Below are 56,501 nucleotides of genomic sequence, written 5' to 3' on the forward strand. Positions count from 1 at the left end.
TGCCGGTGGCGGCATTGTCTTCGACGGTGGTCAGGTCCAGCGGCTTGGAAGTCGGGATGTCGTTCACCGGGTTGACGGTGATCCGCACCACGGCGTCGACCACGCCGCCCTTGCCATCGTTGACGGTGACGGTGAAGGAGTCCGGGCCGTTGTAGTTGGCGTTGGGCTTGTAGGTGTACTGACCGGTGGCGGTGTCGAACACCAGGGTGCCGTTGTTGGTCCCGGTCTTCAGGGTGTAGGTCAGGCTGTCGCCATCGGCATCGGTGGCGTTCAGCTGGCTGGTGAGGGTGCTGTCCTCGTCCACGCTGACGTTGGCGTTGTTGACCACCGGCAGGTCGTTGATCGGGTTGACCGCCAGGTTGATGGTGCCGTTCACGGTGGCTGTGCCGTCGTTGACGCTGTAGGTGAAGCTGCCCACGGCATCGCCGGCCTTGTAGTCGGCGGGGGCGTTGTACTTCAGGCCCTGGAGCTGGGCGCTGGTGAGGGTCTGGCCATTGCTGACCAGGGTGCCGTCGGCGAGGGTGACCTGGCCGACCACCGGCAGGCCGGTGACCTTGATGGTGAGCACGTCGCCGTCCACGTCGGTGGGCGCCTTGATGCCCAGCGGGGTGCCGACGCTTTCCTCGTTGACGGTGAGGCCGTGGCTGTCCACCACCGGCAGGTCGTTGACTGCGGTGACGCCCACCTTGACGGTGGCGGTGTCGGTGCCGCCCTTGCCGTCGCTGACGGTGTAGGTGAAGGAGCCGGTGCCGTTGAAGTTGGCCGCCGGGGTGAACACCACCTTGCCGTTGACCAGGGCCACGGTGCCGTTGACCGCGTTCTGCACGCTGATGATGGTCAGGCTGTCGCCGTCCACGTCGGTGTCGTTGCCCAGCAGGGTGGCGGGCTCGATGGTCAGCGGGGTGTCTTCAGCGGTCACCAGGCCGTCGAGGCCATGGCTCAGGCTGTTGCCGCCAAGCACGGTGTAGCTGCCGCCTTCGGGGCGCATCTCCACCTTGAGCTGGGCCTGGCCGCCCTGGTCCCAGTAGATGATCTGGATCTGGTGGGCGCCGCCGGCAGGTACGTTGAAGGTGGCGAACTCGCGGGCGGTCGGGCCCTGGTTGGCGTTGTACTCGGCCACCACCTTGCCGTCGATGACGATGCTGAAACCGTCGTCGGCGGTGACGCGCAGCTGGTAGTTGCCGGCGGCCAGGTTGACCGAGCCGCTCAGCTCGACGATGGCGTCGGAGGTGTTGGCCGGGTCGGTGTTCAGGGTCGCGGCGTCGCTGCCGAGGAACTTCTGCAGGTTGCCGTTGCCGCCCAGGTCGCTGCTCACGCCGTTGCCATAGTTCAGCGAGGTGGCAGTGAAGGTGGCGTCGGCGGCGTGCTTGGCGATGAAGTCCTTGACCATCGCCAGGTTGCTCAGGTTCGGGCCGTCGGCGCCTTCGCGGTAGGCGTAGTAGCTGCCCTTCAGGCCGCTGAGGGTCGGGGCGTCGTCACGGGCGTCGGGCGCATCGTTCACCGGGGTGACGCTGATGGTCACGCTGCCGTTCACGGTGGCGGTGCCGTCATTGACGCTGTAGGTGAAGTTGCCCACCGGGTCGCCGGCCTTGTAGTCGGCAGGGGCGTTGTACTTCAGGCCCTGCAGCTGGGCGCTGGTGAGGGTCTGGCCGTTGCTGACCAGGGAACCGTCGGCCAGGGTGATCTGGCCGACCACCGGCAGGCCGGTGACCTTGATGGTGAGCACGTCGCCATCGGCATCGGTGGGCGCCTTGAGGCCCAGCGGGGTGCCGACGCTTTCCTCGGCCACGGTGAGGGGCTTGCTGTCCACCACCGGCAGGTCGTTCACCGGGGTGACGCTGATGGCGACGCTGCCGTTCACGGTGGCGGTGCCGTCATTGACGCTGTAGGTGAAGCTGCCCACCGGGTCGCCGGCCTTGTAGTCGGCGGGGGCGTTGTACTTCAGGCCTTGCAGCTGGGCGCTGGTGAGGGTCTGGCCGTTGCTGACCAGGGAGCCGTCGGCGAGGGTGACCTGGCCGACCACCGGCAGGCCGGTGACCTTGATGGTGAGCACGTCGCCGTCGGCATCGGTGGGCGCCTTGAGGCCCAGCGGGGTGCCGACGCTTTCCTCGGCCACGGTGAGGGGTTTGCTGTCCACCACCGGCAGGTCGTTCACCGGGGTGACGCTGACCGCCACGCTGCCGACCACGGTGGTGGTGCCGTCGTTGACGCTGTAGGTGAAGTTGCCCACCGGGTCGCCGGCCTTGTAGTCGGCGGGGGCGTTGTACTTCAGACCCTGCAGCTGGGCGCTGGTGAGGGTCTGGCCATTGCTGACGGTGGTGCCGTCGGCCAGGGTCACGCGGCCGACCACGGGCAGGCCGGTGACGGTGATGGTGAGCGCATCGCCGTCCACATCGGTGGGCGCCTTGAGGCCCAGCGGGGTGCCGACGCTTTCCTCGGCCACGGTGATGGCGTTGCTGTCCACCACGGGGGCGTCGTTGCGGCCTTCGATGGTGACGCTGGCGCTGGTCTTGACCAGGCCGCCGTGGCCGTCGCTGACCTCGTATTCGTAGTTCAGGACCAGGTTCTGGCCCTTGGCCAGGTAGTTGTAGGCGGACGGGTCCACCTTGAGGCTGTTGCTGGCGGCGTCGAAGGTCACGCCGGCGGCGTTGCCGGTGCCGATCTGCTTCAGGTTGATGACGCTGAGCACGTCCTTGGCGTCGACGTCGCTGGCGTTCTGCAGCAGGTTGATGCTGTAGGGCTGGGCATCTTCGTTGGTCACCGAGGTGATGGCGCCGCTGACCACCGGGGCGTCGTTGCTGCCGGTGACGGTGATGGTGACGTCGCGGCTGGCGCTGGCGTTGCTTCCGTCGGTGACGGTCACGCGGTAGACCAGGGTCAGGGTCTCGCCGGCGGCCAGGTAGTCCAGGGAGCCGGCCGGCACGCTATAGGTCCAGTGCACGGAGCCCTGGCCGTCGCCGGTGGCGGAATCGCTGAGGGTGGCGGCGAGGCTGCCCAGGGCGGCCACGGCCTGGCCATTGCCGTCGGTGGCGCTGACCAGCTGGGTGCTGACGCTGTGGCTGTCGTTGAGGTCGGCGTCTTCGAAGCCGATGTCGCCGGTGGCGCTGAGGTTGCCGGCGTTCTCGCCGGGCACGCCGTCGGCGCGTTCGGTGACGCTGCCGGTCTGCACGGTGGTTTCCAGCACCGGCGCGTCGTTGCGGCCTTCGATGGTCAGGGTGGCGGTGGTGGGGGTGACGCCGCCGTTGCCGTCGACCACGTCGTAGCTGTAGGTGAGCACCAGCTTCTCGCCGGCGGCCAGGTAGTTGTAGGCGTTGGGGTTGACCTGCAGGGTGTTGCCCGAGACGGTCACGCCGGCAGTGTCGCCGCTGCCGACCAGCTTGACGTTGGCCACCGAGAGCACGTCGCTGCGGTCCACATCGCTGGCGTTCTGCAGCAGGTCGACCTGCTGGGCGCCGGCGTCTTCGTTCGTGGTGGTGGCGATGGCCGCGCTGACCACGGGGGCATCGTTGACGCCGTCGATCACCACGGTGGCCTGGGTGGTGACCAGGCCGCCATGGCCGTCGCTGACCTCGTATTCGTAGGTGAGGGTGACCTTCTCGCCCTTGGCCAGGTAGTTGTAGGCGCTGGGGTCGAGCACCAGGGTGTTGCCGCTGACGGTCACGCCGGAGGCATCGTTGCCGCTGGTTTCGCGCAGGTTGACGACGTTGAGCACGTCGTTGGCATCGGTGTCGCTGGCCTTGGCCAGCAGGTCGATGACCTGGCCGGCGGCGTCTTCGTCGGTGCCGACGCTGATGGCACCGGTGACCACCGGGACATCGTTGACGCCGGTGATGGTCAGGGTCAGCACGCTGTCGCTGCTGAGCTGGCCGTCGGTGGCGGTGAACGGGACCTGGATGACCAGCTTCTCGCCAGTGGCCAGGGACTGGTAGGCCGCGTTGCTCGGGTCCAGGGTCCAGGTGCCGTCGGGGTTGAGGCTGAAGCCGGCCGGGGCGTTGCCCTTGAGGCTGAAGGTCAGTTTGTCGCCGTCGACGTCGGTGGCGGCGAGCTGGCCGCCCACGGTGGGGCCGTCCTCGGTGGCGCTGGCGCTGGTGGGGCTGGCCACGGGCGCATCGTTCACCGGGGAGACGTTGATGGTGGCGGTGGCGTTGGTGGAGGTGGCGCCGTTGTTGTCCACGGCCTGGTACTGGAAGGTGGTGGTGCCGTTCCAGTCGCTGTCCGGGACGAAATAGACCGGGCCGGTGACGCTGTCGCCGGCTTTCAGCGGGGTGCCGCCGTTGGCCGAGGCGTAGAGCTGGCCGTGCTGGGGCAGGCTGGTGATGACGAAGCCGGTGACGGTGCCATCGACGTCGCTGCCGGCCAGGTCGACCTGGATGCGTGCGGGCTGGTCTTCGCTGCCGCTGGCGGACACGGCGCTGGCCACCGGGGCGTCGTTGGTACCGGTGACGGTGATTTCCAGGTTGGCGGTGTTGCTGGCACCGAATTCGTCGGTGACGGTGACCGGCACCTTGATCACCAGCTGCTCGCCGGCCTTGAGGCTGTCGTAGGCGCTGTGGCTGCTGTCGAAGCTCCAGCTGCCGTTGCTGTTGAGGGTCAGGCCGTCGACGGTGGCGGGGGTGGTGAAGGTCAGTTGGGCACCGTTGTCGACGTCGGTGGCGACCATCTGGCCGGTGATGACGCCATCGCCTTCATTGGCTGCGGCGGTGGCGGCATCGATCTTCGGCGCATCGTTGGTGCCGGTGACGGTGATGGTCAGGGTGCTCTTCGCACTCAGGCTGCCGTCGCTGACGCTGTAGGGAATGGTCAGGGTCAGGACCTGGCCCTTGGCCAGGCTCTGGTAGCCGGCGGCGCTGGGGTCGAGGGTCCAGGTGCCGTTGGCGTTGAGCTGGAAGCCGTCCGGGGCGGGGCCACTGAGGGTGTAGGTCAGTGTGTCGCCGTCGACGTCGCTGCCAGCCAGCTGGCCGCTGATGGGGGCGGCGTCTTCTTCGGTGGCGGCGTCGGTGGCGCCGGCCACGGGGGCATCGTTCACCGGGTTGATGGTCAGGCCGATGCTGTCATTGTCGGTGAGCTGGCCATCGCTGGTGCGGACGTTGAGGGTGTCCTGGCCGTTGTAGTCGGCGGACGGAACGTACTTCAGGCCCTGCAGGGCGGCGTTGATGGCCTGGGCGCTGCCGGAGAGCACCAGGGTGCCGGTGCCGTTGCCGCTGAAGGTCACGCCGTTGCCGAGGTTGCCCAGGGTCAGGGTGCCGTGGCCGACGCTGAGGGTGGTGGTGAGGGTGTCGCCGTCCACGTCGGTGACGCTGATGGCGTTGCCGTTGGCGGTGCTGAAGGTCTGGCTGCCGTCTTCGTCGAGGGTCTGGGCGCCGGGGACGCTGTTGACCGGGGCGTCGTTGATCGGGTTGATCACCAGTTGCAGCGTGCCGGTGGTGCTCAGGGAGCCGTCGCTGAGGGTGTAGGTGACGGCCGGTACCACGCCGCTGTAGTCGGCGTTGGGGGTGAAGGAGAACTCGCCGTTGGCCAGCAGGGTCAGTTTGCCCACCGACAGGTAGGCGGTGTCGCCGGCCTGGTAGTTCTGCCCGGCGATGCTGAAGCCGGTGACGCTCAGGCTGGTGCTGTCGACGTCGCTGTCGTTGGTCAGCACGTTGCCGGTGGCGACGCTGTCCTCGTCCAGGGTGACGGTGTCGTCCACGGCCACCGGGGCATCGTTGGTGCCGTTGATGGTGACGGTGACGCTGGTCTTGGTGCCGTCGGCGCTGGTGACCTGGAAGGTGTCCACCAGTTTCTGGCCGACGTTCAGCTCGTTGTAGGCGGAGTTGGCGACGTAGCTCCAGTTGCCGGCGGCGTCGATGCTGAAGGTGCCGTAGGTACCGGCGGTGCCGGTCTGGGCAACGAAGGTGGCCGGGCTGTCGACATCGGTGATGGTCAGGGTGCCGCCTGCGGTGAGGGCGCTGTCGGTTTCGTCCAGCTGCACGTCGGCGCTGCTCAGCACGGCGGCGTCGTTGGTGCCGTTGATGGTGACGGTGACGCTGGTCTTGGTGCCGTCGGCGCTGGTGACCTGGAAGGTGTCCACCAGCTTCTGGCCGACGTTCAGCTCGTTGTAGGCGGCATTGGCGACGTAGGTCCAGTTGCCGGCGGCATCGATGCTGAAGGTGCCGTAGTTGCCGGCGGTGCCGGTCTGGGCGACGAAGGTGGCCGGGCTGTCGATGTCGGTGATGCTGAGGGTGCCGCCGGTGGTGAGGGCGCTGTCGGTCTCGTCCAGCTGCACGTCGGCGCTGCCGAGCACGGCGGCGTCGTTCACGCCGGTGACGGTGATGGTCAGGGTGCTGGTGCTCTTGGCGCCGAACTGGTCGGTCACTTCATAGGGCACGGTGAGGGTCAGCTTCTGGCCTTCGGCGAGGGACTGGTAGGCGGCGTTGCCGGCGTCCAGGGTCCAGGCGCCGGTCTGCGGGTTGAGGCTGAAGCCGGCGGGGGCCTTGTCGGTGAGGCTGTAGCTGAGCACCGCGCCCTTGTCGGCGTCGCTGGCCTGCAGGGTGCCGCTGACGGTCTGGTCTTCGGTGACGTCGGCGCTGCTGGCGGTGGCGATCGGCGCGTCGTTGGCGCCATTGAAATTGATGGTGATGACGCGGGTGTCGCTGGCACCGGACGGGTCGCGCACGGTGACGACGAAGCTGTCGCTGGCTTTCTCGCCGTCCTGCAGGCCGTTCACGGCCTTGGCGTCCACGACGTAGGTGTAGGTGCCGTCGGCATTGACGGTCAGTTCGCCGTAGGCGCCCTTGCCGCTGCCGCTCCAGGTCAGCTGGGTGTCGTCCACGTCGGTGGCGGTCAGCTGGCCCTTGATGTCGGCGAAGGTGTCGAGGCCGGCGGTGTCGTTGACGTCGGCGGTGTAGGTGCCGCTGGCCACCGGTGCGTCGTTGACCGGGGTGATGCCCAGGTTGACGGTCAGCGGGGTGGAGGCGCCGCGGCCGTCGGTGGCGGTCACGACGAAGCTGTCGGCGCCGTTGTAGTCCTGGGCCGGGGTGTAGGTCCAGGTGCCGTTGGGGTTGAACACCAGGGTGCCGTTGGCCGGGCCCTGGGTGACGCTGAAGGTGATCAGGTCGCCGTTGGCATCGCGGGCGGTGAAGGTGCCGCTGATCGGGGTGTCTTCCGGCGTGCTCAGGCTGAAGGTGGTGATGGGGCCGCCATCGGCGCCGGTGAACTGCGGGGCGATGTTGGGCAGGGCGCCCTGGGTCTCGGTGGTGCCGGAGGCGCCGTTGGCCAGGCCCTGGGTGGCGAAACCGATCTGTGCTTCAACGACTCCGCCGGTAGGGTCCAACAGGACGAAGCTGCGGCCACCGCCGGCTTCACCGCCGCTGGTGGAGCCGCCGGCGCTGGTGGCGCCGGCAGCGGTGGCTTCGAAGGCCTGGGTCGGGTCGACACCGGCGGCGATGGCCTGTTGCAGCTCTTCGGCGCTGGGTGCGGTCTGGGCGGCGCCGTCATCGGCGGCCTGGGGGGCGAATTCATTGCTGGCCCAGCGGGTGTCGCGGCCCAGGTCGATCAGGCGGCCATCGGGCAGTTCGATGGTGACCATGCTGGCCGCGCCGGTGACGATCTCGTCACCCTGGAAGATCCGATCCCCCTCGAAGAGCTGACGCTGCACACCCTCGGCGGAGAGTGCAACGACCTGGCCGATGACGCTTTTCACTACGGCTACGACAGTGCTCATGGGGGTGAATCTCCTGGTTTGGCTTCAGCTTGCGGCGCCGAGTCGTTCCAGAGGTGGATCGGCGCTGCATTCCTTCATTGATTCGGTGGTGTTGAAAAGCTGGCGTCAGTAATTTGGCTTATTCAGATTCGCTATTGGGTATATGCCAAAGTATTGACCAATTGTCTGCCATCCTAAACAATTGCCTACGTAATGTCACTTTGATATTCGCAGCTATTTAAGATAGTTCTGACAGAAGGATCAGGACTGACTTGGGTCACGGATTTCTGCTCGCTGTTTGAGCAAGGTTGACGCCAATTCCCTGACGGAATCTTGCCCGGACAGAAACCCACCGAATTTCCATGAAAGGATGCCTTTCCATGCGTCTGCGCTTTGTTACCGCCTTGCCCTTTGCCCTTGTCGCCAGCTTTCCCCTGCACGCGCAGACTCTGCAGGAGGCCATGCAGCGTGCGATCGAGTACCACCCGGAGGTCCAGGCCGGGGTGAATGCCCGTCTGTCGGCTGACTATCAGTTGAAGGCTGCGAAGGGCGGCTACCTGCCGCGTGTGGACGTGGTGGCCGGCTATGGCCGCGAAGGCAGCGACAACACCACCACCCGTGGCCAGGGTGACCACTGGCGGACCATGACCCGTGGCGAGTCGGCCCTGACCCTGCAGCAGATGGTGTTCGACGGCTTCGCCACCTCCAGCGAAGTGGCGCGCCAGCAGGCCACCGTGAATTCCCGTGCCTACTCGCTGCTGGGCACCTCCGAGCGCACCGCGCTGGACGTGGCGCAGGTGTACATCGAGGTGATCAAGCGCCAGGAGATGGTCCGCCTGGCCGAGGAGAACCTGAAGAGCCACCAGCGCATCTATGACCAGATCACCCTGCGCAGCACCCGTGGGGTAGGGCGCCTGGCCGACCAGGACCAGGCCGAGGCGCGCCTGGCCCAGGCCCGCAACAACCTGATCACCGAGCAGACCAACCTGGCCGATGCCCGCACCAACTACTTCAGCGTGGTGGGCACCGACCCGCTCGAACTGACCGAGCCGTCCGGCCTGCCGGGCCAACTGCCCGCCGACCTGGCCGAGGCCCGTCGCGCCCTGCTGGAAAACAGCCCGATCCTGCGTTCGGCCGAGTCCGACGTGGCCGCTGCGGAGAAGCAGTACGACGCCGCCAAGTCCACCTTCTACCCGCGCTTCGATGCCGAGCTGCGCCGTGGCGCCGACAACGACCTGGACGGCCAGAACGGTCACGTCAACGAATGGCAGGCCATGCTGCGCATGCGCTACAACCTGTTCGCCGGCGGCAGCAACAAGGCCGACCTGGAGTCCAAGTCCTACCAGGTGAACCAGGCCCTGGACATCCGCAACAACGCCCTGCGCGTGCTCAACGAAGACCTGGGCCTGTCCTGGAACGCCCTGGCCAACGCCCGCGAGCAGTTGCCCATCGCCCAGCAGTACGTGGACTACAGCAGCCGCGTGCGCGAGTCCTACCAGAAGCAGTTCAGCATCGGCGAACGCACCCTGCTGGACCTGCTGGACAGCGAGAACGAGCTGTTCACCGCCTCGCGCCGCCTGGCTGAAATTCGCTACCTGGAGCTGTTTACTCAGTACCGGATCAAAGCCACCATGGGCGAGCTGCTCAAGAGCCAGGGTGTCGTCGCGCCCATGGCGAGCGTCGTTCAGAGTGAGCTGAAGCCCGAAGTGAACCTGCCGGGCCTCAACTGAGCAGCGCCCAACCCCCGTACCGTTGAAAAGAGTGTTCCAGCGTGGATCAAGAAGCCAGTCGATTACCCTTCACCAACGATCCACGCGGACAGCTCGATGACCCCCTGCTCGACAGCCTCCTCAGCCTCTGCCTGCAGCACCAGCGCCCGGCCAGCCGGGCCATGCTCACGGCGGGGCTGCCGCTGCCCGGCCAGCGCCTGACCCCCGAGCTGCTGCCCCGTGCGGCCGCCCGGGCCGGCCTGCAGGGGCGCCTGCTGCAGCGCAAGCTGGAGCAGATTCCGGCCATCGCACTGCCGGCCATGCTGATCCTCAAGGAGGGTCGCTGCGCCGTGCTGCTGGGCTGGGAAGCCAATGGCGATGCACGCCTGCTGCTGAGCGAGAGCGACGGCGGCGAGGTGCGCGCCCCCCGCGAGACCCTGGCCGAGGACTACGCCGGCCAGGCCTTCTTCGCCCAGCCGCGGCACAAGTTCGACCTCAACCACGGCACGCTGATTCCCCGGGTCAAGCACTGGTTCCGCGACACCCTCAAGCGTTCCCGCTGGCTCTACGTCGACGCGGTGGCGGCCAGCCTGCTGATCAACCTGATCGGCCTCGGCGCGCCGCTGTTCGTCATGAACGTGTACGACCGCGTGGTGCCCAACCAGGCCGCCGCCACCCTGTGGGTGCTGGCCGTGGGCATTTCCGGCGCCTATGTCTTCGACCTGCTGCTCAAGACCATGCGCGGCCTGTGCCTGGACCTGGCGGGCAAGAAGACCGACATGATCATTTCCGCCACGCTGTTCGAGCGCATCGTCGGCATGGCCATGAAGCACCGGCCCGCGCGGGTCGGCAGCTTTGCCCAGAACATCCACGAGTTCCAGACGCTGCGGGACTTCCTCGCCTCGCTGACCATGACCAGCGTCATCGACCTGCCGTTCACGCTGCTGATCCTGCTGGTGATCGGCATCCTCGGCGGGCACCTGGTGTGGGTGCCACTGGTGGCCTTCGTGCTCGCCGGCACCCTCGGCTGGCTGCTGCAGAAGCCGCTGGTGGAGACCATGGACCGCACCATGGCGCTGTCCGCCGAGCGCCAGTCGAGCCTGATCGAGACCCTGGCCGGCCTCGACGCGGTGAAGGTGAACAACGCCGAGAGCGAGCGCCAGTACCTCTGGGAGCAGACCATCGGCACCCTGGGCCGCCTCGAACTGCGGGTGAAGATGCTCTCCAGTCTCTCGCTCAACCTGACCCTGCTGATCCAGCAGCTGGCCGGCGTGGTGATGATCGTCGCCGGGGTCTACATGATCATCGCCGGCGACCTCAGCATGGGTGGGCTGATCGCCTGCTACATGCTCAACGGCCGTGCCCTGGGCCCGATGACCCAGCTCTCGGGCCTGATCACCCGCTACCAGCAGGCGCGGCTGACCATGTTCTCGGTCAACCAGATGATGGCGCTGCCCCAGGAACGCCACGAAGACGAGCGGCCGCTGACCCGCCAGGGCCTGCAGGGCGCCATCGAGTTCCGCCAGGTGTCCTTCACCTACCCGAACCAGCAGAACCCGGCGCTGAACACCATCAACCTGATCATCCGCCCTGGCGAGAAGGTCGGCATCGTCGGCCGCAGCGGCTCGGGCAAGAGTTCCCTGGCCAAGCTGATCGTCGGGCTCTACCAGGCCGATTCCGGCAGCCTGCTGGTGGACGGCGTGGACGTGCGCCAGCTGGACGTCAGCGACCTGCGCCACAACATCGGCTACGTGCCCCAGGACATCCAGCTGCTGGCCGGCACCCTGCGTGACAACCTGGTGTCCGGCGCCCGCTACGTCGAGGACGAGCTGGTGCTGCAGGCCGCGGAGCTGTCCGGCGTGCACGAATTCGCCCGGCTGCACCCCCAGGGCTACGAACTGCAGGTGGGCGAGCGTGGCCAGAACCTCTCCGGCGGCCAGCGGCAGAACGTCGCCCTGGCCCGCGCGCTGCTGCTGGATCCACCGATCCTGCTGCTCGACGAGCCCACCAGTTCCATGGACAACACCGGCGAAGAACGCCTGAAACAGCGCCTGGCGGCCGTGGTCGCCAACAAGACCGTGCTGCTGGTCACCCACCGCGCCTCCATGCTGTCCCTGGTGGACCGCCTGGTGATCGTGGACAAGGGTCAGATCATCGCCGACGGTCCGAAGGAAGCCGTGATGGAAGCGCTGAAGAAGGGGCAGATCAGTGTCGCGTAAGTCGATGGGCGAAGGCCTGATGAGCTACTTCAAGGGCCAGGAGAGCCTGGCCGACCAACCCTTGCCGGAAGTCAGCAAGGCCCTGGTGGAGGACGCGCCCCGGGTGGTGCGCCTGACCATCTGGACGCTGATCGGCTTCACCCTGTTCCTCGGGCTCTGGGCGCATTTCGCCGAGATCGACGAGGTGACCCGGGGCGAGGGCAAGGCGATTCCGTCGTCCAAGCTGCAGAAGATCTCCAACCTCGAGGGCGGCATCATCTCCGAGCTGTTCGTCCACGAAGGCCAGGTGGTGGAGCCGGGCGACCCGCTGCTGCGCCTGGATGCCACGCGCTTCCAGTCCAACGTCGGCGAGACCGAGGCCGACCGCGTGGCCATGGCCCTGCGCGTCGAGCGCCTGAGCGCCGAGGTGGACGGCCGCGAGCTGGCCATTCCCGATGCGCTGCGGCAGAAGGCCCCCGGCCAGGCCGAGAGCGAAGAGGCGCTGTTCCGCAGCCGCCAGCAGCAGCTCAGGGACGAAGTGGCCGGGCTGGAGCAGCAGCTGGTGCAGAAGCAGCAGGAGCAGCGCGAATTCGTCTCCAAGCAGGGCCAGTACCGCAACAGCCTGGAGCTGCTGCGCCAGGAGATCGCCATCTCCGAGCCGCTGGTGGCGGAAGGGGCCATCTCCAAGGTGGAGGTCCTGCGCCTGAAGCGTTCCGAAGTGGAGGTGCGTGGCCAGCTGGAGGCCACCAACCTGGCCATTCCCCGGGCCGAATCGGCCATCAAGGAAGTGGAGCAGAAGGTCGCCGAGACCCGCTCGCGCTTCCGCAGCGAGGCGCTCACCCAGCTCAACGAGGCGCGCACCGACCTGAACAAGGCCGAGGCCACCGGCAAGGCGCTGGAGGACCGGGTCAACCGCACCCTGGTCACCTCGCCGGTTCGCGGCATCGTCAAGCAGTTGCTGGTGAACACCATCGGCGGGGTGATCCAGCCGGGCAGCGACCTGGTGGAGATCGTCCCGCTGGACGACACCCTGCTGGTGGAGGCGCGCATCCGACCCCAGGACATTGCCTTCCTCCACCCCGGACAGAAGGCCATGGTGAAGTTCACCGCCTACGACTACACCATCTACGGCGGGCTGCAGGCCGACCTGGAGCAGATCGGCGCGGACACCATCACCGACGAGGACGGCAACAGCTTCTACCTGATCAAGCTGCGCACCCGTAAGAGCCACCTGGGCAGCGACGAGAAGCCGTTGCTGATCATCCCCGGCATGGTGGCTTCGGTGGACATCATGACCGGCAAGAAGAGCATCCTCAGCTACCTGCTCAAGCCGATCATCCGTGCCCGCGCCGAGGCCTTGCGCGAGCGCTGATTCACAGCTCGGGCAGGCGAGGGTGGACAGCCTGCCGTTCGTCACCTAGGGTCTGCGCGGCTTGCGGCTGCGCAGGCCGAGAAACCCAGGTTCCACCGCGTACGCAGGAGCGCCCATGGACGAATTCATGCAGGCCGCCATCGACGAAGCCCGCCAGGGGCTCGCCGAAGGGGGCATCCCGATCGGTTCGGTGATCGTGCACCGGGGCCGCATCATCGGCCGTGGCCACAACCGTCGCGTGCAAGAGGGCAGCGCCATCCGCCACGGCGAGATGGACGCCTTCGAGAACGCCGGCCGGCAGAGCGCCAGCGTCTACCGCGAGTGCGTGCTGTACACCACGCTGTCACCCTGTTCCATGTGCAGCGGCGCCATCCTGCTCTACGGCATTCCCAAGGTGATCATCGGCGAAAACCACACCTTCCTCGGCGAAGAGGCGCTGCTGCGCTCGCGCGGGGTCGAGGTCGAGGTGCTGCAGGACGCCACCTGCATCCGGTTGATGGAAGACTTCATCGCCGCCCGCCCCGAACTCTGGAACGAGGACATCGGCGAATAGGCGAGCGGATCGCCTGCACGCGCGTTCACGGACGACACCATGCACAACCCACCACCCGCCTTCGGGGCGGCTGCCCCTGAGCCCTTCCTGCGCCGCAACTGGCCGGCGTTGCGCCGTGCCTGCTATGTCTTCGGGGTGCTGGCGGCCCTGCCGTTCGCCCTGCTGTGCCTGCTGATACCGGGCGGGTCGGGCTTCGGGCTGCTGCTGACCACCGGCGCCTGGCTGGGCATGGCCGGCCTGGTGTGGACGCTGTTCATCGAGCCCGAGGAGGCGGGCGGGCTGGCCAACCTCTTCGCCTTCTGTCTGCTGCTGGCCGGTGAGCTGGCCTTCCTGCCGCTCTCCATGGGCCTCCTTCTCGGTGCCATGCCGGCCGGGCTGTCGGCCTTGCTCGTCTGGCCGCCCCTGGTGGGGCTGCACTACATGGTGCGCATCCTGCTGGCCATGCGCGAGAGCGGTGACGTGTTCGCCCTGCGCCTGTTGGCGGGCCTGGGTGTGGTCATCGCCGTCGGTGGGCCGTTGTACTGGGTGACCCGCGACCAGCCGGCTGCCCAGGTCATTTCCGCCACCCGCCCGGCGGCGGAGATCACCGTGCTGCGGGAGGGCCCGGCTCGCTTCGCCGAGGTCACGGTTGCCCCGTTGCTGGCCGCCGGGTATCGCAGCGTGCACGCGGACGGCCGCACCTACCAGGCCCTGCCACGGGGCGCGCGGCGCTCCGTGCCCTGGGCCGGCGAGCCCTCGCGCTATGTGGTCATCGAGCGCATCACCCTCATTCCGGATTCCGAGCCTGCCGCCTGGCGCAGCGATGTGGAGGTGCTCGATCAGGCCGAGGACCTGCGCCTGGGCAATCGCCAGGCCTGGGTGGGCGACGGCCGGCCGGTGATCGGCCAGGCGCCCGACGGGTACCCCGAGTTGCGGGATGCGCCTGCCGCCAGCTTCCTGCAGAAGGTGCTGGTCCCGCCGCCGCGCATCAATCTCCCCTGGGGCTACCCGGAGACGCCGTTGAACCTGCATGAACTGCAGCCCGCCACCCCGGTGGACCCGGCCCTGTTCGCCGGGCGCCCGGCCGGCTGTGGTGCCGTCAGCGTTCGCCCCAGCCCGGCCGGCTACAACAACGAGCTGGCGGGCCAGGGTTGGTGGTACCAGCCCGACGCCGCCATACGCCAGGTGGCCTGCCTCGGTGACAGTTACCTGCTGCTCAGCGACTGGCACCTGGGCGGTATCTCCCTCGATCACGTCGACCGTTACGGCCAACTGCTGGGCCAGTACCGCCTGGACCTGAAGGCCACCGACGGCAGCCGCGAGGCCGGCCAGGTGGCGCTGCTCTCGGCGGACAGCCGAGGCGGGCGGCTCTACCTGCGCTTCGGCGCGCTGAGCTGGGAGCACCTGAACGCGCGGGCTACCCGCTACGACCGTGAACTGGCCGTGGACTTCACCCTCGGCAGCCGGCCTCTCTATTAGCCATGGACAGCCTCCTGGGCGCGGTCGGCCGCTTGCTGGGCGAACTGTTGGTGGAGGTGCTGCTACGCTGGGTGCTGTTCGGCGTCGGCCGCGTCGTCCTGCGCCTGGGCACCCTGGGGCGCTATCCCAGGGGCCACTGGCTGGACGATGGCTGGGAGAGCGCCATCACCTGCACGGTGGGGTTGTTCGTGCTGCTGGGCACCGTGGTGACCCTCGGCACGCTCATGCAGTGACCGCTTCCGGCTCCACCTGCGACAGCGGTTTCGCCACGCTCTCCAGCGGCTGCCGCTCGGCCGCCACGCCCCACAGCGCCTGGATCACCCCGGCCGCCACCATCAGCCCGGCGCCGATCAGGTAGCCGATGAGCACCTGGCTGCGCTCGGCGCTCTCGATCAACTGGCCGAACAGCAGCGGTCCGACGATGCCGCCCAGGCCGGTGCCGAAGGCATAGAACACGGCGATGGCCAGGGCGCGAACCTCCAGCGGGAAGGTCTCGGCCACCGTCAGGTAGGCCGAGCTGGCCGCCGCCGAGGCGAAGAAGAAGATCACCATCCAGGCAATGGTCTGCTGGGTGGCGTCGAGCATCTGCTGCTGGAACAGGTAGCCGCTCAGGGTCAGCAACACGCCGGAGAGGATGTAGGTGCTGCTGATCATCACCCGTCGCCCCACGTGGTCGAACAGCCGGCCCAGCAGCAGCGGGCCGCAGAAGTTGCCGAGGGCGAAGGGCAGGATGTACCAGCCCACCTGGTCCCCCGGGACGTCGTAGAAGTCCGTCAGCACCAGGGCGTAGGTGAAGAAGATGGCGTTGTAGAAGAACGCCTGGCTGGTGAGCAGGCTGAGGCCCACCAGGGCGCGGCGGCGGTGGCGCACGAACAGGGTGTGCAGCACCTCCGCCAGGGGCGTGTGGTCCCGCCCGCGCAGGCGCATGCGCGGCAGATGGTCGACGGAGGCGAGTGTGTGCCCCTCGCGGCGGAAGCGCGCCTCGATGGCGTCGATGATGGCCTTTGCTTCGTCCGGGCGGTTATGGATCATCAGCCAGCGCGGGCTTTCCGGCAGCCACAGGCGCATCAGCAGGATCACCAGCCCCAGCGCCGCGCCGATGCCGAAGCACAGGCGCCAGCCCATGTCGCCACCCACCACGTCCGGGTCCAGCAGCACCACCGAACCCACCGCGCCGAGGGCGGCGCCGATCCAGAAGGTGCCGTTGATGCCCAGGTCCACCCAGCCACGGAAGCGGGCCGGGGTGAACTCCTGGATGGTGGAGTTGATCGCCGAGTACTCGCCGCCGATGCCGGCTCCGGTGAGGAAGCGGAACAGCAGGAAGCTCCATAGGTTCCAGGCGAAGGCGGTGGCGGCCGTGGCAGCGATGTACACCGCAAGGGTGATGAAGAACATCCGCCGGCGACCGATGCGGTCGGTCAGCCAGCCGAAGAACAGCGCTCCCAGCACCGCCCCGGCGATGTACATGCCGCCGGCCAGGCCCACGTCGGTGTTGCTCATGTGCAGGGCCGGACTGTGCTTGAGAGCGGCGGCCACCGAGCCGGCGAGGGTGACCTCCAGGCCGTCCAGCAGCCAGGTGATGCCCAGCGCCATCACCAGCAGGGTATGGAAGCGCCCCCAGGGCAGGCGGTCGAGCCGCGCCGGCAGGTCGGTGTCGTAGTGGCGGGTTTCGTCGCCGGTGGCGTCCTGGCCTGGACGGGCGTGTGCGGTCAGCGAGGGGCTGTTCATCACGGGCTCCTTGATCCATGGGGGCCGGCGCCGGGGCTGGCCATGATCTGGAGAGCGCGCGAGGGGGAGGGGAGTTCAGGTTGTCTGCCGGCCGGCACGGGGCCGACCGGTAAGCGGGGCTGGCGGGTGGTGGTTCAGAGGTCGCTGAGGATCTTCATCTTCAGGCTCTGGTACTCGGCCTTCGAGAGCTTGCCCGACTCGAACTGCTGCTTGGCATCGGCCATGGCCTTGGCCAGCTTGTCGGCGCTGGCGAAGGCGGTTTGCGGGTTGACCAGCTTGGACAACCCCTGGAGGGCGCCGATGTCGCCCGTCACTTCGGCGTTGAAGATCGGGGTCGTGGTGCTGTCGCTGTCGCCGCTGTAGGACACGCTGGAACTCGACTGCGTGGTGCGCTTGCTGGCGCCCGGGGTGCCGTGTCGAAGCGGGTGAAGCCGAGCCCGCGCTCTTCCATGCCGCGGATGCGGTTTCTCTCGCGCCACTCCTGTTCCTGCTGCTGGCAGTACACGTACAGGGCCCGCGCGCTGACCACTTCCAGGCCGTTGAGGCGGATCAGCAGGCCGTTGTAGAGGCGCAACCGCAGTTCGGCGCCGAACAGGTCCTGCAGCAGGTTCTCGTCGATGGCGGCGTCCTGCAGGTCCTGCCAGCGGATGTCGTGCATGCGGTAACCGCCGATCAGGCGGCGGCGGAAGATGATCAGCCGCATGTTGGTGGCGACCACCACCTCGCGGCGGTGCTTCAGTGCGTGAAGGCGCAGCTGGTGCGAACTCTGGAGGATGGTCTCGTCCCCCAGCAGCAGGGACTTGATGGTGGTGAGCGCCGCTTCGATCCGATCCATGGAGGCTTTCCGGAGTGTGAAAAAGGGCCGCAGAGTGCCATCGGGCTCGGCTCCGGGCAACCCGGTGTGCAGTGCATCACGCTCACGGCCTTGACAGGCCGGGTGGCGTGGCGGTCCAATGCGCGCCTTTCCGATCCACCCCCTTCCCTCAAGTGGTGAAGCCAATGCCCCGCGCCAGCCAACTCGCCTGACACCGACGACGGTTCGACAAGCTCTGTTGCTGGCCGTGCATTCGCACGCTCACTGATCCCGCTGCATCACGTCGTCGGTTTTCCCTGTTTCAAGAAGGAGAAGACCATGACGGACCACGTCCGCGTTTCGACGCTCAACCTCGACTTGTTCAAGTACCCGCGCACGCCTCACCTGGAGTCGTCGCGGCTGCAGCTCGGCGACAGCGATGCCGACCAGCTCGCCTACCGTGACCTGGCCGGCTGCCACCTTGTGGTGGAGGAAAAACTCGACGGCGCCAACGCCGCCATCAGCTTCTCGCCCGGCGGCGAGCTGTTGCTGCAATCCCGAGGGCATTACCTGATCGGCGGCAGCCGCGAGCGCCAGTTCGGCCAGTTCAAGCAATGGGCCTGTGCCCACGAAGCCTGGCTGCTGGAGCGCCTGGAAGACCGCTACGTGATGTTCGGCGAGGTGTGCAGCAAGCTGCATTCTGTGTTCTACGACCGGCTGCCGCACCTGTTCCTCGAGTTCGACATCTGGGACCGCACCGAGCAGGCCTTCCTGTCCACCCGTGCGCGGCATGCGCTGCTGGCGGGTGGCCCGGTGCTGTCGGTGCCGGTGCTCCACGAGGGCCCGCCGCCGCCCCGGCTGGCCGACCTGCTGCGGCTGGTCGGCCCCTCCCTGGCGCGTTCGCCCGACTGGCGCGCCAGCTTCGAGCGCACCGTACGGCGCGAAGGGCTGGACCTGGCCCGGGCGCTGGCCAACGGCGACCACTCCGAGCACATGGAGGGGCTGTACCTGAAGATCGAGGACGCCCGGCACACCCTGGGCCGCGCCAAGTGGGTCCGCCCGGATTTCGTCCAGGCGATCCTCGACAGCGGCCTGCACCATTCACGGCAGCCGTACATTCCCAACCTGCTGGCGCCGGGCGTTGACCTCTACGCCCCGCAGCCGGTGGTGACCTGGGCCAGCCTGGCTGCCCAAGGAGACTGAAGACCATGGACATGGCAACCCTCAGGGCCCTGGTGCCCAACCCCGGCCAGGCGGCGGACTTCGCCGCCTGCCTGGCGGCCATCCCGTCCCTCGGGCGGCTGGCCGATACCCCGCAGGACCCGCTCTACCACGCCGAGGGCGACGTCTGGATCCACACCCGGATGGTGGTGGACGCGCTGCTGGCCCAGCCGGCCTATGCCGCTGCCGATGCGGACGCGCGCTTCGTGCTGTTCTTCGCCGCGCTGCTGCACGACATCTCCAAGCCCGATACCACGGTGATCGACGAAAGTACCGGCCGCATCGGCCAGCCGGGCCATTCGCGGCGCGGCGCCATCGATGCGCGCATCCTGCTGTGGCGCGCCAGCGTGCCGTTCGAGCTGCGCGAGCGCATCTGCCGGATCATCGCCGTGCACCAGCTGCCGTTCTTCGCCCTCAGCAGCGACCGCAGCGGGCGCCCGGTGGAGTTCACCCTGCACCGGCTGTCCTGGGAGCTGCCGCTGTGGATGCTCTGCGCGGTGGCGCGGGCGGACATGCTGGGGCGTGGGTTCGACGGCAAGCAGGCGGTGCTGGACGAGATCGACCTGTTCGAGCAACTGGCGGAGGAGGAGGGCTGCCTGCACGCGCCCAAGGCCTTCGTCGACGAGCACACCCGGGTGCAGTACTTCCGCGGCGCGCGGGTGCTGCCGGACTACCCGCTGCACCGGGCCGTGGAGGGCTCCGAGGTGGTGGTGCTGGCCGGCTTGCCGGCCAGTGGCAAGAACACCTGGCAGGCACGCCACCGCCCCGACCTGCCGGTGGTGTCCTTCGACGACGCCCGCGAGGCGCTGGGCCTGCGCCACGGCCAGAACGAAGGGGCCGCTGCGCACTACGCCATCGACCAGGCCCGGGGACTGCTGCGGGCGCGGCGGCCCTTCGTGTGGAATGCCACGCACCTGTCGGCACAGATGCGCAAGAAGACCCTGGACCTGCTCTACGCCTATGACGCGCGGGTGGAGCTGGTCTACCTGGAGCAGCCGGAGGCGGAGATCCTCCGGCGCAATCGCCAGCGCGACAGCAGCCTGCGCAACCAGGACATCGCGCGGATGCTGTTCAAGTGGGAGGTGCCGGTGCCCAGCGAGGCGAACCGGGTGGTCTATCAGGTGGTGTGAGGCTTCACCGATTCCAGCGCCGCCGCCAGGTGCGCCAGCATGGCCTCCCAGCCGGCGCGGGCGTTGTCGGCCTGTTCGCTCCAGCGGGCGTCCAGGTGATGGGTCAACTGCAGCTCGCAGCCTTCGTCCAGGGCGCTGATGTCCACGTCGACGCGGTCGCGCTCGGCGCTGTCCCGGCCGATGCCGAAGGTGAAGGACAGCCGCTGGGGGCGGACCAGTTCGAGGTATTCGCCGACGTGCTCGACCTTCTCGCCGTTACGCAGTTCCACCATCAGCAGGTGGCCACCGGGGCGGGGATCGAGGTCGACGACGCGCATCTCGCCACCGGGCGTGGCGAACAGGAAGCGGCAGGCCAGCGCCGGGTTGAGCCAGGCGCTGTAGACCGCGTCGGCCGATTGCGCAAAGCGTCGGTGGGTGTGGAGGGCGAGGGTCTGGGTGTCCTGCATGGCGGTCTCCTTGCGGTACGCGCGGTTCAGGTCAGGCTGTCGGGGTCGCCGCAGTACATCTGGATGCGCGAGCGCAGCCAGCGTTCCGCCGGGTCGTTGTCCTGGGCGCCGCGCCAGGCCATGGACAGCTCGAAGGTGCGGTTGCCGTAGGGCGGGTCCTCCACCCGCAGGCCGCCGGCGGCGGTGAGCACGGCTGCGGTGTAGTCCGGCACCACGGCGACCATGTCGGTGCCGGCCAGCAGGGCGCCCAGGCCGTTGAACTGCGGCACCGCCAGCACCACCCGGCGGCTGCGGCCGAGCTTGGCCAGCTCCTCGTCGACGAAGCCGCTGAGGTCGCCAGCGTAGGACACCAGGGCGTGGGGGCGCGAGCAGTAGTCCTCCAGGCTCAGGGGGCCAGGGACCGAGTCGGCCCGCAGCAGCTTGGAGCGGGCGCGGCGGATGGTCTTGCGCTTGGCGTTGGCCGGTAGCTCGTCGGTGTAGCTGACGCCCACGGAGATTTCCCCCGAGGCCAGCAGGTTGGGCATCAGCAGGTAGTTGGTGCGGCGCACCACCAGCACCACGCCCGGGGCCTCGGCACGCAGGCGGCGGAGCAGGGCTGGGAGCAGGCCGAACTCCACGTCGTCCGACAGGCCGATGCGGAACACCGCGTTGCTGGTGGCCGGGTCGAAGTCTGCGGCGCGGCTGATGGCGGTGGAGATGGAGTCCAGCGCCGGGGTCAGCAGGGAGAAGATCTCCACCGCCCGCGCCGAGGGCTCCATGCTGCGCCCGGTGCGCACGAACAGCGGGTCGTCGAACAGTGACCGCAGGCGGGCCAGGGCCGCGCTGATGGCGGGCTGGCCGAGGAACAGCTTTTCCGCCGCGCGGGTCACGCTGCGCTCGTGCATGAGCGTCTCGAAGACGATCAGCAGGTTGAGGTCGACTTTGCGCAGGTCGTTCCTGTTCATGCGTGGGCTTCCGGAAAAAGTGGGTGAAAAATGAGGCTCCGCGCAGGCGCCGTCAAGCGCCCGCATCATCACCGTTTATGACGACTATTGATCGCTACGGGTGGTTTTGTGGACAAAGCCCGGATAGAGTCCGTGGCCATGTAAAGAGTCACAGGCGAGGTGCGTGATGTCCCGCATGATCCGTTTCCATCAGTTCGGCGAGGCCGACGTGCTCAAGCTGGAAGAGCTCCCCACCCCGGTGCCCGGGCACGGCGAGGTTCTGGTGCGCACCCGTGCCATCGGCGTCAGCTGGAAAGACGTGCTCTGGCGTCAGAACCTGGCCTCCGAGTCGGCACGCCTGCCGTCGGGTGTCGGGTTCGAGATGGCCGGCGTGGTCGAGGCCGTGGGCGAGGGGGTCGATGACCTCGAGCCCGGTGTGGCCGTGGCCAGCTTTCCCGCCAGCACCCCCAACCGCTACCCCACTTGGGGCGACCAGGTGCTGCTGCCGCGCAGCGCCCTGACGCGCTACCCGGACGAGGTGCTCACTCCGGTCGAGGCAGCGGTGCACTACACCCCCTTGCTGATGGGCTACTTCGCCCTGATGGACCTGGCCCGGCTCAAACCCGGCCAGCGTGTGCTGGTCACCGAGGCCGGCCATTGCCTGGCGCCGCAGACCGTGCAGTTGGCCAAGGCGCTGGGCGCGGTGGTCATCGCCTCCACCAGCTACCCCGAGAGCCGCCCGTTCCTCAAGGAACTGGGGGCCGACAAGATCATCGTCACCGAAGAGCAGGACCTGGTGCTGGAGGTCGAGCGCTTCACCGACGGCCAGGGCGTCGAGGTCATCCTCGACCAGTGCGCCGGCCCGCAGATGAAGCTGCTGGGGGATGTCGCCGCCCAGCGCGGCAAGCTGATCCTCTACGGCCTGAACGGTGGCAACGATGCGGCCTTCCCGGCCTGCGCGGCGTTCAAGAAGCACCTGCAGTTCTTCCGTCATTGCGTCATGGATTTCACCGGTGGCGATCCGGAGTCGGGCCTGGAGCGTGATGAGGCGGCCGTTCGCCGCGCTCTGGAGCACATCAACCAGCTCACCCGCGACCACCTGCTCAAGCCGAGCATCGACCGGGTCTTCGAATTCGAGGACTTCATCGAGGCCAGCCGCTACATGGAAACCTGCCCGCCCGGCGGACGGGTGGTGATGCGCGTCGCCGACTGACCTGTTCCCGACCCCTTCGATCCGGCGCCCTGTGCGCCGGATTGCGTTGTGGATGGTGGTGGTTTCAGCCAGGACTGCAGTCTGCCGTCCCACCTCCTTGCCCGGGTAGTCGATTCCTGCCGGATTCTTGCACGATCCTGCCTGTTTCTACTCGCGTGCGAGACGCCGGTTTTCCCCGCGGTTAGAGTCGGAAGCCTTGCCGGGAGAAGCCCTAACCATGAACTCATCCGTCTCCAACGCCGACCCTGTTTTCACCGCCCCCCTCGGAGCCCAGGATCGGTTCGCCAGGCTGATTGAACGATTCGCCAGGGAGGAGTGCGGCAGCGCCACCGCCATCCCCGGCCTCTGGCTGTTCCGCGCCAGCACGCCCAGCGAACCGCTGCATTGCCTCTACGAGCCCGCCCTGGGCGTGGTGGTCCAGGGCAGCAAGCAAGCCCAGCTCAACGGTGAGTGCTACCGCTACGGCCCGTCCCAGTACCTGATCGTCTCCCTCGACCTGCCGGTGATCGGCCAGGTGCTCGAAGCCACGCCCGAGGTGCCCTACCTCAGCATGCGCCTGGACCTGGAGCCCGCCGCCATCAGCGAGATGCTGCTGCAGATCGCCGAGCCGCCGCCGCTGTCGGCGTCCGCCCGGGGCATCTCGGTGTGCAGCCTGGACGGCGGCCTGCAGGACGCGCTGATCCGCCTGGTGGGTCTGCTGGACACCCCGGCCGACATCCCCGTGCTGGCGCCGCTGATCAAGCGCGAGATCCTCTACCGCCTGCTGATGGGCGAGCGCAGCGCGCAGTTGCGGCAGATCGCCTGCGCCGGCAGCCAGGCCCAGCGCATCGCCCGCGCGGTGGCGTGGTTGAAGACCCACTACCACCGGCCGCTGTCCATCGAAGCCCTGGCCAGCGAAGTGAACATGAGCAGCTCGGCGCTGCACCACCATTTCAAAGCGGTCACCGCCCTCAGCCCGCTGCAGTTCCAGAAGCAGCTGCGCCTGCAGGAGGCGCGGCGGCTGATGCTCAGCGAAGCCCTGGACGCCGCCACCGCCGGTGGCCGCGTCGGCTACGAGAGCCCCTCGCAGTTCAGCCGCGAATACAGCCGGCTGTTCGGCGCGCCGCCCCAGCGCGACATCGCCCGCCTGCGGCAGAGTGCCTGAACCGGCCGCCGCTTCGTCGCCCCGGCACCGGGGTCGGCGGCGGCCTTCTAGTCTGAAGAAAACCAGCCAGGCCGCGTGCGGCCGATGACGACCAACCCGATCCCGAAGAGGTGGGCCAACCGATGATTACCCTCAACCTGAATGGCCAGGACACCGCGCTCGACGTGGCGCCCGACATGCCCCTGCTGTGGGCCCTGCGAGACGTGGCTGGCATGACCGGCACTAAGTACGGCTGCGGCATGTCGCTGTGCGGCGCCTGCACCGTGCACGTCGACGGCCAGCCCACGCGCGCCTGCGTCACCCCCGTTTCCAGCGTGGTGGGGCGCAAGGTCACCACCATCGAAGCGGTGGCCGAGAACGATGTCGGCCGCGCCGTCCAGGCCGCCTGGCGCAAGCTCGACGTGGTGCAGTGCGGCTACTGCCAGTCCGGGCAGATCATGGCGGCCACCGCCCTGCTCAGTGGCAACCGCACGCCCACCGATGCCGACATCGACGCCGCCATGAGCGGCAACATCTGCCGCTGCGCCACCTACGTGCGCATCCGCGCGGCCATCCACGAAGCCGCCGGGCAGCTGGCATGAGGAGCGACGTCATGAGCACCTTCGAGCAGGACGCAGCGCCGGAGACCGGCATCTTCAACGTCAGCCGCCGCACCTTCCTGCGCGGCAGTGGCGGGCTGGCCCTGGGGGTGCTGTTCTCGCCCCTGCTGGACGCCGCCGAACTGCTGGCCGGCAACGGCAGCTTCGAGCCCAATGCCTTCGTGCGCATCGACCGCAGCGGCCAGGTGACGGTGATCGCCAAGCACGTGGAGATGGGGCAGGGCGCCTACACCGGCCTCGCCACCCTGGTGGCCGAAGAGCTGGACGCGGACTGGAGCCGGGTCGTGGTGGAGGGCGCGCCTGCCGACGCCAAGCGCTACAACAACCTGGCCTTCGGGCCGTTCCAGGGCACCGGCGGCAGCAGCTCCATCGCCAATGCCTACGAGCAGATGCGCAAGGCCGGTGCCACCGCCCGCGCCATGCTGGTGGCCGCCGCCGCGCGGCAATGGCAGGTACCGGCTGATTCCCTGCGCGTCGAGCAGGGCGTCATCAGCCATGCCGCCAGCGGTCGCAAGGCCGGCTTCGGCGAACTGGCCGAGGCCGCCGCCCGTGAAAGCGTACCGGCCAGCGTCCCCCTCAAGGAGCCGAAGGACTTCCGCCTCATCGGCCAGGCCGTACCGCGCAAGGACAGCCCCGACAAGACCGACGGCCGCGCCGTGTTCACCCAGGACTTCAAGCTGCCCGGCATGCTGGTGGCCGTGGTGGCCTACCCGCCGCGCTTCGGTGCCGTGCCGGCCAAGGTCGACGCCACCCGCGCCAAGGCTGTGCCGGGCGTGGTGGAGGTGGTGGAGTTCCGCGACCTGCCCCACGGCCGTGCCGGCGTCGCCGTGCTGGCGCACAACACCTGGGCTGCCCGCAGCGGCCGGGATGCCCTGGCGGTGGAGTGGGACGAACAGCGTGCCTTCACCCTCGGCAGCGAGGAGATCTTCGCCCGCTACCGTGACGCCGCTGCCCAACCGGGCACCGTCGCCACCCGCCAGGGGGAGGTGGAGCCGGTCCTCGCCAAAGCCCACCAGCGCATCGAGGCAGAGTTCGAATTCCCCTACCTGGCCCACTCGGCCATGGAACCGATGAACTGCCTGGTGCGCCTTTCCGAAGGCGCCTGCGAGCTGTGGAACGGCGAGCAGTGGCAGACCGGTGACCAGGCCTCGGTGGCGCGCTTGCTCGGCATCGCCCCGGAGAAGGTCACCATCACCCAGCTCTACGCCGGCGGCAGCTTCGGTCGCCGCGCCAACCCGGTGTCGGACTACCCGCTGGAAGCCGTGGCCATCGCCAAGGCCGCCTGGGACAAGGGCGTGAAGGCGCCAGTCAAGCTGGTCTGGACCCGTGAGGACGACACTCGTGGCGGCTACTACCGCCCGGCCTATCTGCACCGCGCACGCCTTGCGCTGGATGCCGAAGGCCGGCTGACCGCCTGGCACCACCGCATCGTCGGGCAATCCATCATCAAGGGCACCGGCTTCGAAGCGGTGATGATCAAGGACGGCGTCGACCAGACCTCGGTGGAGGGTCTCTCCAACCTGTCCTACGCCGTCCCCAACCTGCAGGTGGAGCTGAGCACCCCCAGCGACATCGGCGTCCCCGTGCAGTGGTGGCGCTCGGTGGGCCACACCCACACCGGCTTTGCCGCCGAAGTGCTGGTGGACGAAGCCGCCACCATCGCCGGCAAGGACCCGTATGCCTTCCGCCACGGGCTGCTGGAGAAGCACCCGCGTCACCGAGGCGTGCTGGAGCTGGTCGCCGACAAGGCCGGCTGGTCCCAGCCGCTCAAGCCGGGCGCAGAGGGCGAGAAGCGTGGCCGTGGCATTGCCGTGCACGAATCCTTCGGCAGCTACGTGGCCCAGGTGGCAGAGGTGACGGTCAAGGCTGATGGCAGCTTCCGGGTGGATCGGGTGGTCTGCGCGGTGGATTGCGGCCTGGCCATCAACCCGGACGTGATCAAGGCGCAGATGGAGGGTGGCATCGGCTTCGGCCTGGCGGCCGCCCTGCACGGCGCCATCACCCTGCGGGAAGGGCGCGTGGAGCAATCCAACTTCCACGACTACCAGGTGCTGCGGATGAACGAGATGCCGGTGGTGGAGGTGCACATCCTGCCCTCCGCCGAGAAGCCCACCGGCGTCGGCGAACCGGGCGTACCACCCCTGGCACCGGCAGTGGCCAATGCGCTTTACGCCGCCACCGGCGTGCGCCTGCGCAAGCTGCCGTTCCCCACCCAGGTCAAGGCCTGACCGGCCGGCGAGGTGGCCCTATCAGGCCGCCTCGCCGCGAATCAGCTGGCGCAATGCGCGACGCTCCGCGATGGGCGTGCTCACCTGGAGCATCTCGAAGGTGCCGTCCTCACGGCACAGCGCCACCTCGGTCTCGAAGTGCAGGCGGAACTCGTCCTGGGTCACATGGGTGACCAGGTAGCTGTTGTCGTCGCAGGCGTGGGGGAAGGACATGGCTCGATCCTCGTTTCAGCGGGGCAGGTGCCCGACCCGAGGCATGATGCCGCTGCGCTCCCGGGCGCAGAACTGAAAGGGGCTGATGGTTGCCATCAGCCCCATCGATGGACCCGGCGCTAGGCGCTCAGGCGCACGGCCAGCTCGTCCACCTTCACCGCCCAGTCCGCATCCTGGCCGAGGGCGCTGCGCAGGAAATCCCGCTGGGCCTCGTTCCAGAACGGCGCTTCATGGATCTTCCGACCCTCCTCCAGGCGATGGCCCGCGATGAAGGCCTCGATGGCCGGCCGGCTGGCGTCCAGCCCGAGCTGTTCGAACAGGGTGGCAAGGGTATGGGGCGTGGTGTCCATGGTGGTCTCCTGTTGGGTCTGCGGGGTTGGACTCACGATCCAGCGCAACGGTTCATCGGGTGAGATAGCGACGCTGCAGCGGCAGATTGCTTCTGTGCGCTCTTGGGGAGCAGAGCGCGTGTCTGAAAACCCCAAGAAATCCCGCGACCCGGTGCAGCTTTGGCTGTGTCTCGGATTCGGTGAGCGATTTTTCTCGGGTGGCTGTGTGAAATCTCCTGCGCCGGTTCTATAGTGCGCGCCCGAGGAGACACCACCATGAACACCCTGTTACTGCACTGCCGGCCCGGCTTCGAGGGCGAGGTCTGCGCCGAGATCACCGACCTGGCTGCGCGCCTGGAGGTGCCCGGCTATGCCAAGGGCAAGGCCGGCAGCGCCCATGCCGAATTCATCTGCCAGGAGCCCGGCGGTGCCGAGCGCCTGATGCTGGGGCAGCGTTTCGCCCGGTTGATCTTCCCGCGCCAGTGGGCCCGGGGTGAGTTCCTCGCGCTGCCGGAGACCGATCGCATCAGCGTGCTGCTGGAGCACCTGGGCGCGTACCCGGTGTGCGGCAGCCTCTGGCTGGAGGTGCTGGACACCAATGAAGGCAAGGAGCTGTCGAATTTCTGCAAGAAGTTCGAGGGCCCGCTGCGCAAGGCCCTGGAGAAGGCCGGGCGCCTGCGGGGCGACCCGCGCCTGCCGCGCTTGTTGCTGACGTTCCGCAGTGGCCGCGAGGTCTTCGTCGGGCTGGCCGAGCCGGACAACTCGGCCCTCTGGCCCATGGGCATCCCGCGCCTGAAGTTCCCCCGCGAGGCGCCCAGCCGCTCGACCCTGAAGCTGGAAGAGGCCTGGCACACCTTCATCCCCCGCGAGCAGTGGGAGACGCGCCTGTCCGGCGACATGACCGGGGTCGACCTGGGGGCTTCGCCCGGCGGCTGGACCTACCAGCTGGTGCGGCGCGGCATGCTGGTCACCGCCATCGACAACGGCCCGATGGCCCAGAGCCTGATGGACACCGGCCTGGTGCAGCACCTGCGGGCCGATGGCTTCACCTACAAGCCGAAGCAGCCGGTGGACTGGATGGTCTGCGACATCGTCGAGAAGCCGGCGCGCAACGCGGCGCTGCTGGAGACCTGGATCGGCGAGGGCCTGTGCCGCGAGGCGGTGGTCAACCTCAAGCTGCCGATGAAGCAGCGCTATGCGGAAGTGCAGCGCCTGCTGCAACGCCTGGAAGAGAGCTTCAAGGCGCGCCGCATCAAGGTGGCGATGGCCTGCAAGCAGCTCTACCACGACCGCGAGGAAGTCACCTGCCACCTGCGGCGCCTCGGCTGAGGCTGCCGCTCAGTGGGGCAGGGGCTGCAGCTCCGGCAGCTCCACTTCACCAGCCAGGCTCACCTGGCCCGGCCACCAGGACCCGTTGAACAGGTATTGCCCGCTGAAGCCGCTGAAGCGCAGGCCGAGGCGGTCACCCGGTTGCAGACGGGTGCTCACCGAAGGCAGGCGCACGTCGGCCCGTGCGGCCAGCGGGGTGACCTGCTCGCTCAGCACCTCCACATCCCCGTTGGCCCGGTGCACGGCGAGGGCGGCGAAGACTTCGTGATCGTCCTCCCGGGGGCGCAGGTGCAGCAGGGTCGGCCCCACGAGGGCAGCCGGCTGTTCGATCCGCTTGAGTTCGACGAAGGCCGCCGGCTGCAGCCAGCCGCTGGTGGCGGGGCGCAGGCGGGTTTCCGGCAGGGGCAGCGGGCTGTCCTGGCGGGGTGCTTCGTGCAGGGCCAGGCCCTGGTCGGTGGACAGGCTCAGGCACAGGCGCGGGATGCTGTCCGCCGCGCCGTGACGGCCGCGCAGGCGGTCTTCGTACCAGTTCACCACGGCGGTTTCGAGGTTGAGGGCCTGGCCGTCGCAGTGCAGCACCGGTTCGTTGTTGAAGGGCGGCAGGCCGCTCCACTGCTGCAGCGGTGGCGGCAGGATGTGCCCGCCCTGGATGCCCAGCAGGCGCACGTCGGCGCTGCCCTGGCGCAGGCAGTCGCGGATCGCCAGGCCCTGGTCGAGGGGGAAGAGGGTGTCGCGCAGGCCCTGGATCAGCAGGGCGTCGGCTCGCGGGCGGCGGCCTTGTTCGCAGTAGGCCGCCAGGCTGTGGGCGTGGAGTTCGTCGCGTACCGGCTCGGTCAGTTCGCCGCCGGCACTGCGCAGGTAGGGCGCCTGGATGAATTTGCCGAGGTCGTAGCCGGTGGCCAGGCCGAGACTGACCAGTACGCCGGTCCAGCCCACCTTTAGGCGGCCGCCGGGGGCGAGGGCGTCGGCCAGGTCGTACCAGGTGGCAATGGGCACCAGCACGTCGATGCGCGGGTCTTCGCTGGCGGCCAGCAGTTGCACGGCGCCGCCGTAGCTTTCACCAAGCATGCCCACGCGCGGGTCCCCGGGGCCGTCCTCGGTCAGGCGCGGTAGGTGGGCGCTGGCCCAGTCCACCACGGCGAGGGCGTCCTGCACTTCATAACGTGGGTCCATCATCTCGATGTCGCCTTCGCTGCCGCCCCAGCCGCGCTGGTCGTAGCTGACCACCCAGTAGCCGGCGCGCCAGGCCCGCAGGGCGGTGCGCCCGGAGATCATGCGCTGGCCGTAGAAACCGTCCGGCCCGGTGACCCGCCAGCCTCCCCAGCCGTGGGTGTGCACCACCAGCGGGGCGGTTTCCCCGGTGGCGAGGGCGGGCTGGAACACGGTGGCGGAGAGCCGTGTGCCGTCACGGGCGATGATCACCGCGTCGTACCAGGTGGCGGGCAGGGCCTTGTCGGTCTGGGCGCTGTAGTCGGGCAGGTGGTTACGGGCGGCGCAGCCGCCGAGCAGGAGGAGGGCAAGCAGCAGGCAGGTCAGGCGCATTGTGGTTGGGCATGTGGTGGGCGTGGCGCGGCAGGCTACCACCGTTGCGTTCCGTCCGGCGGCCCATCCAAGGTCGGGCTCTGGGAGTGGGCGGACGCGGCGCTTTGCGCGACAATAGCGCCCCTTCGACGGAGTGCCCCATGACCGATCAGCCCGATGCCATTCTCGACGCCACCGGCCTCAACTGCCCCGAGCCGGTGATGATGCTGCACAACAAGGTGCGCGACCTGCAGGCCGGCGGCCTGCTCAAGGTGATCGCCACCGATCCCTCGACCCGCCGCGACATTCCGAAGTTCTGCATGTTCCTCGGCCACGAGCTGGTGGACCAGGCGGAAGAGGCAGGCACTTATCTGTACTGGATTCGCAAGAAAGCCGATTAACAAACAGGGCCCGAAAGGGCCCTGTTGCGTTGTGGCGACGCTATCGCCGGATCAGGCCACAGCGGTCGGCCGCTGGCTCAGGTGGCGGATGTGCGCCCGGGCGCTGCCGGTGATGCGGTAGCTGAGCATCACCGCCGCCACCGTCAGGCCGACGATCAGCCCCTGCCACAGCCCGCGCGGGCCGCTGGCTTCGCCCAGCCAGTCGGTCAGCCCCAGCAGCCAGCCTACCGGCAGGCCGATGCCCCAGTAGGAGAACAGGGTGATGACCATGGTGGCGCGGGTGTCCTGGTAGCCCCGCAGCGCACCGGCGGCGGTCACCTGGATGGCGTCGGAGAACTGGAACAGCGCGGCGAACACCAGCAGCGAGGCGGCCATGGCGATCACCTCCGGGTCCGGCGTGTAGATGCCGGCGATGCCTTGGCGCAGCAGCATCATCAGGCTCGCCGAGAGGCAGGCGTAGGCCAGCGCGGTGGCCATCCCCACGCCGGCGGCGAAGCGCGCCTCGCGGGGCTCGCCACGGCCCAGGGCCTGGCCGACGCGCACGGTGACGGCCATTGCCAGGGAGTAGGGGATCATGAACACCAGGGAGCTGAAGTTCAGGGCGATCTGGTGGCCGGCCACCACGTTGGCGCCGAGGCCGCCGATCAGCAGGGCGATCACCGCGAAGATGCTCGACTCGGCGAACACCGCGATGCCGATGGGTAGGCCCACCGACAGCAGGCGGCGGATCACCGACCAGTCGGGCCGCTCGAAGCGGGCGAATAGGGCGCTGCCCTGGTAGACGCGGGCGAAGCGCACCCAACCGAGCATGCCCAGGAACATCATCCACATCACCGTGCCGCTGGCCCAGCCGCAGCCCACGCCGCCCATGGCCGGGAAGCCCAGGTGGCCGTAGATCAGCACGTAGTTCAGCGGGATGTTCAGCAGCAGCCCGCAGATGCCCAGCACCATGCTCGGGCGGGTCCTGCCCAGGCCGTCGCTGAAGCAGCGCAGCACCTGGTACAGCGCCACCGCCGGCAGCCCGTAGGCGATGCCGTGCAGGTAGCCCATGCTCGGGGCGATCAGGTCTTCCTCCACGCCCATCAGGTGCAGCACCGGCTCGGCGCACATCAGCAGGCCGGCGCCGCCCAGGCCCACGGCCACGGCCAGCCACAGGGCCTGGCGCACCAGCGGGCCGATCTCGCCCTGCTGGCCGGCGCCGAAGCGCTGCGCCACCTTGGCGGTGGTGGCCAGGAGGATGCCGGTCATCAGCAGGAACACGGGTATCCAGATGGAGTTGCCCAGGGCCACGGCGGCCAGGTCGCGGGGGCTCACGCGGCCGGCCATCACGGCGTCGACGAAGCCCATGGCCGAGTGGGAGAGCTGGGCGATCATGATCGGCAGGGCGAGGGTGAATAGGGCTCGGAGTTCGCGACGGGTACGGTCGAGGCGAGTTCGAATGGTCACGGGAGGTCTTTCCATGGCTGTGTAGCGTTCACCGGTACGGCGGTGGCGTCCGTCTTGCGTATGCCCAGGGCGGGCCGCCTGGCTGCGATGGGCTCGCAGCGGGCGCTGAAGCGGCCGTGGCAGGGGGACTGCCGGCGATGGGGAATCAGCGGAGGCGAAAGACCGCGTAGTCTACGCGTTGACGCATGGGTCAGGAAAGGGCTGTAGGACCTTGCGCGACGGATTCCGTAGAATGCCCACCCCGCCCATGGAGTGCCCCCATGCAGATCCTCGCTGACGAGAACATTCCCCTGGTCGATGCCTTCTTCGGAGGCTTCGGCACCATCCGCCGCCTGCCCGGCCGGGCCATCGACCGCGCCGCCCTGGGCGATGCCGAGGTGCTGCTGGTGCGCTCGGTGACCCATGTGGACCGCGCCCTGCTGGAAGGCAGCGCGCTGCGCTTTGTCGGCACCTGCACCATCGGCACCGATCATCTGGACACCCAGGCCCTCGACGCGGGCGGCATCGCCTGGTCCAGTGCGCCGGGCTGCAACGCCCGGGGCGTGGTGGACTACGTACTGGGCAGCCTGCTGACCCTGGCCGAGGACGCCGGCGTCGACCCGGCCAGTCGCACCTATGGCGTCGTTGGCGCCGGCCAGGTGGGCGGGCGTCTGGTGCAGGTGCTGCGCGAGCTGGGCTGGACCGTGCTGGTCTGTGACCCACCGCGCCAGGCTGCCGAGGGTGGCGACTACGTGGACCTGGATACCCTGCTGGCGCGCTGCGACGCCATCAGCCTGCACACCCCGCTGGAAAAATCCGGCGACCACCCCACCCATCACCTGCTCGATGCCACCCGCCTGGCCGCCTTGCGCGACGGCACCTGGCTGATCAATGCCGCCCGAGGCGCGGTGGTGGACAACCATGCCCTGCGCGACGTGCTGGGCCGGCGTCCGGACCTGCGCGTGGTGCTGGACGTGTGGGAGGGCGAGCCCGAGGCGGACCCGCAACTGGCCGCGCTGTGCCGCATCGCCACCCCGCACATCGCCGGCTACAGCCTGGACGGCAAGCTGCGCGGCACCGAGCAGATCTACCAGGCCTTCTGCCGGGCCCTGAAGCAGCCCGAGACGGTGCGCCTGGCCGACCTGTTGCCGGCACCCTGGCTGCCCGAACTGGTTCTGGATGCCAGCGCCGATCCGCAGTGGACGCTGCCCATGCTCTGCCGCGCGGTATACGACCCGCGCCGGGACGACGCCGACTTCCGCCGCAGCCTGGTGGGGGACGCCACCCAGCGCCGCGCTGCCTTCGACGCACTGCGCAAGCACTACCCGGTGCGCCGCGAGATCGACGGCCTGCGGGTGCGCCTGCTGGGCGAGTCGCCCGCGTTGCAGCGCTGCATCCGCGCCCTCGGCGCGACCCTCGCCTGACCTGCGGCGCGCTGCCGCGCAACGGCGGCGCCTGCCTGCCGCCGGCGCCGTGCTATAAACCTTGGACTTCAAGCCCCGCAACCACGGAGATGGACGAATGAGCGACACCCAGAACACCCCCAAGTCGAATGCCGCCGAAATCCTCAGCAGCTATGACCTGAGCACGGCGAAGGACTTCGAGTGGACGGGGCGCAGCATGGACTGGTTCCTGCAAATGCTGGTGCGCCAGGCCAACGAGCTCGGCGTGGAAGTGGGCATCACCCTCACCGTCGGCGCGGGCCTGGTCAGCGGCACGCTGATCTCCGTGGAGAGCTACTTCGACCTGTTCGCCCAGGAATACGCCCACTCCTGGCCGGAAGAGGGCCGCGAGGACATCCGCGCCACCTTCGCCAAGCTCGGCGTCATGGCCAAGTCCACCGGGGAAGACCCGAACCTGCTGCCGCCCCAGTACATCCACCTGCGTGATGTCAGTGTCTACGCCGCCGGCGGCCTGACCTGCACCGGGCTGACCCTGTGGCGTGGCACCCTGGCCTCGGTCACCGGTTTCAACCTCGGCACCCTCAGCTGATCCTGCCGACGGCCTGCGTGGCCGTCAGTACTTGCGCCTGACCGCCACGTCCTGGATGCCGTGGCCGGTGGTCAGGCGCAGGTAGTCCTTGTTGTCCCTCGGCGGCGTCTCCCCCAGTGGAATGCCGTGTCGCTCCACCAACAGCGCATGGATATCGGCGCTGCTGGGCGGTCCGTCCCGTTCGACGATGAACGCCTGCGGGCTCCCGTGGAGCCGGTAGATGATTTCGTATCGATTGCTGCCAGGCATCTCGCGTCTCCGCTTGCGGCTGTCCGATGTTGGACGGCGGAATGCGGTGAAGGTGCGGGGTATTTGGCGGCTTCAGGGGCACCTCGCCGGTCAGCGCGGGCAGGGCGGTGGCGGCATCGTGGCGACCCATGAGTACTATCGATCGGACTGATTTCCGCACCGCCAGGCCGGCTCCTAGAGTGGCGCCATCGTCCACATCGCCCTGGAGTCCAGCATGCACAGTGCCGAGATCATGTCCCTGGTCGGCTCAGCCGTTCCCGAAACCCTGCGCCGCGCCGGCCACCTGGCGTGCTGGCTGGTGGTGCTGGATGGCGCGGTGAAGGCCGGCCCCTTCGTGCGCCTGGCCGACGCCCAGGCCAGCCAGGCCATCTGGCTGCTGGAAAGCGCCAAGCGGCGCAAGCGCCAGAGTGCTGCGCTCGCCGCCTGACGGAAGGCTCAACCCAGCGTTGCGCTGTGCTCCAGCAACACCGACTCGTCGGCCTTCAGGCGGCCGGGGAGGAAGTCGCGGAGGAACTCCACCCAGGTGCGGATCTTCGCATCGAGAAACTGCCGCGACGGGTACAGCGCGTAGATGCCCAGCGGGAACAGGCTGTGATGGGGCAGCACCCGCACCAGGCTGCCGTCTCGCAGGCCGTGCACCGCCGAGTACACCGGCAGCACGCCGATGCCCATGCCCGCCCGCAGCGCCTCGGTCAGCGCATCGGCAGTGTTCACCTGGAAGGGCGTCTGGGTGATGGTGATCATCTGCTGCCCGTCCGGGCCATCGAAGGTCCACTTGTCCAGCGACATCACCGAGTTCACCAGGCGCAGGCAGCGATGCCCCAGCAGGTCGGCGGGCTGGCGCGGCGCGCCGTGCTTGGCGATGTAGCCGGGGGAGGCGCAGAGCACGCTGTAGGTGGTGCCCAGCTGCTTGGAGATGAAGCCCGAGTCCGGCAGCTCCTGGGCGATCACCACCGAAATGTCGTAACCCTCGTCGAGGATGTCCGTGGTGCGGTTGGCCAGGGTCAGGTCGAAGCTCACGTCCGGGTAGGTCTCGGCGTACTGGGCGATGGCTTCGATCAGGTAGTGCTGGCCGATGCCGGTCATGGCATGGACCTTCAGGTTGCCGGCGGGGCGGGCGTGGGCTTCGCTGGCTTCGGCTTCGGCCTCCTCGATGTAGCCGAGGATCTGCTCGCATCGCATCAGGTAGCGCTGGCCGGCTTCGGTGAGGGCAATGCGGCGGGTGGTTCGGTGCAACAGGCGGGTTCGCAGGTGGGTCTCCAGGGTGGCGACCGCGCGGGAAACGTAGGAGGTGGTCAGGTCCAGTCGTTGGGCGGCGGCGGTGAAGCTGCCGGTCTCCGCGACACAGACGAAGGCACGCATGTTGAAGAGGATGTCCATCAAGGGCTCCGGCCCGGAACGGGGCGCGAATTCTGGCATGAAGTGGTGCCGCCGATTATGGCCGCTGAGTACACAATGAATCACCTATCCGTGTGCTTATCCTGACCCCCGGGCGACACATAGAATCGCCGCCGTTACGGGCCACCAGAGCCCTTGCCATCAGGATTCGCCGCACGTGCCCCGCATCGATCGGCCCGGCTTGCTCCGGGTCAGCCTGTACGTCTGTTTCCCGCTCCTCTGTTCCTGCATCGACTCCAACGGCATCGCCCCGGCCAGCCAGGTCCCCGACCCGGCCGCGCTGGAGGTGGGGGCCGCCATCGCCTCGGCCGAGGCCCAGGCCGGCTGGCCCGCCAGCCAGTGGTGGCGAGCCTTCGGCGACCCGCAGCTGGACGCCTGGATGGACCGCGCCCTGGCCGGCAGCCCGAGCCTGGACATGGCCGCCGCCCGGGTCCGCCAGGCGCGGGCCCTGGCCCACGTGGTGGAGGCGGACGAATCGCCCAGCCTCGGCCTGGCCGCCAACGTGCAGCGCAAGCGATGGCCCGACGACGCCTTCTATGGCCCCGGCGACCTGGCGCGCACCAGCTCCTGGAACAACACCAGCCAGCTCGGCTTCAGCTACCCGCTGGACCTCTGGGGCCGCGAGCGTGCCCGTGGCGAGGCGGCGGTGGACCGTGCCCGGGCCAGCGTCGCCGAAGCCCGCCTGGCAGCCCTGGAGCTGCAGGGCAACCTGGTGCGCGCATACATCGGCCTCGCGCTCCATCACAGCCAGCTGGACATCGCCCAGGCCGAGCTGACCCAGCGCCAGCAACTGGTGGGACTGGCCAAGCGTCGTCGCCACGATGGCATCGGCACCCGCCTGGAGGTGACCCGCGCGGAAATGGGCATCCCGCCCGTGGAGCGGCAGATCGACGAACTGCGCGAAAGCATCGCCCTCGATCACAACCTGATCGCCGCACTGGCAGGGGAGGGGCCGGGGGCGGCCGAAGCCATGACACGGCCGCGCCTGGCGCTGCTCAGGGACATCGGCTTGCCGCCGCGCCTGCCCCTGGAACTGCTCGGCCATCGCCCGGACCTGGTGGCGGCACGCTGGCAGGTGGCGGCCGAAGCCAAGGGCATCGAGGCGGCCAAGGCGGATTTCTACCCCAACGTCGACCTGCTCGGTGGTCTTGGCACCTCGGCGGTGCAGGGCGGCGTGCTGGATTTCCTGCGCTACGACAAGCTCACCTGGGGCCTCGGCCCGGCGCTGTCCCTGCCGGTCTACGACGGCGGGCGGCGGCGCGGCCAACTGGCCGAAGCCAGCGCCGGCTACGACCTGGCAGTGGGGCATTACGACCAGACCCTGGTGCAGGCCATCAAGGGCGTGGCCGATGCCCTGGTGCGCCTGGAGTCGCTGCACCAGCAACAGCGCCTGGCGGAAGTCTCCGTGGCCCAGGCGCGACACGCCTGCGACTTGACCCTGCTGGCCCAGCAACGCGGGCTGACCGACTACAGCGAGGTGCTGCAGGCGCAGCCGGCCCTGTTCGAGGCCCAGCGCGTGGAGCAGCAGGTGCGCGCACGGCGCCTCGCCGCCCAGGCCGACCTGCTGCTGCAACTGGGCGGCGGCCTGCCCCAGGAAGCCGGCCCCGCCCCTGAACACCTGACGCCCTCCGAACCCCGCTTCCGCCTGGCACGCCCATGAACATCGACGCTACCTGGACCACGGCGCTGCGCCGTGACCTCGCCCATTGGGCCCGTACCGAAGGGGTCACCTGGGTCTTCATCTTCAAGGCCCTGCTCACCGCCTTCATCGCCCTGTGGCTGGCCTACCGCCTGGAGCTGCCGCAGCCCGGCACGGTGCTGGTCACGGTGTTCATCGTCATGCAGCCGCAGAGCGGGCAGGTCCTGGCCAAGAGCTTCTACCGCATCATCGGCACGCTGCTGGGGCTGACGGTGATGGTGGCGCTGATCGCCCTGTTCAACCAGGAGCGGGTGCTGTTCATGCTGGCCATCGCCATCTGGATCGGCCTGTGCACCGCCGGCGCGGCACGCTACCGGGACTTCCGTGGCTACGCCTGCGTGCTGGCCGGCTACACCGCCGTGATCATCGGCCTGCCCGCCACCCTGCACCCCGAAGGCGCCTTCATGTCGGCGCTGTGGCGGGTGCTGGAGATCACCCTGGGCATCCTCTGCACCGGCCTGGTCAGCGCCCTGGTGCTGCCCCAGACCACCAGCGCCGACCTGCGCGGCACCTTGCAGGCGCGCTTTCGAGACTTCGCTGCATTCGCCTGCGAAGGCCTGGCCGGCAGCCTCGACAGCGAGCGCTTCGAAGCGCTCAACGCGCGCTTCGCCGCCGTGGCCGTGGGCCTGGAGAACATGCGCAACGCCACCACCTTCGAGGACCCGCACATGCGCATGCGCGCCGGGCGGCTGGCGCGGCTGAACAACGAGTTCATGGTCCTTTCCACACGCTTCCACGCCCTGCACCAGCTGCTCAAGCGCCTGCACCTGGGCGGCGCCCACCTGGTGCGCGAGGCCTTGCAGCCGTGCCTGGGCGAGGTCTCGGCGCTGCTGGCCGCGCAGCGCGAGCGCCTGGGCAGCGACGCCGAGGCGGCAGAGTTCGCCGAACGCCTGGCCGCCTGCCGACAGGAGCTGATGCAACTGATTCGCAGCGGGCGCGGCTGGCTGGCCGAGCGCCAGGTGGACGAGGCCGGCGCGCTGGATTTCGATACCGCCGCCGAGCTGCTGTTCCGCTTCGTCGACGACCTCCACGGCTACGCCATGACCCTGGCCTCGCTGCTGGAACACCGCCACCACCGTGAGGACTGGCAGGAGAGCTTCCGCCCCCGCGCCAACCCCCTGGCCGCCGCTGTGGCGGGTATGCGTAGCAGCCTGCTGATCCTCGCCCTGGGCACCTTCTGGATGGCCACCGCCTGGCCCGCCGGGGAGACCTTCACCATGACGGTGGGGATGATCTCGGCCCTGGCCTCGTCCTCCTCCAACCCCAAGCGGCTGGCGCTGCAACTGACCCTGGGCGCCACCGGCGGCGCCCTGGCGGGCATCTTCACCACCTTCTGCGTGCTGCCCTCGCTGGATGGCTTCGTCATGCTCTGCTGCGCCCTGGCGCCCACCTTCGCCCTCGGCGCGCTGCTGCTGTCGCGCCCGGCCTGGTCCGGCTACGGCGTGGGGCTGCTGGTGTGGTTCTGCCTGCTGTCGCTGCCGGGCAACCTGGTGCAGTACGACCCTTACCGGCTGCTCAACGAGTACCTGGCGGTGCTGCTGTCGATGACCGTGGCGACCCTGGCGGCAGCGCTGATCCTGCCACCCAACCGGCCCTGGCTGTGGCGGCGCCTGGAGCACGACCTGCGCATGTGCGCGGTGCACACCGTCAGCGGGCGCATCCGTGGGCTGGTGAGCGGTTTCGAGAGCGGCACCCGCGACCTGCTGGCCCAGGCCTATGCCTTTTCCGCCGGGCGTCCGGACATCCAGCGTCGGCTGCTGCGCTGGATGTTCGCCGTGCAGGAGGTGGGGCACGCGGTGATCGAACTGCGCCTGGAGCAGGCGCGCCTGCCGGCGCTGTCCTGCTATGCCGAATCCATGCCCTGGCGCCACGCCGTGCGCGCCATGGGCCGGGCGCTGATCCGCCTGCTGATCCAGCCCGGCGAGGTCAACCGCCAGCGTGCGCTGCAGGCCGTCGAACAGGCCATCGAGGCGGTGCGCGCCACCCCCGAGCCTTGCGCGCCACAGTTCGAAACCTCGCCGCTGCGCCGGTTGCAGAGCTACCTGCACTTCATCCGCACCTCCCTGCTGGACCCCCTGGCGCCCTGGGCCGAGCACCAGGACGCCGGCACCGCCCCGGTACCCGCCCATGCCCCGTGAAATCGCCGTGCACGGCGTCTACCTGCCGAGCCTGACCCTGCTGTTCCTGATCACCCTGGTCGGCGGCTGGCTGATCGACCGCGTCGCCGCGCGGCTCGGCCTCTACCGCCTGGCCTGGCACCCCGTGCTGCTGCGGGTCTGCCTGTTCACCTGCCTGTATGCCTCCCTGGCCCTGGCCACCTACCGTTGAGAGACCCTGTCCGTGAAACGAATCATCAGTGTCGGCGCGACCCTGCTCATCCTCGCCCTGGCGGTGCTGTTGGTGCAGCGCCTGTGGCAGCACTACATGGACTCGCCCTGGACCCGCGACGGCCGGGTACGGGCCGACGTGATCAACATCGCCCCCGACGTGGCCGGGCTGGTGGTGGAGATCCCGGTGCGCGACAACCAGCGGGTCAAGGCCGGCGACGTGCTGGTGCGCATCGACCGTGCCCACTACGAGCTGGCCGTGCGTGACGCCGAGGCCGAGGTGGCCGCACGCAAGGCCGACCTGGAGATGCGCCGGCTGAACGCCCGCCGGCGAGCCGACATGGACGACCTGGTGGTCTCGCGGGAGAACCGCGAGGACGCCGGCCACCTGGCCGACGGCGCCATGGCCCGCTACCGCCAGGCGCTGTCCCGGCTCGACGCCGCGCGGCTGGACCTGGAACGCACCGAAGTCCGCGCCCCGGTGGACGGCTACGTGACCAACCTCAACCTCTACCGGGGCGACTACGTGCACGCCGGGCAAGCCGGCATGGCGCTGGTGGACGCGCACTCCTTCTACGTCAACGGCTACTTCGAGGAGACCCGCCTGCCGCGCATCCGCCAGGGCGCGAAGGTGGAGATGCGCCTGATGAGCGGCGAGCGCCTGCTCGGCCACGTGGACAGCGTGGCGCGCGGCATCTACGACCGCGACAACCCGGAAAGCCGCGAGCTGGTGGCCGACGTGAACCCCACCTTCAACTGGGTGCGCCTGGCCCAGCGGGTGCCGGTGCGCATACACCTCGACGAGGTGCCCGAGGGGCTGGAGCTGTCCGCCGGGATGACCTGCACGGTGGTGGTGGACGAGTCACGCCAGGGCCTGCCCGGCGCCTGAGGGATTGTTGACCAGCACGTCACAGTCCTTGTGCTGGATCGCCCTGTAAGCCCCGTGGGACGGGCATTAGAATGGATTCCGCCTCCCACGACAGAGGCACATGCTTGATCCACTTCACCGTTCGTGTGCGGTGTCGCGCAATACCTTCGGCCCGCTCGTGGAGGGCGGGCCGAAGCCCTTCTCAAGGCAATCGAGTACTAGAACCCATGAAAGCTTTCCTGTTGCTGGCGCTTGCCGGCCTGTCTCCGCTCGTCTTCGCTGCCTCGCCTGACCAGACCGTTCCCGCCGAGGTCGAGCACTACCAGTACGGCATGGACCTGGACATCGCCCGCGTGATTTCCCGCAGCGAGGTCCCCGATGTGTGCGGCGTGGTGCCGGCCTACCTGACCTACGAGGACCACCAGGGCAAGGTGCACCGCCTGGAGTACATGGTGTTCGGCAACGGCTGCTCCAACGGCTGACCGCCCGCTCCCTGACAAATGCCCGGCCCGATGAGCCGGGCATTGTCGTTTCAGGAGGCCGCGTTTTGTAGGACGCACCTGCCGCGTGGGGGCGGGCGTACAGCCTGTAGGACATCCAGGCTGCCGATAGCGTGAATTCGCCGCCTGCCACCCGGCCGGCGACCACCCTCCAGACCTACGGGGACTGCCCATGAAAGTACTGACCGCCCTGGCCCTGGCGCTTCTCTCGCCCCTGGCCCTCGCGACCACACCCGCCATGGACGACGGCATCCAGACCAAGACCTACCACTACGGCATGAAGCTCGATGTGGCCAAGGTCATCTCCCACAGCCGCATCCCGGACGTCTGCGAGGTCGTCCCCGCCCACATGGTCTACGAAGACCGCCAGGGCGAAATCCACCGCGTGGAATACCGCGTGTTCGGCAACGGTTGCTCCAACTGAGCCGACCCCTGATCCACCCAAAAAGCCCGGCCATGTGCCGGGCTTTTTGCATGCCGCAATCCGGCTTCTGGCACCTCGCAGGATGACGCTGAGCGCAGCGAAGCCCATCAATCAGGAGTCCCCGGCGGCACCGTGCAACGACCTGATGCGGTTCGCCGAGCTCACCGCATCCTACGGAGCGCGGCGTGTAGTCGGACTCAGGCACCTCGTAGGATGGCGCTGAGCGCAGCGAAGCCCATCGAGCGGGAATACCCGATAGCACCATGCAGACACGTAGCCCGGGCTTCAGCCCGGGAATGGTGCTTGCCGCCCCGGACTGAAGTCCGGGCTACCGCATACGTGGCGCGCTCCACGTCCACCACCGGCATCATGGTGACGTCGATGGTGGGCTGAAGCGGAACGCCGCCCGGCCCACCCTGCGCAAGGCGGCTCGGGTTGCCGCGGTGATGGGAACGAGCGCTGCTCGCGAACGCTCGACGTAAAGTTTCCCTTCATTCGGCTGCCCCGTCGGCCATTTCCCTGGATGGGGGTAGGCCGGGCGGTGGTGGCCGCCTCGGCCGTTTTCCACGTGCGGGCGTCTGTCAGTCAGCCAACTCCGCGCGGTCGCGGAACTGCTCCAGCGCGGCGGGGTTGGCCAGGGCGTCGGTGTTCTTCACCGGACGACCGTGGACCACGTTGCGCACCGCCAGCTCGACGATCTTGCCGCTGATGGTGCGGGGGATGTCGCTGACCGCCACGATCTTCGCCGGCACATGGCGCGGCGTGGTGTTGTCGCGGATCACCCGGCGGATGCGCGCCTGCAAGGCCTCGTCCAGCGCCACGCCCTCGCGCAGGCGCACGAACAGCACCACCCGCACGTCGCCCTGCCAGTCCTGGCCGATGGCGATGGACTCCAGCACCTCCTCGATCTTCTCCACCTGGCGGTAGATCTCGGCGGTGCCGATGCGCACCCCGCCGGGGTTGAGCACCGCATCCGAGCGGCCGTGGATCACCAGGCCGCCATGGGCGGTTTCCTCGGCGTAGTCGCCGTGGGCCCAGACGCCGGGGAAGGTTTCGAAATAGGCCGCGTGGAATTTCTCCCCGTTCGGGTCGTTCCAGAACCCCACCGGCATCGATGGGAAGTGCCGGGCGCAGACCAGCTCGCCTTTCTCGCCCACCAGGCGCTGACCCTGTTCGTCCCACACTTGCACATCCATGCCCAGGCCCTTGCATTGCAGCTCGCCGCGCCACACCGGCAGCACCGGGTTGCCCAGGGCGAAGCAGGAGACGATGTCGGTGCCGCCGGAGATGGACGACACGCAGAGGTCCGCCTTGAAGCGGCGGTAGAGGTAGTCGAAGCCTTCGTGTGCCAGGGGCGAGCCGGTGGAAAGCACCGTCTTCAGGCGTTCCAGCCGGTGGCTGCGGCAGGGCTCCACGCCGGCCTTCTCCAGGGCGGCGATGTACTTGGCGCTGGTGCCGAAGAGGCTGATGCCTTCGGCGTCGATCAGGTCGATCAGGCGTTCCGGGGCGGGGTGGAAAGGCGAGCCGTCGTAGAGCACCAGGGTGGCGCCCAGGGCGAGGCCGGAGACCAGCCAGTTCCACATCATCCAGCCGCAGGTGGTGTAGTAGAACAGCGTGTCCTCGGCCTTCAGGTCGCAGTGCAGGCCGTGCTCCTTCAGGTGCTGCAGCAGGGTGCCGCCGACGCCGTGGACGATGCACTTGGGCACGCCGGTGGTGCCGCTGGAGTAGAGGATGTAGAGCGGCTGGTCGAAGGGCACGGGAACGAACACGGGCTCGCCGCCAGGCTGGTAGAAGTCGCCCCACAGCGCCACCCGCGCCGGGGTCTGGAAGTCCTCCGCCCGGGCGTCCGAGCGTGCATGGGGCACCACCAGCAACTGCTCCAGGCTGGGCAGGCGGGCGAGTATCTCGTTGAGCTTGGGCGTGAGGTCGAGGGTCTTGCCCGCGTAGTGGTAGCCGGCAGCGGCGATCAGCACCTTGGGCTCGATCTGCCCGAAGCGGTCGATCACCCCCTGGGTGCCGAAGTCCGGCGAGCAGGACGACCAGGTCGCCCCCAGGCTGGCGCTGGCGAGCATGCCCACCACCGTCTGCCAGGTGTTGGGCATGAAGGCCGCCACCCGATCCCCCACCCCGACGCCCAGCTCCCGCAGGCTGCGCTGCAACCCGGCGACCTGGGCGGCCAGCTCGGCATGGGAGAGCTGCACCCGGCTACCGTCCTCGTCCACCGCCACCAGCGCCGGCGCGTCATCACGGCGCCGCAGCAGGTGCTCGGCGAAGTTCAGCGTCGCCCCGGGAAACCAGCGCGCATCCGGCATGGCCGGGCCTTCTTCCAATACCGCGCGGGGCGGCTGGTGGAAACGCACCTCGAACCACGCGGCCAGGGTCGACCAGAACGCCGGCCGGTCCGCCACGCTCCAGGCGTGCAGCGCGGCGTAGTCGGGCACGGCCACGCCATGGCGTTCGGCAACATGGCGGCGGAAGGCTTCCATCCGCGTGGCGGCGATTCGCTCGGGGCTCGGGCTCCAGAGGGGTTGGCTCATGGGGACATCCTCGTGCACAGGAATGCCCGAATAATGGGCCCTCCAGACGCCGGGGGAAAGCCGGGTGCGTTCCAGGCGCGGGAGCGTAGAGATAAGGACAGGGGAGGTGAGCGGTGCCCCATAAACGCCGAAGGCGCCGGTCAAGGCGCCTTCAAGCGTGGGATGTTTCAGGCATCGATCTGGCCTCGCGACAGCATTGACTCAGGCGGGATGCGCTCCGGTCCGTGTGGCCTCAGGCAACACGGAAACCGGGGGTGCGGTCGGAGCCATCTTCGGCCACGCGGATGCCAGGGGTGCGGTCGGAGCCGTCTTCAGCGACGCGGATGCCGGGGGTGCGGTCGGAGCCGTCTTCAGCGACGCGGATGCCGGGGGTGCGGTCGGAGCCGTCTTCAGCGACACGGATGCCGGGGGTGCGGTCGGAGCCGTCTTCAGCGACGCGGATGCCGGGGGTGCGGTCGGAGCCGTCTTCAGCGACGCGGATGCCGGGGGTGCGGTCGGAGCCGTCTTCAGCGACACGGATGCCGGGGGTGCGGTCGGAGCCGTCTTCAGCAATGCGGATGCCGGGGGTGCGGTCGGAGCCGTCTTCAGCGACGCGGATGCCGGGAGTGCGGTCGGAGCCATCTTCAGCAACGCGGATGCCAGGGGTGCGGTCGGAGCCGTCTTCGGCCACGCGGAAGCCCGGGGTGCGATCAGAGCCGTTCTCGGCGACCGGCGGGTTCACGGCGCGTTCGGCACCTGCGGTCAGGAGCGAGTCCTGCTGGGTTTGTTGGGGCAGGGCGAGGGCACTGGCGGTAGCGGTCAGGCTGACGGCGAACAGGCTGGCAAGGATGCGCATTTTCATGATGGGTTCCTCGTGGAAGTGGGGTTGAAAGTGAACACGAGGGCAATGTTAGAGAAATAAAATCGATAAAAAAGTGGAGATGGTCAATGGTGACCATCGATTTCATTGATAGTGCTCAATTTATTCAATAAAAACAGTTAGTTGTGTTTAATTTTCAGATCTTTAAGAGCGCCTGAAACCTTATGTAAAACACTCTTTCGTGAAATCATAACAATCGAATAATTCGATTAAATGGCCGGAAATATCCTGAAACACGCCATCGATAGCAGGCTCATGTTCGGATCATTGAACGTCTGGCGCCGCCCGCAAGCACGCGGCATCCAGCGGGTAGCGACGGGGAGGCTGGCCTGGCCGGGCCAGAGCGCTGCGCGCATGCAGGCAGCCGCCGGGCGTCCTGCTAGGCTATGGGCCTTTTCCTACCAATGGATGGCCCCATGTCCAGCGAGATCGAAACGCCCTTCACCCACGAGCCCCTGAGCGCCGTCGAGGTCCGCCTGCTCGGCAGCCTGATCGAAAAGCAGGCCACCACCCCCGAGTCCTACCCGCTGACCCTCAACGCCCTGGTGCTCGCCAGTAACCAGAAGACCAGCCGCGAACCGGTGATGAACCTCACCGCCGGCCAGGTGGGGCAGGGCATGCGTACCCTCGAAGGGCGTGGCCTGGCCCGCCTGGTGATGGGCAGCCGCGCCGACCGCTGGGAGCAGCGCGCCGACAAGACCCTGGAGCTGGTCCAGCCGCAGCTCATCCTGCTCGGCCTGTTGCTGCTGCGCGGCCCGCAGACCCTCGGCGAACTGCTCACCCGCAGCGGCCGCATGCACGAATTCGACGACCTGGACCAGGTCCGCCACCACCTCGACCGCCTCGCCGCCCGTGGCCTGGCCACCGTGCTGCCGCGCCAGAGCGGCCAGCGTGAAGAGCGCTTCATGCACCTGTTGGGCGAGGCGGCCGACCTGGAAGCGCTGCTCGCCACCCGGCAGGACGCCCCCGAGCGCAGCGAATCCCGCGCCGGCCTGGAGAGCCGCGTGGAACAGCTGGAAGCCCGCATCGCCGAACTGGAAGAGCGCCTCGCCCGGCTCGAAGGCCACTGATCCGTCCCCATCACGCAAGCCTTTGTCGCCTGGTGCATATGCCCGCACCGGGCGACCTGCCATTCTTGCGCGCACCCCTGACACAGCCCGAGGTAGTCATGAAGATCAGCGCCGATTTCGACAGCGGCAACATCGAAGTCAAGGACGCCAGCAACCCCCGCCACGTCCTTCTCGCCATGCGCCCCGACCTGCGCAGCCACCACTTCCAGTGGTTCCACTTCAAGGTCGACGGCATGACCCCCGGCAGCCGCCACGACTTCAGCCTGGTCAACGCCGGCCAGTCCGCCTACGCCCACGCCTGGACCGGCTACAACGCCGCCGCCTCCTATGACCAGGTCAACTGGTTCCGCGTGCCCAGCCGCTTCGACGAGAACGGCCTGCACTTCGGCCTGGAGCCCACCCAGTCGCACATCTGGTTCGCCTATTTCGAGCCCTACAGCCGCGCGCGCCACGACGCCCTCATCCGCCAGGCCGTCGAAGCGGCCGGCGCCGAGGTCGTCGCCACCGGCAAGAGCCTCGAAGGGCGCGACATCCCCCTGCTCAAGGTCAGCCGCAACCCCCAGGCCCAGCGCCGCGTCTGGATCATCGCCCAGCAGCACCCCGGCGAGCACATGGCCGAATGGTTCATGGAAGGCATCATCGAGCGCCTCAAGCAGCGCCATGACCCGGAGCTGGAGCGCCTGCTCGACGCCGCCGACCTCTACCTCGTCCCCAACATGAACCCCGACGGCGCCTACCGTGGCCACCTGCGCACCAACGCCGCCGGCAAGGACCTCAACCGCGCCTGGCAATCGGCCAGCGAAGCGGAGACCCCCGAAGTCCACTTCGTCCAGCAGCAGATGCGCCGCATCGGCGTCGACCTGTTCCTCGACATCCACGGTGACGAGGAAATCCCCCACGTGTTCACCGCCGGCTGCGAAGGCAACCCCGGCTACACCCCGCGCCTCGCCGCCCTGGAAGAAGAGTTCCGCCGCCGCCTCGTCGACATGGGCGCCGAGTTCCAGACCCGCTACGGCTACCCCCGCGACGAGCCCGGCCAGGCCAACATCACCCTGGCCTGCAACGCCGTCGGTCTGGAGTTCGACTGCCTGTCCTTCACCATCGAAATGCCCTTCAAGGACCACGACGACAACCCCGCCCCGGAAACCGGCTGGAACGGCAAGCGTTCCATGAAGCTCGGCCAGGACGTGCTCAGCGTCGCCGCCGCCATGGTCCACGGCCTGCGCTGACCCCAAGGCCCTCCCCGGCAACCGGGGAGGGCGTACCAGGCGGAGCCCCGCCGCGTTCAGCCCCGCGCTAGCTCATCTGCACTATTTCGCCCCGCCCCCGGTCGACGCAACATGCCCGGTCCGCCCCCATCAAGGAACGATGCATGAGACTGCCTCGCCTGCTCTCCGCCCTGCCGGCCGCCGTGCTGCTCGCCCTGTCCCTTTCCGGCTGCGTGCCCGAGCCCTACGTCGGCAGCCCCGGCACCATGGATGACCCGCGCTACGCGCAACTGCTGGACGAGATCGACGCCGCCCTCAAGGCCAACAAGGCCGTGGTGCTGGTGGCCGACGTGAACCCCCACAAGACCCTGAACGACGGGTTGGACATGACCCAATGGACGCCCACGGTGATCTGGCAGAACGAGCAGGACCCGACGATCACCTTCGGCCGCAGGTTCCAGACCAACGAACTGCAGCGGGATCGCAGCGCCACCTACCTGTTCAAGGCCTTCGAAGTGCACATCCTGCCGCCCGGCAAGTACCTGCTCACCGGCGGTGACGACTACCAGATCCGTGGCGTGCTCGACGAAATCGGCGCCCGCAGCGGCCCACCCGGCTCCGGCAGCGGCCCCAACGGCACCGCGTACCTGTCCACCGAGCTGTACCGCGAGTACTACCGCGAAGACGTGTGGAAGGACGCCACCTACGGCACCGAAACCAGGAGCCAGGCCGTCTGCACCGCCGTGCACATGGCCTCAGGCGCCTGTGTCGCCTGGGGCGAACAGCAATACAGCGAGACCACCCAGCGCTCGGGGGCCGGCTACTACCAGCAGACCGACTCCCGCGACGTCCCCTCCATCAAGGTCCAGTCGCGCCTGCCAGCCGACAAGGCCCTCGCCAGCTTCACCGTCCAGGGCGGTCAACTGCTGCTGGCCCCACGCATGCACCTGCGCACCCCGGGCTACCGATACCAGGCGTCCAAATGCCGGGCCACCGCCCCGGAAAAGGTCGAATGCCCGCTGGAGAACCTCACCGTCTACACCTGGCCCGCACCCATGGACTTCACCACCTCCCTCATCGCCCAGCGCATCCTCAGTGACAGGCACCAGGCGCTGCTGTCGCGGATCCAGCCCTTGCAGATCACCCCGCTGCGCCAGCAGGGCAAGCAGGACCCCATCTGGGGGGTACCGCTGTCGCTGACCCCGTAGGCACGGCGGGCGCAACGCGAGCGGCTCCTGTAGTCGCTCGCGGGCTCCAGGCGGGCGAGGGGCCTGGTTGCCCCATAGCCGCTCCGAAAGCGCACGGGTGACCGAGCCTCCTGCGACAAAGCCGCAGGATCGTACAAGCGCATCGCAGCGGCCCTCGCTACCCTCGCAGTTCACCCATCAGCCAGGAGCCGCGTCGTGCACCAGCCGACCCACCCGAGCATCAACCTGCAGCACAAGCTCTCCCTGTTCAGCGAACAGTGGACCCCGAAAGTCATCGCCGAAATGAACGACTACCAGTTCAAGGTCGTGCGCATCGAAGGCGACTTCATCTGGCATTCCCACGCCGACACCGACGAAGCCTTCCTGGTGATCGAAGGCCAGTTGCGCATCGACCTCCGCGACGGCGCCGTCCTGCTCGGCCCCGGTGAGCTGTACGTCGTGCCCAAGGGCGTCGAACACAAGCCCTATGCCGAACGCGAAGTGAAGATGCTGCTCATCGAACCCCGTGGCGTAATCAACACCGGCGAAGAAGGCGGTGAACGCACCGCCCAGAACGACGTCTGGATCTGACTGCCTGCCAGCCCGTCCCGGGCTGAAGCCCGGGCTACCCCCACCATCCAGCGCGCGCAAACGCCCCAATACCGGCCGAGGAGAGGCCTTACCGAAGCGAAGCGGCACGCCTACACTCCAAGCCCAATTCCACGCGGCAAGGAGGCCCGGCATGGGCGACCTCACCTTCACCGGCGGCTGCCTCTGCGGTGCCATCCGTTTCAGCGCGCGCCTTCCCGAGCACGATGTAAGCGTGCACACCTGCTCTTGCCTCACCTGCCAGCGTCATTCCGGCAGCCTCACCCTGTGCTGGCTGGAACTGCCCAAGGCCGCCATCACCTGGACCGGCCCCGACGGCGAGCCCGCCCGCTACCGCTCCTCCGCCCAGTCTTCCCGTGCGTTCTGCCGGCACTGCGGCAGCACCCTCGGCGCCCTGGACGACGGCGACACCCTCGGCCTGCTGCTCGGCAGCCTCGACGACAACCACCACCCCGCGCTTGCACCGACCGCTCACGCCTTCGTCGACCGCCGGCCAGCCTGGTGGCACCTGTCGGCCAGCGACGCCTGAGGCTCAAAGGCAAGGCTCACCCCACCCACATACTGCGAAGGATTTCCAGCCCATGCAGAGATACAACAAGGAATTTCGGGATGACGTGCTCGGCTTCCTGCTGCGCTACCCCCTGCAGATCGGTACCAAGGGTGAGTGGGGTACGGACATGTTTCTGTTGCGGCTTGATGAACACAAGGTGGCCGAATTTGATATCCGCGCTGGCAGTTCAGGTGTCGAACTGGTGCGTCATCTAAAGCAAGGTACTGAGCCCCAGTCGGGGGCTGAAGCACCTTTGAGGGGGTATTGGGTGGACTACGCCCCTGGTGCTGTTGCGGTCACCAGCATCGCTGAGCGAAGGGCCGACTTCGTCTTCACTTCGATGCTCACAGGGTGCTACATCGCGGTTGGCGCACAACAGGTCGCTCATGTCGCAGCTGATCTGAAGAATGGCAACGGCCTATTCGCAAAGCGCGCTGCATCGGTCGTCAAACTGGACAGTTCCATCGAGGTGGGTTTCGACTCCAGGCTGTCGCTGGATTGGGATGCGGAGAACAACCAATACAAGCAGGATTACCTCGAATACACCTTCGTTGGTGCATTCGTGGGGGGGGGTCTGGAGGTGGTACGTCCAGTGCCATACGCGCTTCGGATTCGGAAATGTGAAGCTCTGCAATATCCACTCCGACAGGCCTGCTCCGGCCATGCAATTGGTCGACATGCACTTCGGCTGAAACACCTCGCTCACCCAGTGGCAGCGAACCCATTCGCGATGCGCTCTTAGCCCGGGCTTCAGCCCGGGAGCGAACCTGCACGCACCAACGTCCCACAGCCCCCACACACGGCATGGCACCCGTAGGATGCGGTGAGCTCAGCGAACCGCATCAACCCCAAGCCGCGCCGACCGTCCCACCGCCATGCCCAGCTCACACCAAACGGTGGACCGATAAAGCGCGGTCCACCCTACGCCCCGCCCACCCGCGTCACCCCGCAAAACCGCCCGCACCCATCCCACCACCCCAAATGAAAACGGGCCCCGAAGGGCCCGTCTGTCAGCGATCTACCAGGGCGCTTGCCGCCAACTGGCGTCGGTGCGCAATGCCGGCTCGTCGAGGCTGGCGAGGAAGACCGGCAGGTCCTGCCGGTTGATCCAGACATCCCCCTGCCAGCTCAACACGTTGATCGGCTGGTTGGCCCAGCACATGTAGGCCCGGCGGGGCGCCGCCTCTGCATCCCGATGGCGGTCGTGCAGCGTCGGCACCACCTGCTCGCTCAGCCACTGGCTGATGGCCCGGTGCTCCGGGTGATGGAAGCGGTACAGCGCCTGGTAGGCCCCGGCATCGCTGATCACCTCCACCTCCTCGCGGGCGCCGGACTGGTGCAGCAGGAACAGCGCCCGCCGGTGGTGAGGGTCCACCCGCTGGGGCAGGCGATAGGGGCGCAGCGCACCGATCAGCCGCGCGAAATCCTCGGCGACGAACCAGGGGCGGTTATCGACCATCACGGCACGGAGTTGGTAGGCGTAGCGCAGAAAAACAACGGGGGTATATGCGTCTTGCATGGTGAAGCTCCTATCGGTTGGTTCAGGAGCTGCCACTATTCGCTGTCAAACGAAGGGTGGCAGACCGCGCGGGGTTGACAGACCGGCGATAGGACCCGGCAGACCCGAGGGTCTCCCCACGCGATCTGCCATAGAGCAATGCAGTTAAAACTGCATGCGTGCACGTACCTGCAAAAAACGTTCGCCGTTTCTCGCATGCACCATGCGGCGCAATCGCGCCTATCAGAGCGGGCTGTCAAACCCGGTCGCGGGATTTACCGCGACCGGCGAAGGATAGGGAGGTGGGGCGGGGAGGGCAAGCACGCAGAGGATTCAAGGGGGGCGTGTAGGGTGGGCTTCAGCCCACCGTCTTGAAGTCCGCGTCGTACCAAGGGTCAGGAGCGTTTCAGGTAATAGAGGATGTACCCCGAGTACACCAATTCACCGCGCTCCACTGCCGCCTTGAAGCAGGCGATCAAGGCGCTTTCATCGTCGAATCCGTAATCCCGAAGCCGTGAGCCAGCAAAGCCCGCCAGACGCCACGCTTCTACACCGTCGATTTCACCGTTGTCGCCAAAATCGAAATCCACGGCGATTCCGGATGACAGCCGAGCCGCGCAGCCATACCCGTGTTTGAAGTAGGGGATGCCACCGGCCAGTTCGCCCCGTTGCTCCATGTCGTTGCCGGCCCAGTCGTCATTGGAGGCTGGCAGCTGAAGGCCAGAGCGTTGCATCGCGTCGATCACTTCACGAACGGCGGCCTGGTAGTCGGCGATCAAGCGGGCAAGTCGAGTGTCCATGGGCTTCCGAGGCAGGAATGAAGGCGGGGCGGGAGTCTACCAATCAGTTACCAACCCGTGTGGCGCTGACTGGCTGACTCCCATGGTTCAGCCAGTCGTTGCCCTGTTCCTACGGCTTCACTCCGTCCCCGTCCTTTGCAACCCCATTCCTTTCATGCCGATACGCACTCACCGCCTCATACACCGCTTTACGCAGGCGGTTGATGCCGCCGATGGGGCGGTGCTCGGGGAGGGCGTGCCAGGGGTTGAAGGAGAGGTTGTCGCAGAATTCGTTCTGCTCGCGGCTATCGAAGTCCTGGGCGGGGACCTTGATGGTCGCGACGGTCTGGAAGGGGGAGATCTTCTCGCTCCATTCCACGCTGGTGTCCTCGATGGGCATGTAGTGCTGCGGGTTCTGCACCTGCACCTGGAGGGCGAAGCAGGCCGGTACGCGGTCGAGGGAGAGGCGCTGGTACAGGGCGTTGCGCAGGAAGTTGGGCAGGTCGGTGTTCTGCTTGGGCAGGGTGTATTCGGGGCAGGCCTGCGGGTCGGGGATGACGCGGTACTTGATGTTGGCCTGGCCCAGCTTGTACGGGGAGACGGAGCTGTAGACGGTGTCGGTGGGGCTGTCCGGGGCCGGGGCGAGGGTCTGCAGGGCGATCAGCATGTGGCGGATCTCCCAGGTGCGCGGGTCGAGGCTGGGGAAGAAGGCGCCGACCTTCTGGCCGTTGGCCTGGGCTTCGAAGTTGCTGCGGTACTCGGCCACATCGCGGATGAAGAACACCGGGTGGTTGAACATGACGAAGTCCTGCTCGTTGGCGTGGGCCGGGCTGGGCATGAGCTTCTGGCCGGGCACGTCGAGCAGCTTGATGGCCATGCCGCGTGCGTCGCGGGTGCTGTCGAACTGCGGGTAGGCGTTGCCGTTGGAGAGGCGCATCCAGGCCTGCCAGGTCTTGCCCGGTTCGGCGAGCACGCCGGCGCGCAGGTCGGCGGCCAGGTCGGGCACCACGGTGACCTCGGCCTTCACGCAGCCGTGGGCCTTGGCGTGGGCGTCCCGCAGGACGCGGGTGTTGTCGCGGTGCTGCTCCACCACGCGCATGGCGTCTTCGATGATGGCGCGGGCATCGGCCGCTTCGGTGGGCGGGATCTGCTCCTCGGTGGAGACGGGGCCGGAAAACTTCCAGCTGTAGTAGAGGCTGCCGATGCCCCAGCCGATGAGGCCGACGGCGGCGGTGATGAAGAGGAGCCTGCCGAGCAGGCGTCCGAGCCAGAGCCATAAACGTTTGAGCATGAGCGCTTGGTCCTTGTTGTTGGCTTGCCCGCAGGCGGGTGGTTCTGGGTGGGCGCAGGCCCGCCGGTGGCGGGCCCTGGCTCAGCCCTGGCAGTTCGGCCCGGGCGTCCAGGGGCGCACGGGCTCCGGGGTGAGCTGCGATTCGAGGCGTTCGTTGCCCAGCACCTTGAGGTATTCGATCAGCGCCAGGCGTTCGTCCGGCGAGAGGGCGCGGCCGATCACGCCGTTGCCCCGGCAGCCGTCGCGGAATTCGTGGCCGCTGTTGTGGTTGCCGGTGATGCGGGTGTCGAAGAGGAAACCGCCGGGGAAGGCTTCGGTGCGGAAGCCGGCGAACTGCGGGTCGTACTCGAAGTTGCCGACGTAGAAGGTGGTGGCGCGCTCGTACACCGGGGAGAGCAGCTGGAAGATCGTCGGCACCGAGCCGTTGTGCAGGAAGGGTGGGGTGGCCCAGATGCCGTCCAGCGGGCGGGCCTTGTAGGCGCGCAGTTCACGCACGCCGATGGGCAGGCCGTAGCCGTCCATCTGCTTGCGCTCTTCGCCGCTGATGCCGGCCTGTTCGTAGGCGCGGTTCTCGACGTAGGCGGTGAGGTAGGCCAGGCCCTTGGCGCTGGAGATCTTGGCGAAGTCGATGTCCTTGAGGTCGGCGCCGAACAGGCGCACGTCGAGCTGGGCGAGCTGCTCCTTGGTCCAGCCGAGCTTGGTCACGTCGAAGCGGTGGTCGGCGATGTTGTCGGCGGTGGTGGGGTCGGTGCCGATCTCCTGGGTGCTGATCATGCGCATCTTCCACTCCGGGTCACGGGCGGGGGCCAGGCGCTTGTCTTCCGGCTGCGGGTTGGGGGCGTGGCAGTAGGCGCAGTTCTCGGCGAACAGGGCGCGGCCCTTGCTGGCGCGGGGCAGGTCGATCTTGCCGAGCACCTCTTCCGGCCAGGTCGGCGGTTTGAGGCGCTTGAGGGTCTCTTCCAGGGTGTACAGGTCACGCACGCGGGTGCTGGAGCTGTAGCGCTGGTCGAGGGGCACGGGCTGGCCGTTCTCCTCGTGCAGGGTGAGGCTGGCGCCCACGCCGAGGGATTCGCCGATGTTGCGCGCCATGGGCTGCATGGCGGAGCCGTTCCACTGCACCCAGTCGAACTTCCAGATGTCCCACACCTGCGGGTAGCTCACCGGGGCGTTGGCGATGCGGTAGTTGGACGGGTCGATGGCGTCGCCGAACACGCTGTTGGCGATGCGGCCGAAGGCGTCGGTGCGGCCGAAGCCTTCCTGGGTGGGGTAGAGGCCGCGGTGGGTGTCGTTCCAGGCGGTGCCCAGCAGGCGGTCGAGCACATCCTTGAAGTCGCGGCGCAGTTCGTCCTTGCCCTTGGGGTACTCCTCGCCGAGCACGGTCTTGGCGAAGCGGTTGAACTTGAGCGGGTTGTAGTAGGTGAAGGCCATGCTCATGCCCAGCGCCTGGCCGAAGCCGCCGCCCTTGAGGGTGGGCACGGTGGAGGCGAGGGAGTGCAGGGCGGCACCGCCGTCGATGCGGATGGCCTGGCCTTTGTAGTGCAGCTCGCCGGTGTGGCAGGCGGAGCAGGTGATGTCCAGGTACTGCTGGCCGGTGTCGTTGTCTTCGTGCCGGGCGAAGCCCACGGGCAGGTTGCCGGGGTTCAGTTCGGTGGGCTGCTGTTGCGGGTCGACGAGGAAGCCGAAGCGGGCGAGGTAATCGGGGCGGGCGAACTTCTCGCTGGAGAAGGGCAGCTCCAGCGCGGTGAACCAGTCGTAGCGCAGGCCCTTAACCGTGGTGCCCTGGGGCGTGTAGTAGTAGGTCTGGCGGGATTGCGCGTCCCATTGGTCGAGGTAGTTGACCTTCTCCGGCGCCTGGTAGGCGGGGAGGTTGGGGTTGGCGATGTAATAGAGGACGACGGCGAGCCCCGCGAGCAGGAGCAGAACCAACAGGATCAGTGCACGGCGGAGAATGCGCATTCGATACTTCCTTGTACGCTTGTTGGAATTTCGTACGTTATGCCAATCAATTCCTAGGTTGGCAAGGTGCTATTACGTTCGTTTGTAAGGCCTATTTCCTGCGGGTATTCACGGCTCTTTCCTTCATAGCTTTTCGCGATAGCAGTTATGGAGAAGGGTTCCATGACGCGTCAAAGTTCTTGCTAGCGTTACGGATAGACGCGCCAACACGTTGTTTTTATTGAATAATTCAAAAAATTGGCGCCAAGGACGGGATATGTTGGAAAACATCACCCAGACCCCGAAACGCCTTCTCCTGATCGACCCCTGCGACGAGTGCCAACGGCTGATGCCCAGGCTCCAGGCCAGCGGCTGGACGGTGGAAAGCCGGGAGCTGCGCCAAGGCTCCGAGCCGGGCTGCGACGTGGGCCTGGTGCGCCTGCGCCGCGAGCACCTGGACCACCCGGAGCGCATCCGGGCGCTCATCAGCCGCAGCGGCACCGAGTGGATCGGCCTGCTCGGGCCGGACATGGCCCGCCAGGAACAGGCCGAGGACTTCGCCGGGGAGTGGTTCTTCGACACCCTGCCGATGCCGGTGGATGCCGGCCGCTTGCAGGGCCTGCTGGGGCGGGCGTTCGGCATAGCGCGGCTGCGTGGGCAGGTGGGGCGCCCGCGCGGCGAGCCGGAGCTGGTGGGTCAGAGCCGGCCCCTGCGGGAGCTGCGCAAGCAACTGGCGCGACTCGCCGGGCAGGAGCGCCCGGTGCTGGTGCTGGGGGAAAGCGGCACCGGCAAGGAGCTGGTGGCGCGCACGCTGCACCGCACCTCGCGGCGGGCCGAGGCGCCGTTCGTGGCCTTCAGTTGCGGGGTGCGCGGCGAGCCGGAGGAGGAGCGCGCGCTGCTGGGGGAGGGCGGCGCGGTGGAGGCGGCCAACGGCGGCTGCCTGTTCCTCGACTCGGTGGCGGAGCTACCGCTGCTGACCCAGCAACGCCTGCTGCTGGCCCTGCGCAGCCATCGCCTGCGCCGGGCAGGCGGTTGGCTGAGCCTGGATGTGCGCCTGCTGGCGGCGACCGACCGGGACCTGGAGCTGCTGGCCGAACAGGGCCGCTTCCTGCCGGAGCTGTACCAGTGGCTGTCCAGCCACACGGTGCGGCTGACCCCGCTGCGCCGCCGCCAGGGGGACATCGCCCTGCTGGCCGAGCACTTCCTGGCGCAGTACGCCATGGCCACCCACGGCCGCCCCCGGCACTTCAGCGAGGAGGCGCTCACCGCGCTGGTGCGCCACCACTGGCCGGGCAATGTGCGTGAGCTGGCCGGGCGGGTGCGCCGGGGCTATGCATTGGCGGAGGGCGTGCAGGTGGAGGCGGCGGACCTGGGGCTGCACAGCGCGCCGGCCGATGGCGGGGTGATCGGCACGCTGGAAGACTACAAGCGCCGCGCGGAGTACCAGGCGCTGTGCGATGCCCTGGCGCGCTACGGCAACAACCTGAGCCTGGCGGCGCGGGTGCTGGGCATCTCCCGCCCGACCTTTTATCGGCTGCTGCACAAGCACCAGTTGCTGTAGGGCACTTCAGTCCAGCGGCAGCAGCTGCAACTCGCTCTCGAACTGCAGGTCGCGGCCGCTCAGCGGGTCGCGGAAGGCCAGGGCGCGGGCCAGCAGTTGCAGGGGGCGGGCGTGGTCGTCGTGCTGGTCACGGGCGTCCAGCAACTCGGGGTAGAACAGGTCATGGAGGATGCCGGCGCCCAGCCCGGCCATCTGTACCCGCAACTGGTGCTTGCGCCCGGTGACCGGGTAGAGCGCATAGCGCCAGTGCCGGCTGCCGCGTTCGATCACCTCCAGGCGGGTTTCGCTGTTGGGCGGCCCATCCGTTTCGCACATGCGGAAGAACGGCTCGCCCGGCTCCAGGCGCGTG

Annotated in this window: 49 protein-coding genes (1 of these 49 only partly in view); 30 read left to right on the top strand and 19 right to left on the bottom strand. The window is 68.2% G+C overall.

Features of this window, described 5'->3' with window-relative positions; genetic code table 11:
* Positions 1-7,699 (bottom strand): retention module-containing protein (locus BM198_RS03595; protein WP_139233564.1); only part of this gene is annotated, 7,699 nt, incomplete at its 3' end.
* 359 nt (positions 7,700-8,058) lie between these two features.
* Between BM198_RS03595 and BM198_RS03600 the strand changes: the two genes are divergently transcribed.
* The 6 genes from BM198_RS03600 (at position 8,059) to BM198_RS03625 (ending at position 15,201) form a co-directional block, all read left to right on the top strand.
* Positions 8,059-9,408 (top strand): TolC family outer membrane protein, encoded by a 1,350-nt coding sequence (locus BM198_RS03600; RefSeq protein WP_074967849.1) that lies wholly within the window; start codon positions 8,059-8,061, stop codon positions 9,406-9,408.
* Between the two features lie 41 nt (positions 9,409-9,449).
* Positions 9,450-11,606 (top strand): type I secretion system permease/ATPase, encoded by a 2,157-nt coding sequence (locus BM198_RS03605; protein ID WP_074967851.1) that lies wholly within the window; start codon positions 9,450-9,452, stop codon positions 11,604-11,606.
* 4 nt (positions 11,607-11,610) lie between these two features.
* A complete protein-coding gene (locus BM198_RS03610; RefSeq protein ID WP_074967853.1) occupies positions 11,611-12,957 on the top strand; it encodes an HlyD family type I secretion periplasmic adaptor subunit in 1,347 nt (448 codons plus the stop codon).
* Positions 12,958-13,072: 115 nt separating this feature from the next.
* On the top strand, positions 13,073-13,510 hold the full coding sequence (locus BM198_RS03615) for a nucleoside deaminase (RefSeq protein WP_074967855.1): 438 nt from the start codon (positions 13,073-13,075) through the stop codon (positions 13,508-13,510).
* Between the two features lie 39 nt (positions 13,511-13,549).
* Positions 13,550-14,968 carry a hypothetical protein gene (locus tag BM198_RS03620; RefSeq protein WP_074967857.1) on the top strand — a complete coding sequence of 473 codons (1,419 nt, stop codon included), beginning with the start codon at positions 13,550-13,552 and terminating at the stop codon, positions 14,966-14,968.
* A gap of 2 nt (positions 14,969-14,970) precedes the next feature.
* A complete protein-coding gene (locus BM198_RS03625) occupies positions 14,971-15,201 on the top strand; it encodes a hypothetical protein (RefSeq protein ID WP_074967859.1) in 231 nt (76 codons plus the stop codon).
* On the opposite strand, the gene BM198_RS03630 is transcribed toward BM198_RS03625, so the two are convergent.
* The 3 genes from BM198_RS03630 to BM198_RS03640 form a co-directional block, all read right to left on the bottom strand.
* Positions 15,191-16,696: an MFS transporter gene (locus tag BM198_RS03630; RefSeq protein ID WP_074967861.1), complete on the bottom strand. Its 1,506-nt coding sequence runs from the start codon at positions 16,694-16,696 to the stop codon at positions 15,191-15,193. The genes BM198_RS03625 and BM198_RS03630 overlap by 11 nt on opposite strands.
* Positions 16,697-16,830: 134 nt before the next feature.
* Complete coding sequence (locus BM198_RS03635; protein ID WP_074967862.1) at positions 16,831-17,064, bottom strand: hypothetical protein; 234 nt, start codon at positions 17,062-17,064, stop codon at positions 16,831-16,833.
* Positions 17,007-17,531, bottom strand: a complete 525-nt coding sequence (locus tag BM198_RS03640; RefSeq protein WP_074967864.1) for a PH domain-containing protein — start codon at positions 17,529-17,531, stop codon at positions 17,007-17,009. Before BM198_RS03640 ends, BM198_RS03635 begins: the two co-directional genes overlap by 58 nt.
* Positions 17,532-17,828: 297 nt before the next feature.
* Here BM198_RS03640 and BM198_RS03645 point away from each other — a divergent pair, with 297 nt between their 5' ends.
* Together BM198_RS03645 and BM198_RS03650 are read left to right on the top strand one after the other, a co-directional pair.
* Positions 17,829-18,692, top strand: coding sequence for an RNA ligase family protein (locus BM198_RS03645; RefSeq protein ID WP_074967866.1), 864 nt, complete (start codon positions 17,829-17,831; stop codon positions 18,690-18,692).
* 5 nt (positions 18,693-18,697) lie between these two features.
* The gene (locus BM198_RS03650; RefSeq protein ID WP_074967868.1) at positions 18,698-19,840 is read left to right on the top strand and encodes an AAA family ATPase; all 1,143 of its coding nucleotides are present in this window, start codon (positions 18,698-18,700) and stop codon (positions 19,838-19,840) included.
* On the opposite strand, the gene BM198_RS03655 is transcribed toward BM198_RS03650, so the two are convergent.
* Both BM198_RS03655 and BM198_RS03660 read right to left on the bottom strand, forming a co-directional pair.
* Complete coding sequence (locus BM198_RS03655; protein ID WP_052807549.1) at positions 19,828-20,286, bottom strand: SRPBCC family protein; 459 nt, start codon at positions 20,284-20,286, stop codon at positions 19,828-19,830. The two genes, BM198_RS03650 and BM198_RS03655, sit on opposite strands and share 13 nt — an antisense overlap.
* A 26-nt stretch (positions 20,287-20,312) precedes the next feature.
* Positions 20,313-21,230: a LysR family transcriptional regulator gene (locus BM198_RS03660; protein ID WP_074967870.1), complete on the bottom strand. Its 918-nt coding sequence runs from the start codon at positions 21,228-21,230 to the stop codon at positions 20,313-20,315.
* A gap of 166 nt (positions 21,231-21,396) precedes the next feature.
* On the opposite strand from BM198_RS03660, the gene BM198_RS03665 reads away from it, so the two are divergent.
* The 4 genes from BM198_RS03665 (at position 21,397) to BM198_RS03680 (ending at position 26,393) form a co-directional block, all read left to right on the top strand.
* Positions 21,397-22,422 (top strand): zinc-dependent alcohol dehydrogenase family protein, encoded by a 1,026-nt coding sequence (locus tag BM198_RS03665; RefSeq protein ID WP_044403718.1) that lies wholly within the window; start codon positions 21,397-21,399, stop codon positions 22,420-22,422.
* A 217-nt stretch (positions 22,423-22,639) separates the two neighbouring features.
* A complete protein-coding gene (locus tag BM198_RS03670; RefSeq protein ID WP_083422321.1) occupies positions 22,640-23,566 on the top strand; it encodes an AraC family transcriptional regulator in 927 nt (308 codons plus the stop codon).
* A gap of 122 nt (positions 23,567-23,688) precedes the next feature.
* Complete coding sequence (locus BM198_RS03675; protein WP_044403716.1) at positions 23,689-24,147, top strand: (2Fe-2S)-binding protein; 459 nt, start codon at positions 23,689-23,691, stop codon at positions 24,145-24,147.
* Between the two features lie 11 nt (positions 24,148-24,158).
* The gene (locus tag BM198_RS03680; protein WP_074967872.1) at positions 24,159-26,393 is read left to right on the top strand and encodes a xanthine dehydrogenase family protein molybdopterin-binding subunit; all 2,235 of its coding nucleotides are present in this window, start codon (positions 24,159-24,161) and stop codon (positions 26,391-26,393) included.
* A gap of 21 nt (positions 26,394-26,414) precedes the next feature.
* Here BM198_RS03680 and ptrC read toward each other — a convergent pair whose 3' ends face one another.
* Together ptrC and BM198_RS03690 are read right to left on the bottom strand one after the other, a co-directional pair.
* The gene (gene ptrC, locus BM198_RS03685; RefSeq protein ID WP_074967874.1) at positions 26,415-26,606 is read right to left on the bottom strand and encodes a type III secretion system co-regulatory protein PtrC; all 192 of its coding nucleotides are present in this window, start codon (positions 26,604-26,606) and stop codon (positions 26,415-26,417) included.
* A gap of 119 nt (positions 26,607-26,725) precedes the next feature.
* A complete protein-coding gene (locus BM198_RS03690) occupies positions 26,726-26,956 on the bottom strand; it encodes a DUF2789 domain-containing protein (protein ID WP_044403710.1) in 231 nt (76 codons plus the stop codon).
* A 255-nt stretch (positions 26,957-27,211) separates the two neighbouring features.
* Here BM198_RS03690 and rlmM point away from each other — a divergent pair, with 255 nt between their 5' ends.
* Positions 27,212-28,264 carry a 23S rRNA (cytidine(2498)-2'-O)-methyltransferase RlmM gene (gene rlmM / locus BM198_RS03695; RefSeq protein ID WP_074967876.1) on the top strand — a complete coding sequence of 351 codons (1,053 nt, stop codon included), beginning with the start codon at positions 27,212-27,214 and terminating at the stop codon, positions 28,262-28,264.
* Between the two features lie 9 nt (positions 28,265-28,273).
* On the opposite strand, the gene BM198_RS03700 is transcribed toward rlmM, so the two are convergent.
* Positions 28,274-29,806 (bottom strand): alpha/beta hydrolase, encoded by a 1,533-nt coding sequence (locus tag BM198_RS03700; RefSeq protein WP_074967878.1) that lies wholly within the window; start codon positions 29,804-29,806, stop codon positions 28,274-28,276.
* 140 nt (positions 29,807-29,946) lie between these two features.
* Between BM198_RS03700 and tusA the strand changes: the two genes are divergently transcribed.
* The gene (tusA, locus tag BM198_RS03705) at positions 29,947-30,186 is read left to right on the top strand and encodes a sulfurtransferase TusA (protein WP_044403704.1); all 240 of its coding nucleotides are present in this window, start codon (positions 29,947-29,949) and stop codon (positions 30,184-30,186) included.
* A 51-nt stretch (positions 30,187-30,237) separates the two neighbouring features.
* Here tusA and BM198_RS03710 read toward each other — a convergent pair whose 3' ends face one another.
* Complete coding sequence (locus BM198_RS03710) at positions 30,238-31,632, bottom strand: MATE family efflux transporter (RefSeq protein WP_244165665.1); 1,395 nt, start codon at positions 31,630-31,632, stop codon at positions 30,238-30,240.
* A 260-nt stretch (positions 31,633-31,892) separates the two neighbouring features.
* Here BM198_RS03710 and pdxB point away from each other — a divergent pair, with 260 nt between their 5' ends.
* Complete coding sequence (gene pdxB / locus BM198_RS03715; protein ID WP_074967882.1) at positions 31,893-33,035, top strand: 4-phosphoerythronate dehydrogenase PdxB; 1,143 nt, start codon at positions 31,893-31,895, stop codon at positions 33,033-33,035.
* Positions 33,036-33,132: 97 nt separating this feature from the next.
* A complete protein-coding gene (locus BM198_RS03720) occupies positions 33,133-33,603 on the top strand; it encodes a hypothetical protein (RefSeq protein WP_052807548.1) in 471 nt (156 codons plus the stop codon).
* A 24-nt stretch (positions 33,604-33,627) separates the two neighbouring features.
* Here the strand turns inward: BM198_RS03720 and BM198_RS03725 are convergent, their stop codons facing one another.
* Positions 33,628-33,852: a hypothetical protein gene (locus tag BM198_RS03725; protein ID WP_074967884.1), complete on the bottom strand. Its 225-nt coding sequence runs from the start codon at positions 33,850-33,852 to the stop codon at positions 33,628-33,630.
* Between the two features lie 214 nt (positions 33,853-34,066).
* Between BM198_RS03725 and BM198_RS03730 the strand changes: the two genes are divergently transcribed.
* Positions 34,067-34,279: a hypothetical protein gene (locus BM198_RS03730; RefSeq protein ID WP_074967886.1), complete on the top strand. Its 213-nt coding sequence runs from the start codon at positions 34,067-34,069 to the stop codon at positions 34,277-34,279.
* Positions 34,280-34,287: 8 nt separating this feature from the next.
* Here the strand turns inward: BM198_RS03730 and BM198_RS03735 are convergent, their stop codons facing one another.
* Entirely contained in the window at positions 34,288-35,232 is a 945-nt protein-coding gene (locus BM198_RS03735) for a LysR family transcriptional regulator (protein ID WP_044403693.1), read from the bottom strand.
* A 175-nt stretch (positions 35,233-35,407) separates the two neighbouring features.
* Here BM198_RS03735 and BM198_RS03740 point away from each other — a divergent pair, with 175 nt between their 5' ends.
* The 6 genes from BM198_RS03740 to BM198_RS03765 all read left to right on the top strand — a co-directional run bounded on the left by BM198_RS03740 (position 35,408) and on the right by BM198_RS03765 (position 41,068).
* Positions 35,408-36,910 carry an efflux transporter outer membrane subunit gene (locus BM198_RS03740; protein ID WP_074967888.1) on the top strand — a complete coding sequence of 501 codons (1,503 nt, stop codon included), beginning with the start codon at positions 35,408-35,410 and terminating at the stop codon, positions 36,908-36,910.
* Entirely contained in the window at positions 36,907-39,087 is a 2,181-nt protein-coding gene (locus tag BM198_RS03745) for an FUSC family protein (protein ID WP_044403689.1), read from the top strand. Before BM198_RS03740 ends, BM198_RS03745 begins: the two co-directional genes overlap by 4 nt.
* On the top strand, positions 39,077-39,277 hold the full coding sequence (locus BM198_RS03750) for a DUF1656 domain-containing protein (RefSeq protein ID WP_044403687.1): 201 nt from the start codon (positions 39,077-39,079) through the stop codon (positions 39,275-39,277). The genes BM198_RS03745 and BM198_RS03750 overlap by 11 nt, the downstream gene beginning before the upstream one ends.
* A gap of 6 nt (positions 39,278-39,283) precedes the next feature.
* A complete protein-coding gene (locus BM198_RS03755; RefSeq protein WP_044403685.1) occupies positions 39,284-40,165 on the top strand; it encodes an efflux RND transporter periplasmic adaptor subunit in 882 nt (293 codons plus the stop codon).
* A 206-nt stretch (positions 40,166-40,371) separates the two neighbouring features.
* Complete coding sequence (locus BM198_RS03760) at positions 40,372-40,626, top strand: DUF2790 domain-containing protein (protein ID WP_044403683.1); 255 nt, start codon at positions 40,372-40,374, stop codon at positions 40,624-40,626.
* 190 nt (positions 40,627-40,816) lie between these two features.
* A complete protein-coding gene (locus tag BM198_RS03765; RefSeq protein WP_044403681.1) occupies positions 40,817-41,068 on the top strand; it encodes a DUF2790 domain-containing protein in 252 nt (83 codons plus the stop codon).
* A 581-nt stretch (positions 41,069-41,649) separates the two neighbouring features.
* On the opposite strand, the gene BM198_RS03770 is transcribed toward BM198_RS03765, so the two are convergent.
* Together BM198_RS03770 and BM198_RS03775 are read right to left on the bottom strand one after the other, a co-directional pair.
* A complete protein-coding gene (locus BM198_RS03770; RefSeq protein WP_074967890.1) occupies positions 41,650-43,605 on the bottom strand; it encodes an acetoacetate--CoA ligase in 1,956 nt (651 codons plus the stop codon).
* 232 nt (positions 43,606-43,837) lie between these two features.
* Positions 43,838-44,446 carry a hypothetical protein gene (locus BM198_RS03775; RefSeq protein ID WP_139233561.1) on the bottom strand — a complete coding sequence of 203 codons (609 nt, stop codon included), beginning with the start codon at positions 44,444-44,446 and terminating at the stop codon, positions 43,838-43,840.
* Positions 44,447-44,880: 434 nt separating this feature from the next.
* Here BM198_RS03775 and BM198_RS03780 point away from each other — a divergent pair, with 434 nt between their 5' ends.
* The 6 genes from BM198_RS03780 (at position 44,881) to BM198_RS03805 (ending at position 49,830) form a co-directional block, all read left to right on the top strand.
* Positions 44,881-45,534, top strand: coding sequence for a YceH family protein (locus BM198_RS03780; RefSeq protein WP_044403674.1), 654 nt, complete (start codon positions 44,881-44,883; stop codon positions 45,532-45,534).
* Between the two features lie 98 nt (positions 45,535-45,632).
* Entirely contained in the window at positions 45,633-46,763 is a 1,131-nt protein-coding gene (locus BM198_RS03785; RefSeq protein ID WP_074967892.1) for a M14 family metallopeptidase, read from the top strand.
* A gap of 143 nt (positions 46,764-46,906) precedes the next feature.
* Entirely contained in the window at positions 46,907-47,950 is a 1,044-nt protein-coding gene (locus BM198_RS03790) for a hypothetical protein (RefSeq protein ID WP_074967894.1), read from the top strand.
* Positions 47,951-48,145: 195 nt separating this feature from the next.
* Entirely contained in the window at positions 48,146-48,520 is a 375-nt protein-coding gene (locus BM198_RS03795; RefSeq protein ID WP_074967896.1) for a cupin domain-containing protein, read from the top strand.
* 151 nt (positions 48,521-48,671) lie between these two features.
* Entirely contained in the window at positions 48,672-49,067 is a 396-nt protein-coding gene (locus tag BM198_RS03800) for a GFA family protein (RefSeq protein ID WP_074967898.1), read from the top strand.
* A gap of 52 nt (positions 49,068-49,119) precedes the next feature.
* A complete protein-coding gene (locus tag BM198_RS03805; RefSeq protein WP_074967900.1) occupies positions 49,120-49,830 on the top strand; it encodes a hypothetical protein in 711 nt (236 codons plus the stop codon).
* Between the two features lie 276 nt (positions 49,831-50,106).
* On the opposite strand, the gene BM198_RS03810 is transcribed toward BM198_RS03805, so the two are convergent.
* The 4 genes from BM198_RS03810 to BM198_RS03825 all read right to left on the bottom strand — a co-directional run bounded on the left by BM198_RS03810 (position 50,107) and on the right by BM198_RS03825 (position 54,612).
* Positions 50,107-50,607, bottom strand: coding sequence for a BRO family protein (locus tag BM198_RS03810; RefSeq protein WP_044407080.1), 501 nt, complete (start codon positions 50,605-50,607; stop codon positions 50,107-50,109).
* Positions 50,608-50,981: 374 nt separating this feature from the next.
* A complete protein-coding gene (locus BM198_RS03815) occupies positions 50,982-51,386 on the bottom strand; it encodes a DUF6896 domain-containing protein (protein WP_074967903.1) in 405 nt (134 codons plus the stop codon).
* A gap of 109 nt (positions 51,387-51,495) precedes the next feature.
* Entirely contained in the window at positions 51,496-52,656 is a 1,161-nt protein-coding gene (locus BM198_RS03820) for a catalase family protein (RefSeq protein ID WP_074967907.1), read from the bottom strand.
* 81 nt (positions 52,657-52,737) lie between these two features.
* Positions 52,738-54,612 carry a di-heme-cytochrome C peroxidase gene (locus BM198_RS03825; RefSeq protein ID WP_074967909.1) on the bottom strand — a complete coding sequence of 625 codons (1,875 nt, stop codon included), beginning with the start codon at positions 54,610-54,612 and terminating at the stop codon, positions 52,738-52,740.
* Between the two features lie 256 nt (positions 54,613-54,868).
* Here BM198_RS03825 and BM198_RS03830 point away from each other — a divergent pair, with 256 nt between their 5' ends.
* Entirely contained in the window at positions 54,869-56,152 is a 1,284-nt protein-coding gene (locus tag BM198_RS03830; RefSeq protein ID WP_074967911.1) for a sigma-54-dependent transcriptional regulator, read from the top strand.
* Between the two features lie 6 nt (positions 56,153-56,158).
* Here the strand turns inward: BM198_RS03830 and BM198_RS03835 are convergent, their stop codons facing one another.
* Positions 56,159-56,501, bottom strand: partial view of a pseudouridine synthase gene (locus BM198_RS03835; RefSeq protein ID WP_074967913.1) — the 3' portion only. It continues 545 nt past the right edge of the window; only the last 343 of its 888 coding nucleotides appear in the window; its start codon lies off the right edge, out of view — the gene reads right to left on this strand; its stop codon occupies positions 56,159-56,161.

The organism is Metapseudomonas otitidis (assembly GCF_900111835.1).
Taxonomy (GTDB): Bacteria; Pseudomonadota; Gammaproteobacteria; order Pseudomonadales; family Pseudomonadaceae; genus Metapseudomonas; species Metapseudomonas otitidis.

Bases quoted from the DNA above. Each gene is read 5' to 3' on its own strand.
- BM198_RS03615 (WP_074967855.1), top strand. From the start codon at position 13,073: ATGGACGAATTCATGCAGGCCGCCATCGACGAAGCCCGCCAGGGGCTC.
- BM198_RS03665 (WP_044403718.1), top strand. From the start codon at position 21,397: ATGTCCCGCATGATCCGTTTCCATCAGTTCGGCGAGGCCGACGTGCTC.
- BM198_RS03820 (WP_074967907.1), bottom strand. From the start codon at position 52,656: ATGCTCAAACGTTTATGGCTCTGGCTCGGACGCCTGCTCGGCAGGCTC.
- BM198_RS03815 (WP_074967903.1), bottom strand. From the start codon at position 51,386: ATGGACACTCGACTTGCCCGCTTGATCGCCGACTACCAGGCCGCCGTT.
- ptrC (WP_074967874.1), bottom strand. From the start codon at position 26,606: ATGTCCTTCCCCCACGCCTGCGACGACAACAGCTACCTGGTCACCCAT.
- BM198_RS03830 (WP_074967911.1), top strand. From the start codon at position 54,869: ATGTTGGAAAACATCACCCAGACCCCGAAACGCCTTCTCCTGATCGAC.
- BM198_RS03765 (WP_044403681.1), top strand. From the start codon at position 40,817: ATGAAAGTACTGACCGCCCTGGCCCTGGCGCTTCTCTCGCCCCTGGCC.
- BM198_RS03720 (WP_052807548.1), top strand. From the start codon at position 33,133: ATGAGCGACACCCAGAACACCCCCAAGTCGAATGCCGCCGAAATCCTC.
- BM198_RS03610 (WP_074967853.1), top strand. From the start codon at position 11,611: ATGGGCGAAGGCCTGATGAGCTACTTCAAGGGCCAGGAGAGCCTGGCC.
- BM198_RS03645 (WP_074967866.1), top strand. From the start codon at position 17,829: ATGACGGACCACGTCCGCGTTTCGACGCTCAACCTCGACTTGTTCAAG.
- BM198_RS03760 (WP_044403683.1), top strand. From the start codon at position 40,372: ATGAAAGCTTTCCTGTTGCTGGCGCTTGCCGGCCTGTCTCCGCTCGTC.
- BM198_RS03725 (WP_074967884.1), bottom strand. From the start codon at position 33,852: ATGCCTGGCAGCAATCGATACGAAATCATCTACCGGCTCCACGGGAGC.
- BM198_RS03690 (WP_044403710.1), bottom strand. From the start codon at position 26,956: ATGGACACCACGCCCCATACCCTTGCCACCCTGTTCGAACAGCTCGGG.
- BM198_RS03655 (WP_052807549.1), bottom strand. From the start codon at position 20,286: ATGCAGGACACCCAGACCCTCGCCCTCCACACCCACCGACGCTTTGCG.
- BM198_RS03670 (WP_083422321.1), top strand. From the start codon at position 22,640: ATGAACTCATCCGTCTCCAACGCCGACCCTGTTTTCACCGCCCCCCTC.
- BM198_RS03750 (WP_044403687.1), top strand. From the start codon at position 39,077: ATGCCCCGTGAAATCGCCGTGCACGGCGTCTACCTGCCGAGCCTGACC.
- BM198_RS03630 (WP_074967861.1), bottom strand. From the start codon at position 16,696: ATGAACAGCCCCTCGCTGACCGCACACGCCCGTCCAGGCCAGGACGCC.
- BM198_RS03650 (WP_074967868.1), top strand. From the start codon at position 18,698: ATGGACATGGCAACCCTCAGGGCCCTGGTGCCCAACCCCGGCCAGGCG.
- BM198_RS03805 (WP_074967900.1), top strand. From the start codon at position 49,120: ATGCAGAGATACAACAAGGAATTTCGGGATGACGTGCTCGGCTTCCTG.
- BM198_RS03785 (WP_074967892.1), top strand. From the start codon at position 45,633: ATGAAGATCAGCGCCGATTTCGACAGCGGCAACATCGAAGTCAAGGAC.
- BM198_RS03825 (WP_074967909.1), bottom strand. From the start codon at position 54,612: ATGCGCATTCTCCGCCGTGCACTGATCCTGTTGGTTCTGCTCCTGCTC.
- BM198_RS03810 (WP_044407080.1), bottom strand. From the start codon at position 50,607: ATGCAAGACGCATATACCCCCGTTGTTTTTCTGCGCTACGCCTACCAA.
- BM198_RS03780 (WP_044403674.1), top strand. From the start codon at position 44,881: ATGTCCAGCGAGATCGAAACGCCCTTCACCCACGAGCCCCTGAGCGCC.
- BM198_RS03775 (WP_139233561.1), bottom strand. From the start codon at position 44,446: ATGAAAATGCGCATCCTTGCCAGCCTGTTCGCCGTCAGCCTGACCGCT.
- rlmM (WP_074967876.1), top strand. From the start codon at position 27,212: ATGAACACCCTGTTACTGCACTGCCGGCCCGGCTTCGAGGGCGAGGTC.
- BM198_RS03625 (WP_074967859.1), top strand. From the start codon at position 14,971: ATGGACAGCCTCCTGGGCGCGGTCGGCCGCTTGCTGGGCGAACTGTTG.
- BM198_RS03675 (WP_044403716.1), top strand. From the start codon at position 23,689: ATGATTACCCTCAACCTGAATGGCCAGGACACCGCGCTCGACGTGGCG.
- tusA (WP_044403704.1), top strand. From the start codon at position 29,947: ATGACCGATCAGCCCGATGCCATTCTCGACGCCACCGGCCTCAACTGC.
- BM198_RS03735 (WP_044403693.1), bottom strand. From the start codon at position 35,232: ATGGACATCCTCTTCAACATGCGTGCCTTCGTCTGTGTCGCGGAGACC.
- BM198_RS03790 (WP_074967894.1), top strand. From the start codon at position 46,907: ATGAGACTGCCTCGCCTGCTCTCCGCCCTGCCGGCCGCCGTGCTGCTC.
- BM198_RS03730 (WP_074967886.1), top strand. From the start codon at position 34,067: ATGCACAGTGCCGAGATCATGTCCCTGGTCGGCTCAGCCGTTCCCGAA.
- BM198_RS03770 (WP_074967890.1), bottom strand. From the start codon at position 43,605: ATGAGCCAACCCCTCTGGAGCCCGAGCCCCGAGCGAATCGCCGCCACG.
- BM198_RS03600 (WP_074967849.1), top strand. From the start codon at position 8,059: ATGCGTCTGCGCTTTGTTACCGCCTTGCCCTTTGCCCTTGTCGCCAGC.
- BM198_RS03640 (WP_074967864.1), bottom strand. From the start codon at position 17,531: ATGGATCGGATCGAAGCGGCGCTCACCACCATCAAGTCCCTGCTGCTG.
- BM198_RS03660 (WP_074967870.1), bottom strand. From the start codon at position 21,230: ATGAACAGGAACGACCTGCGCAAAGTCGACCTCAACCTGCTGATCGTC.
- BM198_RS03800 (WP_074967898.1), top strand. From the start codon at position 48,672: ATGGGCGACCTCACCTTCACCGGCGGCTGCCTCTGCGGTGCCATCCGT.
- BM198_RS03620 (WP_074967857.1), top strand. From the start codon at position 13,550: ATGCACAACCCACCACCCGCCTTCGGGGCGGCTGCCCCTGAGCCCTTC.
- BM198_RS03680 (WP_074967872.1), top strand. From the start codon at position 24,159: ATGAGCACCTTCGAGCAGGACGCAGCGCCGGAGACCGGCATCTTCAAC.
- BM198_RS03700 (WP_074967878.1), bottom strand. From the start codon at position 29,806: ATGCGCCTGACCTGCCTGCTGCTTGCCCTCCTCCTGCTCGGCGGCTGC.
- BM198_RS03745 (WP_044403689.1), top strand. From the start codon at position 36,907: ATGAACATCGACGCTACCTGGACCACGGCGCTGCGCCGTGACCTCGCC.
- pdxB (WP_074967882.1), top strand. From the start codon at position 31,893: ATGCAGATCCTCGCTGACGAGAACATTCCCCTGGTCGATGCCTTCTTC.